Origin of the sequence: Tsukamurella ocularis (assembly GCF_965138335.1) — a bacterium.
Taxonomy (GTDB): domain Bacteria; phylum Actinomycetota; class Actinomycetes; order Mycobacteriales; family Mycobacteriaceae; genus Tsukamurella; species Tsukamurella ocularis_A.
In genome coordinates this window covers 1-55,840 of sequence record NZ_CBCSDV010000021.1, presented here as the reverse complement: position 1 = coordinate 55,840, position 55,840 = coordinate 1, and the positions used below count along the sequence as shown (strand labels likewise).

Here is a 55,840-nt window from a genome sequence, read left to right as displayed (position 1 = left end):
GAACTGCACGATCACCCACTCCGGCGTGTTGGGCGCCCACACGCCCACGCGATCGCCGCGGCGGATCCCGCTGCGCAGCAGGCCCGCCGCGAAGGCGCGGGAGTCGGCGAGCAGCTCGGCGTAGGTCCAGCGGCGTCCCGACGGCACGTCGACGAGCGCGGTGCGCTCGCCGAACCGGTCGGTGGTCATCTCGAGCTGGGCGCCGATCGTGGCGGTGAGCAGGGCGGGCTCGGCCTCGCCGCGATCGTAGGACGGGGTGGTCATCTCTTCACTCCTACTGATTCGTTCAGTCGGCCCGGGCGACGATCGCGCGGGCCTGGGCGAGCAGCGGCGCGTCGATCATCTGACCCCGCACCTGGTAGACACCGTTGTTGTCGGCCTCCGCCTCGAGCACCTCGCGGGCCCAGGCGATCTCGTCGTCCGTGGGCCGGTAGGCGGCACGGATCACGGCCGCCTGCGAGGGATGGATGCAGACGGTGGCGGCGAAACCGAGCGCCACGGCGTCCTCGGCCTCCGCGGCGAGCCCCTCGGTGTCGGCGATGTCGATGTGCACCGCATCGAGGGCGAACTTGCCGTGCGCGGCGGCCGCGAGCCGGGTCGCCGAGCGCACGTGCCGGGGGACGTCGCGATAGGTCCGATCGGCGAAGCGGCTGGACCGCCCGCCCATCGCGGCCACCAGATCCTCGGCGCCCCACATGAGGCCGATGCACCGGGGATGCGCGGCGATCTCGTTCACGTTGACGGCGCCCAGCGGCGTCTCGATGAGGGCGATCACCTGCAGACCGTCGACCTGCGCCAGCCGATCCAGCTGGTGCGCGGACTCGGTCTTCGCGAGCATGACCACACGATAGGCCGTGCGGCGCAGCGCCTCGATGTCTTCGGCGAAGTCGTAGGTGCCGAAGGCGTTCACGCGCACGATCGTCGTCGCCGGGTCGAGATCGTTGTCGATCAGCGCCTCCCGCGCCGCGGGCCGCGCCTCGGCGGTCACGGCGTCCTCCAGGTCGAGGATCACCGCGTCGGCGCGCTCGGCCGCCTTGGCGTACCGCTCGGGGCGGTCGGCGGGACAGAACAGGATGGCGGGGCCGGGCGGCTGCCACGCCGGTGCAGTGAGGTCGTCGTGGTGCGCGAACGGATGCGGCATCAGGCCTCCTCCCCCGACGGTGCCCGGCGCACCAGGGTGGACCGCTCGGCGACGGCGACGACCGCGCCGTCCTGGTTGCGCGCGACGTGCCGCAGGTTGACGATGCCCTCGCCGGGCCGCGACTTCGACTCCCGCTTGCCCGTGCACAGCGTCTCCGCGTACAGGGTGTCGCCTGCGAAGACCGGCGCGGGGAAGGCGATCTCGGAGAAGCCGAGGTTCGCGACCAGCGTGCCCTGGGTGAGCTGCGCGACGGACAGCCCCACCAGCGTGGAGAGCGTGTACATCGAGTTCACCAGGCGCTGGCCGCCGAACCCGGGCTGCTGCGCCGACCAGTGCGCGTCCAGGTGCAGCGCCTGGGTGTTCATGGTCAGCTTGGTGAACAGCATGTTGTCGGCCTCGGTGACGGTGACCCCGGGCCGGTGCTCGTAGAGCACGCCGTCCTCGAACTCGTCGAACCACAGGCCCCGCTGGGTCACCCGCTTCACGGGCTCCTGCTCGCTCATCCCTGCAGCCCCAGCGAGCGGGCGATCAGCATGAGCTGGACCTCGGTGGTGCCCTCGCCGATCTCGAGGATCTTCGAGTCGCGGTAGTGCCGCGCCACGGGGTACTCGTTCATGAAGCCGTAGCCGCCGTGGATCTGGGTCGCCATGCGCGCGTTGTCCATCGCCGCCTCGGAGGAGATCATCTTCGCGATGGCGGCCTCCTTCTTGAACGGCTTGCCGGCCAGCATGAGCCGGGCCGCCTCGTAGTAGGCGACGCGCGAGGTGTGCGCCCGCGCCTCCATCCGCGCGATCGCGAAGGCGATGGACTGGAACTCGCCGATCGGCTTGCCGAAGGCGTTGCGCTCCTTGGCGTACTTCACCGATTCGTCGACGCAGCCCTGGGCGGCGCCCGTGGCGACCGCGGCGATCGCGATCCGCCCCTCGTCGAGGATGGAGAGGAAGTTCGCGTAGCCGCGGCCCTCCTCGCCGAGCAGGTTCTCCGCGGGGACGCGCACGTCGGAGAAGCTCAACGGGTGCGTGTCGGAGGCGTTCCAGCCGACCTTGTTGTACGCGGGCTCGACGGTGAAGCCGGGCGTGCCGCTGGGCACGATGATCGTGGAGATCTGCTTGCGACCGTCGGGCTTGGTTCCCGTCACCGCGGTCACGGTCACCAGGCTGGTGATGTCGGTGCCCGAGTTGGTGATGAACTGCTTGGAGCCGTTGATGACCCACTCGTCGCCGTCGCGCTTGGCCGTGGTCTGGGTACCGGAGGCGTCCGAGCCGCAGCCCGGCTCGGTGAGGCCGAAGCCCGCGAGGTTCTCGCCCGCGGCGAGGCTCGGCAGGTACTTCTGCTTCTGCTCCTCGGTGCCGAACTTGTAGATCGGCATGGCGCCGAGGCCGACGCCGGCCTCCACCGTCATCGCGACCGACTGGTCGACGCGGCCCAGCTCCTCCAGCGCGAGGGCGAGGGCGAAGTAGTCGCCGCCCATGCCGCCGTACTCCTCGGGGAAGGGCAGGCCGAACAGGCCCATCTGCCCCATCTGCTTGACGACCTCGTACGGGAACGAGTGCTCCTCGTCGTGCTTGGCCGAGACGGGCGCGACCACCTGGTTCGCGAAGTCCCGCACCGTGTCCCGCAGGTCGGCGTAGTCCTGGGTCAGTTCCATGTCAGCTCTCTTCCGTTTCCGTGGCCGTGACGCTCGCGAGCACCTGGGCCGCGGTCACCTTGTCTCCTGCGCGCACCGCGATCGACACCACACCGTCGTGCGGCGCGGTCAGCGGCTGCTCCATCTTCATCGCCTCGATGATCACCAGGGTCTCGCCCTTGGTCACCGTCTGGCCGTCCTCGACCGGCACCGCGACGACGGCGCCCGGCATGGGGCTCACCACGTCGCCGCCGTGGGCGCCGTCGCGGTCCTTCGACGTGGACTTCGCGAGCGGCAGCTCGTACGTGCCGTCCTCTCCGCTGACCCAATAGGTTCCGCCGATCAGATCGACGGTCACGGGCGTGGAGAAGCCGTCGACCACCAGGCGCGCGGCAGCATCGTTCGGCCCGCTCGCCCCACTCCCGACGCCGGCGATCCGGGCCGTGCCGGCCCAGTCGAGCGCGGACTCCTCGGCGGTGCCGCGCACCGTCACCGCGTCCCCGAGCACCGAGACGTGCACCTCGCCGGTCTGCTCCGTGCCCGTGAACCGCACCACGGTCGGATGCGCGCCCCCGATGCGCCAACCGGTCTCGGTGCCCCAGGGCCCGTCGCCCCGCGCAGACGCCACGGCCGAGACCGCGGCGGCGGCGTAGGCGCGGACCGTCGGCTCGGGGCGGGTGTAGGTGGGCGCCAGCCGATCCAGCAGCTCGGTGTCGAGCCGGCCGGAGACCACGTCGGCGTCGGCGAGCACGAACCGACAGAAGTCGACGTTGGTGCGCAGGCCCGTGAGCTGCGTGCCGGCGAGCGCCTCGTCGAGCCGGCGCAGGGCCTGCTCGCGGTCGTCGGCGTGCACGATCACCTTGGCGAGCATGGGGTCGTAGTCGCTGCCGACGACGCTGCCGGACTCGATGCCGGTGTCCACGCGGACCGGGCCGCGGCGGTCGCTGCGCGGGTACCGCAGGGCCGTCACGGTGCCGCCCGTGGGCAGGAAGCCCGCGGCGGGGTCCTCCGCGTAGACGCGGGCCTCGACGGCGTGGCCGGTGAGCACGATGTCGTCCTGCGTGAGCGACAGCTCCTCGCCGTTGGCGACGCGGATCTGCTGCTCCACCAGGTCGACTCCGGTCACCAGCTCGGTGACGGGGTGCTCGACCTGGAGGCGGGTGTTCATCTCCATGAAGAAGAAGGCATCGGGCCGCTTGGCCGAGACGATGAACTCGACGGTGCCGACGCCGGTGTAGCCGACGGAGCGCGCGGCGTCGCAGGCGGCGCGGCCGATCTCGGCGCGCGTGGCCTCGTCGAGCAGGGCCGACGGCGCCTCCTCGATCACCTTCTGGTGGCGCCGCTGCAGCGAGCACTCGCGCTCGCCGAGGTGGATCACGTTGCCGTGCTTGTCCGCCAGTACCTGCACCTCGATGTGGCGCGGGGTGTCCACGAAGTGCTCCATGAACAGCGTGTCGTCGCCGAAGGCCGCGGCGGCCTCGCGTCGCGCCGCGGCGACCGCGGCGGGCAGGTCCGCCGGGTTCTCCACCCGGTGCATGCCCTTACCGCCGCCGCCCGCGCTGGGCTTGATGAGCACGGGGAAGCCGATGCCCTCGGCCGCGTCGATGAGGTCGGCGTCCGTGAGGCCCGGGCGGCTGATGCCCGGGACCACGGGGACGTCGCGCTCGACGACGGCGGCGCGCGCGGTGATCTTGTCGCCCATGGTCTCGATGGATTCGACGGGCGGGCCGAGGAATTCGATGCCGGCCTCCGCGAGCGCCCGCGCGAAGGCGGCGTTCTCGGAGAGGAAGCCGTAGCCGGGGTGCACCGCGTCGGCGCCGGTGACGCGGGCCGCCTCGACGACCTTGTCGATGCGCAGGTAGCTCTCGGTGGCGGCGGCCGGGCCGAGGCGCACGGCCTCGTCGGCCAGCTGCACGTGCCGGGCGTCGGCGTCCGCGTCGGAGTACACCGCGACACTGGCGATGCCCAGGGTGCGCAGGGTGTCGATCACGCGGCAGGCGATCTCGCCGCGGTTCGCGATCAGGACCTTCTCGATCTTGCTCATTCTCATCACATCCGGAAGACGCCGTAGGAGACCTCGGCCAGCGGCGTGCGGGACGCCGCCTCCAGCGCGAGGCCGAGGACGGTGCGGGTGTCGGCGGGGTCGATCACGCCGTCGTCCCACAGCCTGGCCGTGGAGTAGTAGGCCTGCGACTGCCGCTCGAACTGGTCGCGCACGCCCTGCTTGAACTCCTCCATGCCCTCCTGCTCGCGGCGGACGGAGCCGAGGGTGTCGGCGGCCTGCGGGCCGCCCATCACGGAGATCCGCGCGTTGGGCCACATCCACAGGAAGCGCGGCGAGTAGGCGCGGCCGCACATGGAGTAGTTGCCGGCGCCGAACGAGCCGCCCACGATCACGGTGAACTTGGGGACGCGGGCGCAGGCGACCGCGGTCACCATCTTGGCGCCGTGCTTGGCGATACCGCCCTCCTCGTACTGCCGACCGACCATGAACCCGGTGATGTTCTGCAGGAACAGCAGCGGGATTCGGCGCTTGTCGCACAGCTCGATGAAGTGGGCACCCTTCTGCGCGGCCTCGGCGAAGAGCACGCCGTTGTTGCCGATGATGCCCACCGGGTGGCCGTGGATCCGCGCGAACGCGGTGACCAGCGTGGTGCCGAACAGCTCCTTGAACTCGTCGAATTCGCCGCCGTCGGCGATGATCTCGATGAGCTTTCGCACGTCGTAGCCGATCCTCGGATCGGTCGGCACCACGTCGTACAGGTCGGTCTGCGGGCGGGCCGGGGGCACCGCGGGGCGCACGTCCCACTGCACCTCGCCGACGGGGCCGAGGCGCCCGACGATCTGCCGGACCTTCTCCAGCGCCTCGTCGTCGGAATCGACGAGGTGGTCGGTGACGCCCGACTTGGTGGAGTGCATGAGGCCGCCGCCGAGATCCTCGGCCGTCACGTCCTCGCCCGTCGCAGCCTTCACCAGGGGCGGGCCCGCGAGGAAGATGGTGCCCTGATCGCGGACGATGATCGTCTCGTCGCTCATGGCCGGCACGTACGCGCCGCCCGCGGTGGAGCTGCCGAGCACGGCGGCGATCTGCGGGATGCCCGCGGCGCTCATGTTCGCCTGGTTGTAGAAGATGCGGCCGAAGTGCTCCCGGTCGGGGAAGACCTCGTCCTGGTTCAGCAGCATCGCGCCGCCCGAATCCACGAGGTAGACGCAGGGCAGCCGGTTCTGCATCGCGATCTCCTGCGCGCGCAGGTGCTTCTTCACGGTGACCGGGTAGTAGGTGCCGCCCGAGACCGTCGCGTCGTTGGCGACGATCATCACCTGCCGGCCGGAGACCGTGCCGATGCCGGCGACGGCGCCCGCGGAGGGGGCCTTGCCGTCGTACATGTCCTCGGCGGCCAGGGGCGCCACCTCCAGGAACGGGCTGCCCGTGTCCAGCAGCCGCCGGATCCGCTCGCGGACCAGCAGCTTGCCGCGGCCCTCGTGCCGGGCGCGCGCCCGCTCACCGCCGCCCTGCGCCACCCTCTCGAGCCGCTGCCGCAGCTCGGCGACGTTCGCCTCGTGTTCCTCGCGGAATGTCACGCCCGCTCCTTTGGGTTATTCACCATTAACTGAAAATGAGAATATGTGACCCCGGCCACCGTGTCCAGTCTTACTCGGGGGTAGCTTCCGCGCGGCCGATTGCGCGGGATCGCCGGGCTAGACGCCCAGGGCGGCGAGCGCCTTGTCGCGCAGCAGCGCGCGGAGCCGCGGCTGCGGCAGCGCCGGCAGGCTCGGGGCGGCGTTGATCAGGCCGAAGACGGCGTGCACCACGGCGCGGTTGTCCACCGGGTCGCCACCGAGGGCGGTGAGCGCATCGGTCCAGATCTCCACGTACTGCCGCTGCAGCCGCCGCACTCGGCGCGCGGATTCCGGTGCGAGCGACCACATGTCGCGGTACTGCACCCGGATCAGGTCGGGCTCCGAGGCCGCGAAGTCCACGTGGAAGTCGACGAGGTCGTGCAGCGCCTGCCGGGGGTCGCCGGCGCGCTCCTCCGCGACCCGGCGGCCACCGTCGTACAGGTACTCGGAGATCTCCACCAGGAGCGCGGCGAGCACGTCCTGCTTGCCCGCGAAGTGGCGGTACATGGCCGGACCCGAGACGCCCGCGGCCGCGCCGATGTCCTCGAGGCGCACGCCGGCGAAGCCGCGCTCGGCCATGAGCGCCGCGGCGGCGGCGAGTAGTTCGCGGCGGCGGGCCGCCTTGGCGCGCTCGCGCGCCGTCCCCGCCTCGGGCCCTGCCGCGCCGTGACCGCGGGTCGTCGGTACCTCCATGGCGGGCCACACTACTCGGCTTGCCCCGCCCACGGCCCCGTGTCATGCTTGTTGCGCAAGGCGCCAATCGTTCGCTGAGGCTCCTTCGCGGAAACAGGCCAGCGACCCCGAACGTCGAGAGACGCCCCGGGTCAGGACAGGCGCATCCGGCTTAAGGGTGCTCCCCGATTGGCTCCCGTTCACGGGTTCACGCCGCGAAGTGCTGAAGGTCTGACGTGGAGGGGCGCAGCTTCTTCTCTTCCCTCCCGGCGCGCGGAAACGTCGACCCGTGGAGGTGATGCAATGCCCGACGACAGTCGTAGTCGATCGCTCGGCGCTTCCCGCATCACCGCGGGAAGCCGCTGAGCGCACCATGATCCGGGCCGGAGGCCCGCCCCGCCGACGGCGCACCGTCGGCTCCGCCGTGCCGCCTCCGTCCCATTGACACATCCACACCCTGCTCCGCCACGCCCACCGGGCCGTGGCGCAGTGGCGCGTGCCCGGACGAGGGGACCACCATGCACGCCACCACCACCATCGACCTGCTCGACATGCTGCTGCGCATCGCGGCGGGTGTCGGCTTCGGCACCCTGATCGGACTCGAGCGCCAGTACCGCGCCCGCATGGCCGGCCTGCGCACCAATGCGCTGGTCTCGGTCGGCTCCGCGCTCTTCGTCGTCCTGTCCGCCTACGGATTCGGAGGCGGCGATCCCACGCGCGTGGCCGCGCAGATCGTCTCCGGCATCGGCTTCCTCGGCGGCGGCGTGATCCTGCGCGACGGCCTGACCGTGCGCGGCCTCAACACCGCCGCCACCCTGTGGTGCTCGGCCGCCGTCGGCGCGCTGTCGGGCTCGGGGATGTATCTCCCGGCTGCGATCGGCACCGTCGTCGTGATCGGGGTGAACACCGCGCTGCGCTCGGTCGGGCACGCCGTCGACCGGGCGCCGGACACCGGCAAGGAGGCGCCGAGCCGCTACGAGTTCGTCGCCGTCACGCGCGACGAGAACGAGGCGCACGTGCGGGTGATGCTCGTACAGGCCTTGAGCCGCACCGTCTTCCACCTGCAATCCATCAGCAGCATCGACACCGACGACGGGCGCGTCGAGGTGCGCGCCACCCTCGCCGCCGACGGGCGGGACGACCGCGCGCTGGAGACCGCCATCAGCCAGCTCAGCATGGAACCGTCGGTGACGGCGGTGCGCTGGGACGCGCTGCCCGAGCGCGAGGAGGCGGACCTGTGAGCACGCGGACCGCTCCCCCACTCGGCCGCCGGCGGGCCGAGCGCGACGGCCGCCGCTCCGTCGTCGCCGACGTGCTCGTGGTCGCCGGTGCGGCCGCGCTGATCTGGCTGACGATCCGCGTCGGCCAGGGCATGGGTGCGCCGATCGATGTGGCGCACAGCGACGCCCGCGTCGACACCGATCCGGCGCGGCTGCCCTACTACGCGGCGCGCTCCCTGCTGCGCATGTTCCTGGCGCTCGCGGCATCGGTGGTCTTCACGTTCGGCTACGCGCTGCTCGCGGCACCGTCGCGGCGGGCGCGGGCGGTGCTGCTGCCCCTGCTCGACGTGCTGCAGTCCGTCCCGATCCTCGGCTTCCTGTCGGTGACCGTCACCGTCTTCCTCGCGCTGTTCCCCGGGTCGGCGCTGGGCCTGGAGTGCGCGGCGGTGTTCGCCATCTTCACCTCGCAGGCGTGGAACATGACCTTCGCCTTCTACCAGAGCCTGATCGGCCAGCCGCGCGAGCTCGGCGAGGCCGCACGCGACCTGGGACTGTCGCGCTGGCAACGGTTCTGGCGGCTCGACGTGCCCGGCGGCATGATCCCGCTGGTCTGGAACGCGATGATGAGCTTCGGCGGCGGCTGGTTCTTCCTCACCGCCTCGGAGGCCGTCTCGGTGGCGGGCGACGAGTACGCCCTCCCCGGCATCGGCGCGTACGTCGCCACCGCCTCGTCCGACGGTGACCTCGGCCGCGTCGGCTGGGCGATCGCGGCGATGATCGTGGTGATCGTCCTGGTGAACGTGCTCTTCTGGAGCCCGCTCACGGCGTGGGCCGAGCGGTTCCGGCTCGAGGACTCCGCCACCGGCCGCGTCCCGCGTTCCGCGGTGCTCACGCTCCTGCGCCGCTCGCACCTCACGGACGTCGCGCGGCGCGCGGCGGCCCCCGTGGTGACGGGCCTGGACCGGGCGTTCGCCGTCTTCGGCCGGACCGGGACCGCGGCTCCCGCGGACCCGCGCCGCGCCCGCCTCGGCGACGTGGCGTTCGGCACCGTCGTCCTGGCGGTGCTGGCGTACGGCCTGTGGCGGGCGCTGGAGGTCGTCCTGCGCGACGCGGGGCCCGCCGAGGTGGGGCACGTGCTCCTGCTCGGACTCGCCACGATGGCGCGGGTCGCGGTCGTCATGGTGGTCGCGACCGTCGTCTGGGTGCCGATCGGCGTGATCGTCGGCCGCAGCCCGCGCCTGACCCGGGCCCTGCAGCCCGTCGTCCAGGTGTGCGCGAGCTTCCCGGCGAACTTCCTGTTCCCCCTGGTCACCGCGGTCCTGGTGGCCTGGAACATCCCGCTCGACCTGGGCGGCGTCGTGCTCATGGCGCTCGGCACGCAGTGGTACATCCTGTTCAACGTGATCGCCGCGGCCGGGGCCATCCCCGGCGATCTCCTGGCGGCCGCCGACGACATGCGGCTGCCCCGGCTGCTGACGTGGCGCTACGTACTACTGCCCGGCGTCTTCGCCGGCTACGTCACCGGCGGGATCACCGCCGCCGGTGGCGCCTGGAACGCCTCGATCGTCGCGGAGGTCGTCTCCTACGACGGGACGACCCACCACGCCTACGGCCTCGGCGACTACATCGCGCGGGCCACCGCGGCCACCGGACCCGAGCACGCCTCCCATCTGCTGCTCGGCATCGTCGTGATGTGCCTGTTCGTGGTGGGCACCAACGCCGCCCTGTGGCGCCGCCTGTACCGCACGGCGGAGCGCCGCTACTCCCTCTAGCCACCCCTTATTACTAGGAGCCGTTCCATGACCACCACCGTCACCACCCCGCTGATCCGCCTGCAGGGCCTCACCAAGAGCTTCCAGGGCGCCCACGGCGACGCCCTGACCGTGCTCGACGGCATCGACCTCACCATCGAGGCCGGCGAGATCGTCGCGCTGCTCGGCCGCTCCGGTTCGGGCAAGTCCACGCTCCTGCGCATCCTCGCCGGGCTGATCCCCGCGACGTCCGGCACCGTCGAATCCGACGGGGCCCCGCTGTCCGGGCCCAACCCCGCCGCCGCGATGGTCTTCCAGTCCTTCGCGCTCATGCCCTGGCTGACGGTCCAGGACAACGTCGAGCTCGGGCTCACAGCCCGGAACGTGCCGCGCGCCGAGCGCCGGGCCCGCGCGCTGGCGGCGATCGACACCATCGGCCTCGACGGCTTCGAGTCCGCGTACCCGCGCGAGCTGTCGGGCGGCATGCGCCAGCGCGTCGGCTTCGCCCGGGCGCTGGTGCGGGAGCCGGACCTCCTGCTCATGGACGAGCCCTTCTCCGCGCTGGACGTCCTCACCGCCGAGAACCTGCGCGGCGAGCTGATGGAGCTGTGGGGCCGCGACGACGTCCGCACGCGGAGCGTCTGCCTCGTGACCCACAACATCGAGGAGGCGGTGCTCCTCGCCGACCGCGTCGTGGTCCTCGGCGCCAAGCCGGGCCGCATCGTCCAGGAGACCCGGATCGACCTGCCGCGGCCGCGCATCCGCACCGCCCCGGAGTTCGAGGCGATCGTCGACGAGCTGTACGGGGCGCTGACGGGGCGCGACGCGCCGATCCAGCACGAGCCCGACCCCGTCGAGGCGACGCCTGTCAGCCGTCCGCTGCCGGACGCGACCGTGGACGGGATCGCCGGGCTGCTGGAGCTGGTGGCGGCGCACGGCGATCCCACCGACCTCCCCGACCTCGCGGCGGACCTCAACTTCGAGGTCGACGACATCCTGCCGCTGGTCGACGCCGCGACGATGCTGGGCCTCGTCGTCGGCGCGGGGAACGACATCACCCTCACCGAGACCGGCCGCGCGTTCGTGACGGCGCCGCTCGCCGACGCGAAGGAGGTGTTCGCGCGGCAGGCCGCGTCCCGCGCCCCGCTGGTCCGCACCGTCCTGCGCACCCTCCGCGCGTCGAGCGACGGGGCGGCCCGGCTCGGCTTCTTCGTCGACCTGCTGCGCCGCGGCTTCGGACGGGAGGACGCCGAGCGCCAGCTCCGGCTGGCGATCGACTGGGGCCGGTACGGCGAGCTCTACGACTTCGACGCCGATGCCGGCCGGATCCGGCTCTACCAGCAGTAACACCATCGTGATCCGGCGCTTTGTGATCGCATTGTGACCAAAGACACATTCGCCCGAACCGCCCCCCTTGAGGTTGTCTCGCCGCAATCATTTCGTTATCGTCGACGGGACGCGGATCACGAAGCGGTCACGATGAGGACATCGTCGGATCACCACGTGGTCCGAAGTGCGGTTTTACGGTTGGAGTAGGCGAGATATGACACGGAGTCGCGAGAGCCACGTGCGCTGGCAAGGCAGCACGCAGGTCCTCGATGATGAGTCGATCACCGCGATCATCCCACTGGATGAGCTCGAGACCCGCCTCGAAGCGGCCTATTCCGAGACCTGGACCGACGCGCCGGACGACACCGCGCTGGTCTACCGCCCCTCCAGCTCCGAGGTCACCCAGGACCTCATGATCCCCGAGGTGCTGTTCACCGGGGACACCGAGTTCGACGCGCCCGACCTGGACGAGCTCGAGGAGACCGCACTCCTCGGATCGCCGGAGGCCGCTCCCGAGCTCCTCCCGACGCCCGCCCGCAAGGGCGGCAAGCACCGCGTTCCCACTGCGCCGCACGCCCTCAAGGGCCGCGCCGCCCTGCTCGCCCTCGCCGCGGGCGCCAGCGTCGCCGGTGCCGCCGTGGTCAACGCCGCCGGCGGCGACGCCCCGTCGACCTCGCAGCAGCCCGTCGTCCCGCCCGCCGGCCCCGAGTTCAACGCCGGCCGCCAGGCGCCCCTGCCCGCCGCGCAGGACACCGAGCAGTTCGCCGCCGGTCTCGCCGGCGGCAAGGCCCGCAAGGACGCGGACGACAAGCGCATCATCGACTCGATGCGCCCGAAGGTGACCGCCCCCGTGAACGGCGCCACCCTCACCTCGAACTTCGGCACCCGCTGGGGCGCCATGCACGGCGGCCTCGACCTCGCCGCCCCGCTCGGCACCCCGCTCTTCGCGGCCGCCGACGGCGTCGTCACCGACGCGGGCCCCGCCTCGGGCTTCGGCATCTGGATCAAGATCCGCCTGTCCGACGGCACCGTCCTGGTCTACGGCCACATGTACAACGTGAACGTCCAGGCCGGCCAGACCGTCAAGGCGGGCGACCTCATCAGCTGGGTCGGCAACAACGGCTACTCGACCGGCCCGCACCTGCACTTCGAGGTGCACGGTGCCGGCGGCGCGAAGCTGGACCCGCAGGCCTGGCTGGCCGAGCGCGGCATCCGCGTCTAGGGATTCCACGCACGCTGAAAGGCGCCCCGGATCACCGGGGCGCCTTTCGCGTCGTTGGGGGTGCCGCCGCTACAGCTTCTCCATCGGCAGGCCGCCGAAGGTCATCAGGGTGACGGTGCCGGACGAGCCGAAGTCGAAGGTCGCCCGTTCCATCGGCCCCGCACCCGTGACCGCGGTGACCGTGCCGAGCCCGAAGGAGTCGTGCGAGACCCGATCGCCGACGGTGAGGGAGAGCTTGTTCGCCCGACGAGTGGGCTTGGGCGCGCGCTTGGGGGTCCAGCCACCGTCGGAGCCCGAGGACCGGTCCCGGCCGCCGTAGCCGCCCCCACCGCCCCACGACGGGCGGTCCTGCCCGAAGACGCCGCGGGAGCCCCCGCCGAACTGGCTGCGCTTGGGCTCGAGGCGGCGCCAGTCGATGAGGTGCTGCGGGATCTCGGCGAGGAACCGGGACTCCGGATTCTGCATCGGATCGCCCCAGGTGGCGCGGATCATGGCGCGGGAGAGGTAGAGCCGTTCGCGGGCGCGGGTGATGCCGACGTACGCCAGGCGCCGCTCCTCCGCGAGCTCCGCCTCGTCGCCGAGCGCGCGCATGTGCGGGAACTGGCCGTCCTCCCAGCCGGTCACGAAGACCACCGGGAACTCGAGGCCCTTCGCGGTGTGCAGGGTCATCATCGTGACCACACCCGCTTCGCTGTCGGGCACCTGATCCGCGTCCGCGACCAGCGAGACCCGCTCCAGGAAGGCCGCGAGCGAGCCGGGCTCGGGTGCGCCCTCGTCGACCACGACGTCGGTGAAGTCCTGCGCGGAGAACTCCCGCGCGACGCTGATCAGCTCCTCGATGTTCTCGAGGCGCGCGCCGTCCTGCGGGTCCGACGAGCCCTCCAACTCCGCCCGGTAGCCGGTCTTCTCGACGACCGCGTCGAGCAGGTCGCCCAGGTCCTGATCCTCGTCCGCGGCGGTGCGGCGCAGGTCGGCCATCAGGCCGGCGAACGCGGCGATCGCGTTGCGCGAGCGCGGGTTCAGCATCGCGACGGTGCCGTCGACCGCGTCCTCGATGGCGGTGCTGAACGTGCCGCCGCGGTTCTCGGCGTGCACCGTGAGGCAGGCCTGGGCGCGATCGCCGATGCCGCGGCGCGGGGTGTTGACGATGCGCTGCAGGCTGACGGTGTCGTTGGGGTTGTCGATGGCGCGCAGGTACGCGACCAGGTCGCGCACCTCCTTGCGCTCGTAGAAGCGGACGCCGCCGACCACCTTGTAGGGCACGCCGTGGCGGATGAAGACCTCCTCCAGCACGCGCGCCGCGGTGTTCGTGCGGTAGAAGACCGCCACGTCGCTGTACTTGACGCCCTTGTCGGCGAGGGCGTCGATCTCCGAGACCACGAAGCTCGCCTCGTCGTGCTCGTTGTCGGCGACATAGCCGGTGATGAGGTCACCGTCGCCCTGGTCGGTCCAGAGCTTCTTGTCGCGGCGGCCGGCGTTGCGGGAGATGACCGCGTTGGCCGCCGAGAGGATGGTCTGGGTGGAGCGGTAGTTCTGCTCCAGCAGGATGGTCTCCGCGTTCGGGAAGTCCCGCTCGAACTCCTCGATGTTGCGGATCGTCGCGCCGCGGAAGGCGTAGATGGACTGGTCCGCGTCACCCACCACGCAGAGCTCGCTGGGCTCGACGCCGTCCGCGTCGGTCTCCAGGCCCACCAGCTCGCGGACGAGCACGTACTGGGCGTGGTTGGTGTCCTGGTACTCGTCGACCATCACGTGCCGGAATCGGCGGCGGTAGTACTGCGCGACGTTGGGGTGCGACTGCAGCAGCGCCACCGTCTCCCCGATGAGATCGTCGAAGTCGAAGGCGTTCGCGCCGCGCAGCCGGGACTGGTAGGTGCCGTACACCTCGGCGACGGTGACCGCGAAGGGCTCGCCCGTCTTCGCCGCGTCCGCGGAGGCCTGCTCCGGATCGATCAGCTCGTTCTTGAGGTTGCTGATGTGGGTGGCGAGCGCGCGCGGCGCGAACTTCTTCGCGTCCAGCCCCATGTCCTTGACGATCATGGTGAGCAGGCGGCGGGAATCGTCCGCGTCGTAGATGGAGAAGTTGGAGTTCATGCCCGGCAGCAGGCCCGCCTGGGCGCGGAGGATGCGCACGCAGGTGGAGTGGAACGTGGAGACCCACATGATCTTCGCGCGGTTGCCGATGAGTCCGGCGACGCGCTCCCGCATCTCCGCGGCCGCCTTGTTGGTGAAGGTGATCGCGAGGATCTGGCCGGGGTGCGTGTTCCGGGCCGCCAGCAGGTAGGCGATGCGACGGGTCAGCACCGCCGTCTTGCCCGATCCCGCGCCCGCGACGATGAGCAGCGGCGAACCCTCGTGCAGCACCGCGGCCCGCTGCTGCGGATTGAGCCCCTCGAGCAGTTCCTGGCCGCGTTCTGATCGCTCCACCTGCGCTTTCGGGCGGGAGAAGGGCTGGCGCTGGCGGAGTCCGGACTGCTGCGGTGCTGGGTTACTCATCTCCCGTCCAGAGTAGCCGGGACCGGTGACAGTTTTCGTCCGCCGCGCGCGTGGGCACCGCTCACCACCGGCCGATGCGCACGGAGACCGATCGCGGATCGGCGTCGAGCGGGACGACCGACGTGCCCACGAACGGCCGCACTCCCGCGGGGGTCTCCGCTTCGTCATCGGGTTGCACCCCGATGACGAGTGAGAAGCCCCCGCGGGAGTGCGGTGACAGACGGGATCAGGCCGCTGCGGCCGTCTCCGCGGAGTCGGCGCCGTCCGCGGTCGAGGAGTCGCTCGACGACTCGGTCGACGAGCCGGATGCGGCCGGCTCCTGGGCGGTCGAGCCCTCGTCGGCGGAAGCCTCGGGCGCGGGGTTCTCCGCGGGCGTCTCCTTGACCGGCGTCTCGACGACCGGGGTCTCGGCGACCGGCGTCTCCGCCGCGGGCGTCTCAGCGACCGGGGTCTCCGCGGCCGGGACCTCGGCCACCGGGGTTCCGGTGACGGGGGCCTCCGAGGGCTCGGCGGGCACCGTCGGGGACGAGGACGCCACCGTTCCGCCCGACGTTCCCGACGCGTCGTCGGCGGCCTCGGAGGCCGGGACGGCGGTCTTCGCCGGCGCGTCGGCGAGGGTCGTGGCGTTCGCGGTCTCGGGGGTCTTACCGGTCAGCCCGTCGAGGAAGCCGGTCCCGACGCCCAGCAGGCCGGGGAGCAGGCCGATGGTGAACGGGTTGTCCGAGAACAGCGCGTTGTTGCCCTCGGTCAACGTGGCGCCCAGGCCCGCCACCGCGGCGTTGATCGCCGCGACCGGGTCACCGGTGCCGAGCGCCTTCACGACGTTCTCGAGGCCGGTGAAGGCCGTCGACGGCACCATGCGTGTGGCGTTGTACAGACCGAGCGTCAGGTACAGCAGCGGTTCCGCGGCACCGTCGAGCCCCTTGCCGAGCGGGCCGAGGAACGGGTTGATGAGATCGCCGGTCTGGAGCACCGCGCCGCCGAGTTCGAGCAGCGGCGCGGCCAGGATGCCGTGGATGACCTCGTAGGACTTCGACCACTCCCCACTCGGCACACCGCTGAGGAGCGTGCTGAAGATCCGCTGCAGGCCGTCCGGGCCGGCGAAGTTGGTGGCGATCCGGGTCAGCGTGTCCGTCCAGATCCCGCCGATCGCGCCGAAGTCGGGCAGCGCGGTCGGCGACGCCGCGAGCGTGGCCGCCGACGCGGAGGCGAACGTGACCGTGTTCCCGGTGGGCAGCGTGAACGGCCCCGCGTTCGCCCAGTCGGACCCGGCGATGCCGCCGAGGATCGTCGGGATCAGGTTGACCAGGCTGGGGATCGCGCCGTACTCGCCGAAGAGGGCGCCGATCGCCTTCTCGTTCACCGCGGAGGCGGTGCCGAACAGCGACGTCAGCGCCGCGGCGGGGCCGCCGGTGCTGAGCGCCTTGAGCGCGGCGGTGACGCCGTCGGCCAGGAGCGCCGGCACCTCGATGCCCGCCTGGAGCGGTCCGAGGGCGAGACCGAGCAACGGGCCCAGGGCGGCGGTCAGCCCGTCGCCGATCGGCCCGAGCTGGCCGCCGATCGTGTCCATCACCGGGAGCAGGCTGATCGCGGGCGTGAGGATCGAGCCGGTGATGGTCGTGGCTAAGGTGGTCCACGCCTCGCCCACCTTCCCCGCGGCGAGGTCGGCCTGGATCTTCTGCAGGTTGTCCAGCAGATTGTCCTCGAGGTAGCCGAAGAAGGCCTTGCCCGCGTCGCCCGCCGCGCCGGCGATCGTGCCCGCGGTGGCGAGCTGGTCCTGCACCAGCTTCGTCAGGCCGGTGACCGGGTCGGTGACGAACTTCAGGCCCATCGCCGTGGCCCAGTTCGCGACGGCACTCGCGGCGCCGCCGAGGTCCTGGACGATCGGCGGGAGCGACGGTGCCGTCACCGCGCCCATCGACGTGGCGACGGGGGCGACCGCGACGGCCGCCGCAGCGGCCATGGCGACGGCGGGTGCGGCGTAACGACGGTGGGAGGACCGAGGATCTGCTGCGAGCATGGAGAAACACCCTTCGACTGGAGTGAGCCGGATCACACACGAACCGGACGAACGGAACATACGCCCACGTCGTGGATTTTCGGACGACTTTCGAAGAAGCTTTGCGACACCACACGTCCATCTGTCTCAATGCGGTCTGCACGTTTCTGAACACGGCAGGTCAGAAGATGTTTTTCCTGCGGACACGCAGCCGCTCCCCAGCCGTCGCCCCGCGGCCGGTAGTTCCGCGTGCGACGGATGAGGAGCGATGCGTGCGCGCCGTCAGGCGTCGGAGGAGGTCTCCGATCCGGTGTCGGCGCCGTCCGCGCCGGCGTCCGCCGCAGGCGCCTCGGCCTCCGCCTCTGCCGGCGCCTCGACGGTCGGCTCGGCCGGCGTCGTCGGCTCGGCCGGCGTCGTCGGCTCGGCCGGGGTGGTCGGCTCGACCGGCGCGGTCGGTTCGGCCGGCGCGGTGTCGTCGTCCTCGACGACGGTGCCGCCCGTCGCCGGGGTGCCGACCGCGGGGGTGCCGGCGGCCGGCGTCGACGCCTCGACGGCGGCAGCGGTCGTCGCGGGCGCGCCCGTCGCCGGTGCACCCGTCGGCAGGTCCGTCGTCGCGACGACGTCCGTGGCGGCGGTCGGGGCGACCTTCGGGGATTCGACGGCGGGCTTGAACGCGTCGACGATGTTCTTGCCGATGTTCGCGAGCGCCGGGAACACCGCGTTGTCGAACGGGTTGTCCTTGGCGACGAACAGGCGGTCGTTGAGGAAGGTCGTCAGCGCGCCGAGGTCCGTCGTCAGCCCGGTGAGCGCCTTCCCGGGGTCACCCGACAGCAGCGCGGTCACCAGGTGCTGGCCGATCGCCACCACCTTGCCCGGAGTGTCGAAGAGCACTGCCAGGGCGGAGTTCCCGAGCCCGATGAAGTCCGCCTGGGAATCGGTGAGACCGGTACCGATCGGACCGAGGTAGGGGTTCACCAGATCCGTGATCGGCATGATGCCGCCCAGCAGGACGATGATCGACAGCGCCTTGGCCTTGTTGGTCACGTCGTTGATCGCGCCGGCCGGATCGCCCTTGCCGAGCTTGGCCAGCGCGTCGGTGATCGTTCCCACGACGCCGGGCGTCCACTGGTCGCCCTTGACGCTGCTCACGAACATGTCGAAGCCCATCTTCCAGGCCTCGAACAGCGTCGCGAAGTCGGGCATCCCGAGGGCGGGCGCGGACGCGACCGCGGCCTGCGCGGCGAGGGCGTCGGCCCTCGCCGGCGAGGAGGCGGGCAGCTTCGGAATCAGCTCGCCGAGCACCGCGGAGCCGGCCTTGACCAGGTTCGGAATGAGCCCCGTCGCCGCGTTGGTGAGGTTCGCCTCGAGGAACTTCCCGACCCCCGCGACGCCGGCGGAGACCGCGGCGCCGATCTTGGCAACATCCCCGGTGAGGACCGCCTTGACGATGCTCTCGCCCACCGCGAGCACCTCGTACGGCAGGCGGGTCGTGAGCGCGAGCGCCGACTGGCCCAGCGGGATCAAGTAGGGGAACGCTGCGTCGAGCCCCTTCCCCAGGGCGCCCAGCTTCGGGTTGAACTCGCCCGAGATCGGGAACAGGACCGCCATCATCGCGATCATCGTGGTGGTCTCGACGAGGCTGCCGATCGGGCGGTAGGCGCCCGCGATGCTGCCGGCCTTGAGCCCCTCGAGGGCCTGCTCGAAGGCCTTCTGCGCGCCGCCGCCGTACTCGCCCGCGAGGCTGGCCTGGACCTGCGCGAAGGCCTCCTTCAGCGTGTTCGCGAGGAAGGTCACGTCGCCCCATCCCCACGTCGGAGCCGCCGCCGCGGCCGCGGGTCCGGCGGCGCGGGGCAGGAGGCCCGCGACGGAGCCGGCGACCTGGGTCTGCAGGTTCACGAGCTTCGCCGGGTTCACGAGGACGGTGGAGGCGGGCGCGGTGACCGCGCCGACGGAGGCGGTCACGGGCGCGACGGCGATCGCGGCGGCGGTGACCATGGCGACGGAGGCACCGGCGTAGCGGCGCGGGACGGATCGACGGACGACGGCTTGCATTTCAGGCAGCACCCTTCGGCTGGAGTGAGTCCGATCACAGGTGTTCCGGACCAGCGCACCATACAACCCACACCGTGGATATACGTCCGATTTTCCGAAACTGTGCGACATGCAGCGTTGATATGTCGCAGCGGGCGGCCCACATCGTGGGTAATCGGCGGGTAGGGACGTATCCGCTCGTCAGCGACTCGCGCGGACTCGAGGCGGGTCAGCGGGCGGCCGACGCCGGGACCAGCAGGCCGACCGGCCCGCTCCCCACGCACGCGACCAGCCCCGGCGTCTCCGCACGCGCGACGAGCCCGTCGCCCGTCCCCGTCACCCGGGCGTACACGGTGTGTGCGCCCTGACGGACGGGCACGCGGACCGGCGTCGCGCCGCGCTGCTGCTCCAGCACGACCACCCCGTCGGACGAGGCGAGGTAGTTGAACTCCACGACCCAGTCCCAGAACGCCAACGGCCCCTCGTAGGCCAGGACGGCGGGCGCGGCGTCGTCGACGCGCGTCCCGCACGGGAACGGCCCGAGCGGGAGGCTGCGCACGCGCGTGACCCGTCCGGGCTGGAACCGTCCCCGCTGGTCCACGACGGTGGCCTCCCCCGCGTGCTCGGCGAACCGCGGGTGGGCGGGCTGCGTCGCGAGGATCCGCGAGAGCCGGTTGTTCGGGCCGGAGAGCCGGCTCAGGATGTCGCCGTGCACCTCCTGGTCGAGCACCTCGCGGTCCGCGTACGCGGCGGCCCCGGCGCGGAGGTTCTGCAGGTACGGGCCCGTCGGGTTGTCGTGCCACACGGGCGCGAAGCGGGCCGCCGAGACCGAGCCGCTCACGGCGAAGGCGATCACCACCGCGATCCACAGCCGCCGGTCCCTCGTGAATCCGGCGTTTCTCGACCGCGCGAGGCCGGATTCGGCCTCGTGTCCCCGAATTCGGCCGGTTTCACCACGCAGCACGAGGGCGCCGGCAAGGGTCAGCACCCACGCGAAGTCGGCGAAGTAGCGCAGCGACAGCGGCAGCAGCGGCGACGTGAACTCGGAGCTGCGGAGGAAGAAGACCGTCGAGGAGACGCCCAGGAAGTACAGCCCGGCGGCGGCCCACGGGGCGAGCGCGCGCGGCGCCCGCCACCACGTGACCGCGAGGATGGTGCCGATCGCCACCAGCCCGACGACGATGACGGTCACATCGGTGACCACGAGGGGCGGCCCCGGGTTCTCCCGCCGCCACGCCCACGGCCCGCCGACGGCCGCGGGTGCGAGCACCGCGCTCACCGAACGCCCCAGCACCTTCGCTGTGAACTCGACGGTGTGCGTGCCCGGCCGCGCCGCCGTGACCGAGAGCCACAGCACCATCCACGCCGCGACGATCAGCGCGAACGCCGCCCAGAGCCACCGGCCGCGGCGCAACACCGACCGCACGGGGCGGGGGCGCCCCCGCAGGTAGGGCAGGAGGCACGCCGTCGCGAGGGCGACGAAGGGGATGACCAGCGCCTTCTCGAAGAAGAAGAGCGAGGCCAGCAGGGCGATCACCGCGTACGCGCCGGACCGCCGGCGGCCGCGGACGAAGCGCACCGTCTCGGCCACGACGACCGCCAACCCGATCTGCAGCGGCAGCGCGTTGAGCCCCGAGGCCCACCACGCCATCGCCGTCAGGGTGAGCGGGCTGAACAGGAAGAACACGAACGGCACCAGCACCACCGGCCGGCGCCCGGCGATCACCACCAGCGCCCGCAGCGTGGCCAGCGATGCGAGCAGTTGCAGCACGAGCAGCGAGACCGCGGCCACGGGCCAGCTCAGCGGCGCGACCTTGGTGATCGCCGCGGCCGCGAACAGTGTGCCGGGCATGAAGTGGCCGTCGTAGTCGACGAACCACGCACCCGGATCGGTCAGGGGCCGCGCCGCCCGGCCGATGAAGGCGACGTCGTCCCAGTAGAAGTTCCCGCGCGCCAGCACGTACCCGCGGACCGCGAGCTGCAGGGCGATGAGCAGCGCCGCGCCGATCCACAGCCCGCGCCGCGACGCGGGCAGGGCGGAACGGCGGGCGACGGACACGGTGCTCGATGGTAGATCCCTCGGCTGTGGAAAACTTGAACCCATGAGCACACCGGACGACACCGGCGCCGAGACGCCGCTCGCCGACGAGGAGATCCAGGCCCTGCGCGAGGAGATCGACCGCCTCGACGCGGAGATCCTGGCCGCGGTCAAGCGCCGCAGCGAGGTCTCGCAGATCATCGGCCGCACGCGCATGGCGTCGGGCGGCACGCGCCTGGTGCACTCGCGGGAGATGAAGGTGCTCGAGCGGTTCTCCGAGCTCGGCCGCGAGGGCCACACCCTCGCGATGCTCCTCCTGCGCCTCGGCCGGGGTCCGCTGGGCCGCTAGCCGTCAGCCGCGGCCGGCCCCCGCGAAGAAGTCCACCAGGGCGTTCGGGGCGTCGTCGCCGAGGATCATGGTCGCCATCTCGTCCGCGGACGCCGCGGATTCCTCGGCGCGGTCGAACATCTCCCGCTCGTAGGCGGCGAGCGCGGCGTCGTGGTCGCCGGGGTTCTCGACGATGTGCCGGGCCAGCTCGGCACCGTCGAACAGCGCGATGTTGGCGCCCTCCCCGGCCGGCGGGCTGACGTGCGCGGCGTCGCCGACCAGCGTCACGCCGGGGACGTGCTCCCAGCGCAGGCCGACGGACAGCGTGTAGAGCTTCCGCGGCACGAGCGGCGTGTCCGATTCGCCGATGAGGCGGGTGAGCTCCCCGGACCAGCCCGGATACTCGGCGAGCACGGCGCCGGCGGCCGACGCGGTGTCCGACCAGTCGATGCCGTCCGCCCAGTCCTCGGGGACGTGGAGCTGCGCGTAGGTGTGGACGATGCCGCCCGCCTCCGCGTGGGTGCTGATCCCCCGCCCGGGCGCGAGCGCGAACATCGCGCCCTCCCCCACGAGCTCGGCGATGCCCGGATGGCGACGCCCCACATCATGCAGGTAGGTCTCGACGTACGTCGTGCCGTAGTACGACGGTGCCGCCTCCGTCACCAGGGCGCGCACCTTGGACCAGGCACCGTCGGCCCCGACCAGCAGGCCGGTCGCGACGGCGGTCCCGTCGGCGAGGGTGAGCTCGTGCCGCCCGCCGCCGAGCGCGCGCACCGCCGTGACCTTCGCGCCCCAGCGGATCGTGTCCGCGGGCAGCGCGTCGATGAGCAGCTGCCGCAGCTCGCCGCGGAGCACTTCGGGCCGGCCGCCGTCGCCGTCGTCCGGGAGGTCGAGGAGGACGGTGCCGTCGCGGCCGAGGGCGCGGGTCGCCTCGCCGCCCTCGTGGATCAGCGCGCGGAACGCCGCGGTGAGGCCGGCGGCCTCGATCGCGGCCTGGCCGTCGGCCTCGTGGATGTCGAGCTGGCCGCCCTGCGTGCGCGACATGGGCGTCGGCTCGGCCTCGTAGATCACGGCGTCGACGCCGTGGACGTGCAGGACGCGGGCGAGGGCGAGGCCGCCGAGTCCGGCGCCGACGATCGCGATGGGTGTCTCCATGGTGCTCCCCTTTCATTGGAACAACGTTCCATGAGAGTTTGGAACATCGTTCCACTCGTGTCAAGATGGAGACGTGCCACCCCGCAGCCGCCGCACCGACGCCCTCTCCCGCGATCGCATCGTCGACGCCGCGATCGACCTCCTCGACGCGAGCGGCACCGACGCGCTGACCTTCCGCGCCCTGGGCGGCGCCCTGCAGACCGGGAGCGGGGCGATCTACCACCACGTCGCCGGCAAGGACGAGCTCCTCGCGGCCGCGACCGATGCGATCCTGCGGCCGATCCTCGCCGCCCCCACCGGCGCCGGCGACCCCCGCGACCGCATCCGCGCGGTGGCGGCGGCGCTGTTCGACGCGGTCGACGAGCACCCGTGGCTCGCCGCGCAGATCATGGCCGATCCCGGCCGGCCGGCGAATCTGCTGCTCAGCGAGCGGATCGGCGGCGCCGTGCTGGCGATGGGCGCGCCCGACGCGGCGCTCTTCGACGCCGCCACCGCGATCGTCGGCTACATCCTGGGATCGGCGGCCCAGAACGCGGCCAACGCCCGCTCGCCGCTGGCCCGCAGCGGGCCCGGCCGCGAGGAACTGCTGGGTGGCGTCGCGGCCAGCATCGAGCGGCTCGACCCGGACGAGTTCCCGTACCTGCACCGCATCGCCGCGACCATGGCCGACCACGACGACCGCGCCCAATTCCTCGCCGGGTTGGACCTGCTCCTGGCCGGCATCGACGCCCTGTAGCGGCCGCACCACACCGGCCGCGATCCGTCAAGGATCACGTTCACGGTGCCATCGAACCCCAGGTCGAAAGGGCTTTCTCCGTCAGACTGGCGGGCATGCCCAGCCCTCACGACTATCTTGTCTGCGCCAGCCAGCGCAGCGGGAGCACCCTCCTCGTGGAGTCGCTCGCGGCCACCGGCGTCGCCGGTCGGCCGCAGGAGTTCTTCCAGTACTACCCGTCCTCGTCGCTGTCGCCGCAGCCGCGCGAGTGGTTCGCCGGCGTGGACGATCCGTCGCTGCTCGACCTGCTCGACCCGATCGATCCCGGCACCGTCGACCCGCGCGGCCCCGAGCAGTGGCGCGGCGACGTGCTGCGCGAGGGCCGGACGCCGAACGGCGTCTGGGGCGGCAAGCTCATGTGGAACCAGACGCCCGTCCTCGTGACCCGCACCCGGATCGCGTCGGGCTCGGTGCGGACGGCCATCCGCTCCCTGTTCGACGGTGCCGACCCCCTCTACGTGCACGTCCACCGGCCCGACGTGGTGGCCCAGGCCGTCTCGATGTGGCGCGCCGTGCAGACCCGCGTCTGGCGCGACGACCCCGATCACGACCGCGAGCGCGACGAGCGCGCCGTGTACCGCGCCGACGGGATCGCCCACCTGGCCGGGATTCTGCGCGAGCAGGAGCGGTCGTGGCGGGCGTGGTTCGCGTTCGAGGGCATCACCCCGCTCGAGATCGACTTCCACGAGCTGACCGCCGACCCGCAGAAGACGACGGCCCGCGTCCTCGACGCGATCGGGCAGGACCCGGACCTCTCGCCCCCGCCGCCGCTCAAGCCCCAGTCCAACGACCGCTCCAAGGAGTGGGCGGAGCGCTACCGCGCCGACGCCGCCGAGAACGGATACCCCCTATGAGCACCCTGACGCCCGCACCGATCGCCGCCGTCGACGAGTTGCGCGTCCTCGAGGCCGAGGCCGTGCACATCATCCGCGAAGTGGCCGCGGAGCTGGAACGCCCGGTGCTGCTGTTCTCCGGCGGCAAGGACTCCATCGTCCTGCTCCGGCTCGCGGAGAAGGCCTTCCGGCCCTCGCCGCTGCCCTTCCCAATCCTGCACGTCGACACGGGCCACAACTTCCCCGAGGTGATCGACTTCCGCGACCGCCGCGTGGCCCCGACCGCGGAGAACCCCGACGGGATCGAGCTCATCGTCGCGTCGGTGCAGGAGTCGATCGACAGCGGCCGGGTCGCCGAGTCGACCGAGTCCTCGGGCTCGCGGAACCGGCTGCAGACCCGCACCCTGCTCGACGCGCTGGAGGCCGGGAACTTCGACGCCGCATTCGGCGGCGCCCGCCGCGACGAGGAGCGGGCCCGCGCCAAGGAGCGGGTGTTCAGCTTCCGCAACGAGTTCGGCCAGTGGGACCCGCGGGCGCAGCGTCCGGAGCCGTGGTCGCTGTACAACGGCCGCATCCGCCGCGGCGAATCCGTCCGGGTGTTCCCCCTGTCGAACTGGACCGAGCTCGACATCTGGCGCTACATCGAGCTCGAGGGCCTCGAGCTACCGCCGATCTACTACGCGAGCGAGCGCGAGGTCTTCGAGCGCGACGGGATCCTGCTCGCCGTCTCGGAGTTCACCCAGCCGCGCGACGGCGAGACCGCGCGACGGGAGTGGGTGCGCTACCGCACCGTCGGCGACCTGACCATCACCGGCGCGGTCCGCAGCCGCGCCACCGAGATCCACGACGTGATCGCGGAGATCTCCGCCGCCACCGTCTCCGAGCGCGGCGAGACCCGCGCCGACGACCGCACGTCCGCCGCGGCCATGGAGGACCGGAAGAAGGAGGGGTACTTCTGATGACGGACGTACTGGCACCACCGACCACGCGGCAGCTGCTGCGCCTCGCCACCGCGGGGTCCGTCGACGACGGCAAGTCGACGCTCATCGGCCGCCTGCTGCACGACACCGGCAGCCTGCCCACCGACCACCTGGACGCCGTCACCGACGGCGACGAGGTCGACCTGGCGGCCCTGTCCGACGGCCTCCGGGCGGAGCGCGAGCAGGGCATCACCATCGACGTGGCCTACCGCTTCTTCTCCACCGCGTCGCGCAGCTACGTGCTCGCCGACACCCCCGGCCACGAGCGGTACACCCGCAACATGTTCACCGGCGCCTCGAACGCGCACGTCGCGATCCTGCTGGTGGACGCCCGCAAGGGCGTGCTGCGCCAGACCCGCCGACACGCCCGCATCGCGACGCTCCTCGGCGTGCCGCACGTCATCGCCGCGGTGAACAAGATCGACCTCGTGGACTTCTCCGCGGAGCGGTTCGCGGAGGTCGAGGCGGAGCTCGCCGAGCTCGCGGTGCGGCTGGGACTGGACGCGATCCCCGCGATCCCGCTGGCCGCCAAGCTCGGCGACAACGTGGTGCACCGCTCGGAGCACACCCCCTGGTACGACGGGCCCACGCTCCTCGAACACCTCGAGGCCGTTCCCCTGCTAGCACCGTCCGCGGTCGCGACGGAGCTGCGTCTCCCGGTCCAGTGGGTCTCCCGTCCCACGGCCGAGCGGCGCCGACGGTACGCCGGCCGCGTCGCCGCGGGCACGCTCACCGTGGGCGACGAGGTGCTCGTCCTGCCGTCCGGGAGCAGGTCGACGGTGACCGCGCTCGACACGCTCGACGACGACCGCGCGACGGCCGTCGCGCCGCTGTCGGTGTCCGTCGAGCTGGCCGACGACATCGACGTGGGCCGTGGCGACGTCCTCGTCTCCGACGCCGAGGGCGCGCACCTGCCGGTGAACGCCCGCGAGCTGGAGGTCACCGTCTGCTGGCTCGCCGAGAAGCCCCTCCGCGCCGGGGACCGCGTGGCCCTCAAGCACGCCACGGCGACGGTCCGCGCGACCGTCCAGTCGCTGGAGCGGCGCCTGGACCCGGAGACGCTCATCGAGCAGGTGGGGCCGAGCGAGCTGGCGCTCAACGACATCGGGACCGTGACGCTGCGGACCTCGTCGGTCGTGGTGGCCGATCCGTACGCGCAGAACCGGGACACGGGCGCGCTGATCCTCATCGACGAGGCGAGCAACGACACCGTCGGCGCGGGCACGATCAGCGAGGCCCGCGAGGTGGTCCCCGGCCAGGCGACCCGCAACGACATCCGCTGGCACCCCAGCTCGCTGGGCCGCGCGGAGCGCTGGGCGAAGACCGGCCAGCGCGGCGCGACGGTGTGGTTCACGGGCCTGCCCGCGTCCGGCAAGTCGACGGTGGCGGTCGCCCTGGAGCGGGCGCTGGTCTCGCGGGGCCGCGTCGCCTATCTCATCGACGGCGACAACATCCGCCACGGCATCTCCGACGATCTGGGTTTCTCCCCCGGCGACCGGGCCGAGAACATCCGCCGCGTGGGGCACCTGACGCGCCTGTTCGCCGACGCGGGCGTCATCTCGATCGCGTCGCTGGTCTCGCCGCTGCGCTCCGACCGCGACATCGCCCGGGAGCTGAACCTGGCGGCCGAGATCGACTTCCTCGAGGTGCACGTCTCGACGCCGGTCTCGGAGTGCCGCAAGCGCGACCCGAAGGGCCTGTACGCGCGCGCGGACCGCGGCGAGCTGCGCGGCCTCACGGGCGTCGACGGGCCGTACGAGAAGCCCGAGGACCCGGACCTGCGGTTCGACACCACCGGCGCCGACACCGACGAGCTGGCGCAGCGGGTGATCGCGCTGCTCGTTCAGCGGGGAATACTCGAGGAGTGACCTGCTGTTCGCCGTCCGGACCGGACCTGCCCGATCGCGGCGGGCCGGCCGCCCGCGGCGGCGCCCACCCGATCCCCCAGGCCCGCGTCCCCGCCGGCGCGTTCGCGATGGGCGATCAGCACGGCGACGGCTACCGCGCGGACGGCGAGCTCCCCGTGCACCGGGTCGTGCTGCCGGGCTTCGCGATCGACGCGACGACGGTGACCGTCGCCGCGTTCGCGGCCTTCGCCGACGCGACCGGGTACGTCACCGACGCGGAGCGGTTCGGCGCGTCCGCGGTGTTCCACGCCTCGGCGGCCCGGCGCCGGGAACGCAGCGAGCGGGCCGAATCGGTGGAGCACTCGTCCGTCGGAGTGCCGGTCCCCGGGACGCCGTGGTGGCTCACGGTGCCGGGCGCGACGTTCCGCGCGCCGGGCGGGCCCGGCACCGTCGCCCTGGACGACCATCCCGTCGTGCACGTCTCGCACGCGGACGCCCTCGCGTACTGCGCGTGGGCCGGCCGCGCCCTGCCGACCGAGGCGCAGTGGGAGTACGCGGCCCGCGGCGGGCTGGACGGCGCGCGCTACCCCTGGGGCGACGAGCATCCGGTGCCCGGCCGGGACTGCAACGTCTTCGTCGGGGACTTCCCCGAGCCCGACGGTGCCGTGGGCACCGTCGCGGCGCGCTCGTACGCGCCGAACGGCTACGGCCTGTACCAGACGGTGGGGAACGTGTGGGAGTGGTGCGCCGACCGGTTCTCGGCGCGCTACTACCGTGCGGCACCGGAGGTCTCGCCGACGGGGCCCGACCGCGGCACCGCCCGCGTGCTGCGCGGCGGGAGCCACCTGTGCCACGACTCCTACTGCTACCGCTACCGCGTGGCGGCCCGCAGCCACAACACCCCGAGCTCGACGGCGAGCAACATCGGATTCCGCACCGTGTCCGATTCTGATATCGTGATTCCATAGATTCGATATACGCCGGAGGTGCGACATGTCCGTATCGCTACCTGAATTCCGCGACGCTCCACTCAAGCTGACGTCCCTGCGCGCGCCCGAAGGGCTCTTCGACCGTGCGCGGGAGGAGTTGGGCTACGCATCCAATCAAGACATGGTGGTCAGCCTGGTGGAGCTGGCGCTACGCCAAGCGCTCCAGCGCAAGATGATCGAGGACATCGCGGCGAACCCCGACGGACCGTACGCAGCACTCGCCGACCCCGAATTCCGCAAGGAAGCGCAACGGTGAACCGGTGAACCCACCGCTGATCACCCGGCACCTCCTCGACAACTCAGTGCTCGCGCGTGTCCAACGCGGCGAGATCGCACCCTCCGTTCTCGCTCCGTTCATCCACGGTGAGAACGAACTCGTCGCATGCACGCCGCAGATGATCGAGGCCCTGTACTCCACCCGTTCTCCAGCGGAGTGGGAGACCGAATACGCCCGCAGGTGGTCCCATCTCCGAGTGCTCCCGACCGACCTCACCACGCACGACATCGCGCTGGAGATCCAGCGACGGCTCTGGGCAGCTGGCAAGGTTCGCGCCGCGGGCACTGTCGACGTCCTGACTGCGGCGATCGCTATGCAGCACAGCGCGATCGTGGTGCATCGCGACAGCGACTACGAGCGGATCGCTGAGGTGGCGCCCGAGTTCCGTCAGGTGCGGGTGTAGGTCAGGCGTTCGCGGCGCCGGCGCGGGCCCGCTCGGCCGACGCGCGGGCGGCCGACTCGCGCGGGACCAGCTCGCGGCGCTCCCCCTGCGGGCGGCGCGAGGGCAGCGGCGTCTCGTCGGCGTCGGGCTCGGCCCGGCCGGCGAAGAACGCGGCCATGAAGGCCTCGGCGATCGCGGTGCCCTCGGCCTCGGTCGGCAGCACGTCGCCGGTCTCCTCGCGCCAATCGGCGAGCACGCCGGCGAGGCGGCGGGCCACCCACTGGTAGGCGGGCTCGTCGACCACGTTGTGCCGCTCGTACGGGTCCACGACCAGGTCGTAGAGCTCCCGACGGGGCCGCGGCGCGGCCGTCTCGTACGGGTCGAGCGACGCGGCGGAGGAGCTGTCCGCGATGTCGAGCGGCAGCAGCAGCGCCGGCCGGTCGGCGTAGTTCTCGATGTAGCTGAACTGCTTGGTGCGCACGGCCCGGATGGGGTCGTAGGCGTCGTGGTAGGTCTTCTGCGTGAACAGCCCGGCGCGCACCTGCTCGCCCGCCGGCTCGAGGAGCTCGGCCGCGTGGGTCTCGCCGTCGACGTCCTCCGGCACGGGCAGGCCGAGGAGGTCGAGCACCGTCGGGGTCAGGTCGACCCCCGAGAACAGGTCGTCGTAGACGCGCTGCGCGAGCCCGAGCGCGCGGGGCGGCCGCACGATGAAGGCGACGCCGGTCCCCTCGCCGTAGAGCGTGGACTTCGCCCGCGGGAACGCGAGGCCGTGGTCGGTGATGAACAGGATCCACGTGCTCTCGGCCAGCCCCAGTTCGTCGACGGTGTCGAGCAGCCGCCCGACGGCGGCGTCGGCCTGCGTGATGCTCCCGTGCAGGCCGGCGAGGTCCTCGCGGACCTGCGTGGTGTCGGGCAGGAAGCCGGGAACGCCGATGGCGTCCGGGTCGGCCGGCGCGTACTGGTCCGCGGGGTACGGGCGGTGCGTCTCGAAGAAGCCCGCGGTGAGGAAGAACGGCTCCTCGCGCACGGCGGCGTCGGCCAGCCACTCCTGCGACCGCGCGACCACGTAGTCGCACAGCGAGTCCGAGACGTCGGCGGTGTCGAAGCCGAGGCGGGTCGGGTCCGCGCTCTCGTGCTGCATGCCGAACAGCGCGCTGCGGTAGCCCGCCTCGCCCAGCAGCGCGGGTAGGGTGCGCACGTGGTCGCGGTACTCGAAGCCGTGGTGGGCGAGACCGACGAGACCATTGCGGTGCGGGTGCAGGCCCGTGAACAGGGAGCCGCGCGCGGGCGAGCAGAGCGGCGCCGTCGCGTGCGCGTCGGTGAACCGGATGCCCTCGGCGGCGAGGCGGTCGAGGTTCGGGCTGACAACGCCCTCGGCGCCGTAACAGGTGAGGTGACGGCCCAGGTCGTGCCAGTGCACCAGGATCACGTTCTCCCGGGTGCCGCTACCCGCCAGCTCATCCACCACACCTCGACGTTGCCACAGACCGTCGCGCCGCGGTGAGGTTTGCGATCACTCCGACTGCAATTGAACACTGTTCCGACCGAGAAACCGCAGGTCGCGGTGATCGTGAACAGTGTTCAATCGCGCTGGGCGGTCACTGGAGGGCGATGTAGCGGGTCTCCAGGTACTCCTCGATGCCCTCGCTGCCGCCCTCGCGGCCGAAGCCGGAGGCCTTCACCCCGCCGAACGGACCGGCGGGGTCGGAGATCACGCCGCGGTTGACGCCGACCATGCCCGACTCGATCCGATCGGCGACGCGCAGCGCCCGGTCGAGGTCCTTGGTGAAGACGTAGGAGACCAGGCCGTACTCCGTGGCGTTCGCGGCCGCGACGCCCTCGTCCTCGTCGGCGAAGGAGACGACGGGCGCGACGGGACCGAAGACCTCTTCGGTGAGGATCCGGGCGTCGGCGGGCACGTCGGCGAGCACCGTCGGCGGGAAGAAGTGGCCGGGGCCGTCGGGCGCGACCCCGCCGAGCCGCAGCGAGGCGCCCTTGGCGACCGCGTCCTGCACCAGCTCCGAGACGATGGCCTGCTGATCCGCGGAGACCAGGGGGCCGATGGTCACGCCGTCGTCGATGCCGCGGCCCAGCACGTACTTCGCCATCCCGTCCACGAGCTTGGCGGTGAACTCCTCGATCACCGACTCGTGCACGTGGAAGCGATTGGCGGCGGTACACGCCTCGCCGCCGTTGCGCAGCTTGGCGAGGAGGGCCTGCTCGACGGCGTGATCGACGTCGGCGTCGTCGAAGACCACGAACGGGGCGTTGCCGCCGAGCTCCATGGACATGCGCAGGATGCCGTGCGCCGCCTGTCCGATCAGGGTGCGGCCCACCTCGGTGGACCCGGTGAAGGTGACCTTGCGCAGCCGCGGGTCGGTGAACAGCGGCCCCGTCAGCGCGCCGGAGCGCGACGTGGGCAGCACCGAGATGACCCCGTCCGGAACCCCGGCCTCCTTCAGCACCTCCGCGAGCAGCAACATCGTCAGCGGGGTCAGGCCGGCGGGCTTGACCACCATCGTCGCGCCCGCCGCGAGCGCGGGCCCGATCTTGCGGGTGCCCATCGCGAGCGGGAAGTTCCACGGGGTGATCGCGAGGCACGGCCCGACGGGGGCCTTGCTCACCAGGATCCGCCCCGTGCCGGCGGGCGCGGGCGTGTAGCGGCCGGCGATGCGCACGGCCTCCTCGGAGAACCAGCGGAAGAACTCGGCGCCGTACTTGACCTCGTTCGCCGATTCCGGCAGCGCCTTCCCCATCTCGAGCGTCATCAGCAGCGCGAAGTCGTCGGTCCGGGCGACGAGGCCCTCGTAGGCGGCGCGGAGGATCTCGGCGCGCCGGCGGGCGGGCGTCGCGGCCCACGCCGGGCCCGCGGCGACGGCGGCGTCGAGGGCGGCCGCGCCGTCCTCGGGCGTGGCGTCGGCGACCTCGACCAGCACCTCCTCCGTGGCCGGGTCGTGCACCGGAAAGGTTGCGCCCGAACTCGAATCGCGGAAAGCACCGTTCACGAAGATCCCGGTGGGGATGCGGTCGAGGAGGTCACGGACGCGCTGCTCGGTTGCCATACCGCCACCCTAGCTCCGGCCCGCGCGTGCGCGCAGGGCGTTGTCCCGGCGCCCGCTGTGAGCTCGTCCGTGAACCGCCCGCGCGGGCGCTCCGGACACTAGGCTGACGCCATGAGCGACAGCGACATCACCGCGTCCACCGCCTGGCGGAACCTCGTCGACCACCACCGCGAGATCGCCGGGACCACGCTGCGGGAGCTGTTCGCCGCCGACCCGGACCGCGGCTCCGCGTTCGTCTTCGACGTGGGCGATCTCCACATCGACTACTCCAAGCACCGCGTCACCCGCGAGACCCTCGGTCTGCTGGCCGCGCTCGCCGACGAGGCCGGGGTCGCCGCCCGCCGCGACGCCATGTTCGCGGGGGTGCACATCAACGCCACCGAGGACCGCGCCGTGCTGCACACCGCGTTGCGGGCACCGTCGAGCCTGGACCTGCGGGTCGACGGCCAGGACGTGACCGGCGACGTGCACGACGTGCTGGAGAAGATGGGCGCCTTCAGCGACGAGGTGCGCGCCAAGCGCTGGCGCGGCGCGACGGGCGAGCCGATCACCGACGTGGTGAACATCGGCATCGGGGGCAGCGATCTGGGGCCCGCGATGGTCTACCGGGCGCTGCGCGCGTACGTGCAGCGCGGCATCACGTGCCACTTCGTCTCGAACGTCGACCCGGCGGACGTCTCCGCCACCCTCGCGCAGCTCAACCCCGCGACCACGCTGTTCATCGTCGCGTCGAAGACCTTCTCCACGCAGGAGACGCTCACCAACGCGCACGCGGCCAAGGCGTGGCTGCTGGAGAAGCTCGGCGTCGGCGAGGAGGCCGTGGCCAAGCACTTCGTGGCCGTCTCGACCAACGCGGAGCGGGTCGCGGCCTTCGGCATCGACACCGCGAACATGTTCGGGTTCTGGGACTGGGTCGGCGGCCGCTACTCGGTGGACTCGGCGATCGGGCTGTCCGTGATGATCGCCGTCGGCCCCGAGCGGTTCGCCGAATTCCTCGCCGGGTTCCGCACCGTCGACGAGCATTTCGCGACGGCGCCCGCCGAGGCCAACGCGCCGCTCATGCTGGGCCTCATCGGGCTCTGGTACTCGGACTTCTTCGGCGCGCAGTCCCGCGCGGTGCTGCCCTACGCGCAGGACCTGGCCCGCTTCCCGGCCTATCTGCAGCAGCTCACCATGGAGTCCAACGGCAAGTCCGTGCGCGGGGACGGCACGCCCGTCACCGTCGACACGGGCGAGATCTTCTGGGGCGAGCCGGGCACCAACGGCCAGCACGCCTTCTTCCAGCTGCTGCACCAGGGCACGCGCCTCGTACCCGCGGACTTCCTCGGCTTCGCGCAGTCGACCGACGACCTGCCCACCACCGACGGCGTCGGCACCATGCAGGACCTGCTCATGAGCAACCTGTTCGCGCAGACGAAGGTGCTCGCGTTCGGCAAGACCGCGGACGAGATCGCCGCCGAGGGAACCGATCCGGCCGTCGTGCCGCACAAGGTGATGCCGGGGAACCGGCCCACCACCACGATCCTCGCGCCGAAGCTCACGCCGTCGGTCGTGGGGCAGCTCATCGCGCTCTACGAGCACCAGGTGTTCACCGAGGCCGCGGTCTGGGGCATCAACGCCTTCGACCAGTGGGGCGTCGAGCTGGGCAAGGTGCAGGCCAACGCGCTGCTGCCGGTCATCGCGTCCGACGGTGCCCCCGCCGCCGACCTCGACTCGTCGACCGACGCGCAGGTGCGCTGGTACCGCGCGCAGCGCGGCCGCACGGTCTAGGCACCGCTGCTAGGGCCGCTCGGTCGCGGCGCGCTCGCGCCACGGGTTGGTGAGCCCGGCGGCGGCCTCGGCCAGCGCCTGGGCGACGGTCGCGACCCGGGCCTCGTCGGCCTGCTCCGACGGGACGGCGACGCCCAGGGCCAGCGGCGGGTCGCCCGGCGCCCACGCGGGCAGCGCGACGGCGATGCCGGTGAGCCCCAGCGTGCCGCTGCCGGGGTCGAGCGCGTAGCCCCGCTCGCGGACGCGCGCCAGCTCGGCGCGGATCGCGGCGTCGGTGACCTCGGCGCCGTCGACGGCGCTGCGCGCGGGCACGGCGCTGGCGAGGATCGCGTCGAGCTCGTCGTCGGGCAGGCCCGCGAGGAGCGCCTTGCCGGTGGCGGTGAACACGGCGGGCAGCCGGGACCCGAGCGGCGTGCCGAACCGGTAGGGCACCCGGCCCTCGTGCCGTGCCAGGTAGAGGGCGTGCGCGCCGTCGAGCATGGTGATCTGGACCAGCTCGCGGTGCAGCACCGGCGACGCGGAGATCACCGGGAAGAACTCGCGGACCTGGTTGAACTGCAGCGCGTAGGCGCCGCCGATCTCCGCGGTGCGGCGGCCCAGGGAGAAGCCGCCGGGCACCCGGCGGATCATGTCGCCGTCCTCCAGCGCCTGGCAGAGGTTGGCGCACGAGGACTTCGCGATGCCGAGGCCGCGGGCCAGGTCGCTCAGGCTCAGGGCGGGGCTCTCGGACTCGGCGAGCAGCGCGAGGATGCCGATCGCGCGGGTCACCGCGGGCGCCGGGGCCCGCGCCCCCTCCGGCGACGCCATCAGTAGAACTCCACGGTGTCGACGACGTTGGCCATCGGCGCGCCGTCGAGCAGGGCCGTGGCGTTGCGGGCGAAGAGGCGGGCGATGCGCGTGCCCTCCTGCCGGCTCAGCGCCGCGGTGTGCGGGCTGGCGAGCACCCGCGGGTGGCCCCAGAGCGGGCTCTCCTGCGGCAGCGGCTCGGTCGCGAAGACGTCCAGCGCGGCGAACCCGATCCGCCCGTCGTCGAGGGCCGCCAGCAGCGCGTCCTCGTCGATGACGGTGCCGCGGCCGACGTTGGTGAGCAGGGTGCCGGGGCGCACGCCGGCGAGCAACTCGGCGCCGATGAGCTTGTCGGTGGCGGCCGTGCCGGGCAGGGTCACGACGATGGCGTCGACCTGCGCGGCCGCGGCGGCGAGCCCGTCGAGCGGGATCACGCGGTCGACGCCGTCGACGGGGCGGCCGCTGCGCGAGGTGCCCCAGACCGTCGAGCCGCAGGCCTTGAACCGGGCGGCGGTCGCGGCGCCGATGCCGCCGAGGCCCACGACGAGCACCGTCATCTCGTCGAGGTGGCGCATCGCCCAGCGCTCGGCGGGCCAGTGCCGGGCTGCCTGGTCGGCCTCGAGGCGGCGCAGGTCCTTGGCGCCGGCGAGGATCCCGAACAGGGCGAACTCGGCCAGTGTCGAGCCGTGCACGCCGGCGCTGGTGGTGAAGGCGACCCGCTCCAGCTCGGCGGGGGTCAGGCCCGCAGCGCGCACCTGGGCCCCGCCGCCGGCCGCCGTGGCGTGCACCCAGCGCAGCGTCGGGTTGGCGCGGACGGTGGCGGCCAGCCGCGCGGGCTGCACGTCGGGGATGCCGAACAGGGCGTCGGCGCCGTCGAGGAGGGCGGTGAAGGCGGCCTCCTGCTCGGGGGTGCGGGTGAAGGCGGGGTCGCCGTCCCAGTCGGCGTCCCATCGGGCGGGCCGGTTGAGGCTGTGGTCGCGCAGCAGCTCGACGCGGGGTTCGAGCCGCTCGATGAGCAGGCAGTCGTCCTCGGGCAGGTCGACGGCGAGGGCGGCACGGAGCGTGGAGGTCATGCGCCGAGTCTAGTCAATCGGCCAACATGTTGAACGCGATTCGCTAGGTTGGACGAATGACGGAGGTTTCGACCCCCTTGCGCGGGGTGACGGTCGGCGTGATCGGGCTGGGCGCCATGGGCGCCCCGATGGCGCGGCACCTGGCCCGCGCGCACGGGAGCGTGCACATCACCGCCCGGCGCCCGCGCCCCGATCTCGTGGCCGACGGTGCCGTCCAGCACGACGACGCCGCGTCGCTCGCGGCCGTCGCCGACGTGGTGCTCCTCATGCTGCCAGATCTGCCCGAGGTGGAGGAAGTGCTCGCGGGCGGGCTGCTCGCGGGCGACCGACCCCTCCTGCTGCTCATCGGCTCTACGTCCTCCGCGCCCGGGGTCCGGGCGCTCGCGGAGCGCCTCGATCGCGAGACCGGCGGCCGGGTCCGCGTCGTCGACACCCCCGTCTCGGGCGGCGACGACGGCGCGATCGCCGGCACGCTCTCGATCATGATGGGCGGCACCGAGCAGGACTGCGCGCTCGCCGCCGCGGTGCTGGCGCCGTGCGGCACCCCGGTGCGGCTGGGGCCGCTCGGGGCGGGGCAGGTCGCGAAGGCCTGCAACCAGCTGGTGGTCGCCGCGACGATCGCCGCCCTCGGCGAGGCGACGGTGCTGGCCGACCGGTCGGGCATCGACCTGGGCACCATGTGGGACCTGCTCGGCGGGGGCTACGCGGCCTCGCGCCTGCTGGACACCCGCAAGGAGAAGCTGGTCACCGGCGACGACACCCCGTCGGGGATGGCGAAGTACCTGCTCAAGGATCTGAAGTCGGGCGCGGAGGTCGCCGCCGCCACGGGGACGGAGGCGGCGCTGCTGCCCGCGCTGCTGGCCGAGTTCGAGGAGATCGTCGCCGCCGGGCTGGGCGAACGCGACATGTCCGTCACCCGGCGGTTCGTCGCCGGGCGGAAGCCGTCGGAGTAGCGGCTCACGGCTCCTTCGGGATCTGCCAGGTGCCGTTGGCGTTGCAGCTGAGCACGAAGCCCTGGCTTCGCTCGAGCGCCAACTTGCCGACCTGGTATCCGGCGCAGCTCTCGCCGATGCTGCCGCGGGCGTAGTCACTGATGTCCGGGTCGGCGTGGGCGGGGGCGGCCGCGACGATGAGGGCGATTCCGGCTGCGGAGGCGATCGTGGCTGTCTTGATGAATGTGCGCATTTCGCACCACCTTTCGTCCCTTCTCACGCTAGGAACTGCGGCGGCGCGACACATCCGGGCCGGTCCCCCACGTTCGGGGGCGGCGCCTCAGGGCTGGACCCCTAGTCCTTCCGGGGGATCCCTCGCGGCGCGGTCGGCGCGATCAGATCAGGCGGCGGGTGAGCTCGTCGGGCGCGTGGCGCAGCACGGCGCCGAGCGGGGTCCACGGCCACGCCGGGACGGCCGCCTCCTTGGGCTCGCGGTCGATGGCCTTGACGAGCGCCTTCACGCCGTCGTCGAGCGAGGACTTCATGGACGTCTTCACGCCCTTGTTGATGTCGGTCTCGATGAAGCCCGGCTTGATGACGGTGACGGTGATGTCGCTGCCCGCGAACTCGGCCTGCAGCCCCTCGCCGAGGGCGGTGAGGCCGGCCTTGCTGGCGGAGTAGGCGGCCTGCGCCTTCGGCATGCCGCGCTGACCGGCGATGGAGCTGATGAGCACGAGGTGGCCGCGGCCCTGCGCGCGGAACACCTCGAGCACCGCCTCCGCCTGCGCGAGCGCGCCCGTGAGGTTGGTCTGCACGGTCTCCAGGTTGGCGTGGGCCTTGCCCGTGCCGATCGGCGCGCCCTTGCCGATACCGGCGTTGATGATCGCGCGGTCGAGTCCGCCGAGCCGCTCCACCACGTCGGCGATGGCGACGGGCACGGCGGCGAAGTCCGTGACGTCAAGCCGGCCGATCTCCACCGCACCCGCCTTGGGGCAGGTGGTGAGCTCGGCGCGCAGGCCCTCCAGCCGGTCGAGTCGGCGCGCGAGGAGACCTACGTCCTCGCCGCGCTCCGCATACGTCCGAGCCATGCCTTCGCCGAGACCGGAGCTCGCTCCGGTGATGAGGATCCGCATTCCCCCACCTTATCCACGCCGTGGGCGTCCGGGCCGGTGGCGGCGACGCCGTGCGCGTCGCCCTGCGCACCCTCGCGCTGCGCGGCGTCGCCGTGCGCGCCGTGGGCCAGCGCCGGGCCGCCGAGGCCGGTGCGCGCGAAGAGCTGGATCAGCGGGCCGACGCCCACCGCGTAGAGCACGGTGCCGATGCCCAGCGTGCCGCCCAGCAGGAAGCCCACGATCACGACCAGGACCTCCATCGACGTGCGCACCACCCGCACCGAGCCGCCCGTGCGGGCGACGAGCCCCGTCATCAGGCCGTCGCGCGGGCCGGGCCCCATCCCGGCGCCGATGTAGAGCACCGTCGCGAAGGCGTTGAGCACGATGCCGCCGAGCATCATCGGGACCGCGACCACCAGGGCGGGGTTCTCCGGGAACAGCGGCGCCATGGTGTCGAAGGCGACGCCGATGACGATCACGTTGGCGACGGTGCCGAAGCCCGGCTTCTGCCGGATCGGGATCCACGCCAGCAGCACCAGCGCGCCGACGATGATCGAGACCACGCCCACCGACAGCCCGATCTTCTCCGCGAGCCCCTGGTGCAGCACGTCCCACGGCATGTTGCCGAGGCCGGCGCGCAGGATCGCGACCATCGCCGTGCCGTACAGCCACAGGCCCACGAACAGCTTCACGAGTCGAATCATCATGACACCCACTCTGATCCCAAGTGGCATGGCAATCCATAGCCAGTTCTGAGATACTGGCCTCATGTTCCCTGCAACTGGCACTGTCGGCGCGGCCGCCCTGGTCCGCCAACTCGGCTCCTGGCGCCCCGACGGTCCGCGCCCCGCCTACCTCGCGCTCGCCGAGGCGCTGCGCCTCCTGGTGCTGGACGGCCGGGTCCCCGTCGGGACCGCGCTGCCGAGCGAGCGCGCCCTCGCCGCGCACCTCGACGTCAGCCGCACGACGGTGACCACCGCCTACGCCGAGCTGCGCGACAGCGGGCACCTGCAGTCGCGGCAGGGTGCGCGGAGCGTCCTCTCGCTGCCGCACGCCGTGCCCGCCGAGCCCGCGGACACCGGCCCCGAGGCCGACCTGATCCGGCTGAACATCGCGGCACCGTCGGCCCCCGATCAGATCGTCCACGACGGCTACCGGCACGCCCTCGAGTGCGCGCCGCCGTACCTCGCGGGGATCGGCCTCTACCCCGGCGGCGTGCGGGCGCTGAAGGAGTCCATCGCGCGGCGGTACACCGACCGCGGCCTGCCCACCTCGGAGGAGCAGATCCTGGTGACCGCCGGCGCGCAGCACGCGCTGCGCGTGGTGCTCGACACGCTGGTGCATCCCGGCGATCGCGTGGTCATCGAGCAGCCGACGCACCACGGCACCATTCTGGCACTGCGGCGACACAACGCGCGGCCCGTCGCCGTGGGACTGCACCCGGAACACGGCTGGGACCTCGACCAGCTCGAGGCCGTGATCAAGCAGCAGAACCCGCGGATCATCTTCACCATCCCCGACTTCCACAACCCGACGGGGCTGCTCCTCGACGAGGCCGGGCGGCGCCGGCTGTGCGAGATCTCCGCGCGGTACCGGGTGCCCGTGATCGTCGACGAGACGATGGCCGAGCTGGCGCTCGACGTGGCGGCACCGGCCCCGGTCGCCGCGTTCGCGCCGCGCGGCGCCCGGGTCATCACCCTCGGGTCCGCCAGCAAGACCATCTGGGCGGGCCTGCGGGTGGGCTGGATCCGCACCGAGAGCTCGCCGGATTCGCTCACCGCCGCCCGCTACGACATGGACCTCGCCGGCGCCGTCTTCGAGCAGCTCGCAGCCGGCTACGCCCTCGACCACCTCGCCGACTTCCTGCCCGGGCGGCTGGATTCGCTGCGGGCGGCGCGGGCCGTCGCGCGCGACGCGGTCGCGGAGCACCTCCCCGGCGCGACGATCTCCCCCGGCGTCGGCGGGCTGTGCCTGTGGGTGACGCTGCCGCGGCCCGTCGGGACCGCGACCGCCGCGGCCGCCGCGGGGCTCGGCGTGCGCATCGCCGCCGGCTCCGCCTTCGGGGTCGACGGTGCCCTCGAGCGCAACATCCGCATCCCGTACTCGCTGCCTCCCGACCAGCTCGCCCAGGCCATCGAGCTGGTGGGCACCGCGTACCGTCGGGCGACGGGCGGCGCGACGATGCCGGACCTGGAGGGCCAGCTCGTGGTGTGATCCCACCCACATCGGGAAGATGTGGGACCGCGGTCCGGTTGAACGTCTGCAGAACCGACGACCTCCGCTGGAAGGGACCCCGACATGGGACAGAACAACACCGCACGTGACCTCGGACTCCTCGCCCTGCGTACCGCCGTCGGCGGCGCGCTGGCCTACCACGGCGCGCAGAAGCTGTTCGGCGTCTTCGGCGGCCACGGCCTGGAGGCCACCGGCCAGGGCTTCGAGTCGATGGGCTTCGCGCCCGGCAAGCCCAACGCCGCCCTCGCGGGCGCGGGCGAGCTGGCCGGTGCCGCCCTCGCGCTCGGCGCCGCGACCCCGCTGGCCGCGGCCGGCGGCGTGGGCGCGATGCTGGTCGCCGCCGAGGTGCACCGCCCGCAGGGCTTCGCCGCGCAGGGCGGCGGCAACGAGTACCCGATCACCCTCGGCGTCGCCGCGGCCGCGCTGGCGCTGACCGGCCCCGGCAAGTACTCCGTCGACCACCTGCTGGGCGACCGCCTGAACAAGCCGTGGCTCGCGGCACTCGCGCTCGGCGGCGCCGCCGCCGGTGCGGGCGTCACCATCGCGCGCCGCAACGCCGCGCTCGCGCAGGCCGAGGCCGTCTCCCAGGAGATCGAGGACGAGGCCGCCGAGGGCGACTTCCTGCTCGGCGACTACGACCCCGAGACCGGCACGAACGACGGCGCGGACACGCTCATCAAGTAGTCCCCGCCGCCGCGGCACTCACCGGCCGCGTCAGAGCGAATGCCGCCGGACCCATCACCCAGGGTCCGGCGGCATCGTCGTCTGCGGGGCCGCGGGTGCGCACTGAGCGCGCGCCGAGCGGCGCAGTGCATGTGGTGCTCGAAAGCCATGCGCGCGACGCATGGCTCCGCACCGAGAAATCCCCTCTGAGCTGCGGCGATATTGCCATGCGTCGCACGCATGACTGTCGCGATCGACACATGCCCGACCTGCCACCCAACTCGCGGCACGCGGCACACGGCGTCTCGGGTACCGCAGCTACGTGAACAGCCCGGCTCCCAGGAAGTCGCCCGCACCCCGCACCCCGGGCACGGCGAAGAAGTAGCCGCCGCCGAAAGGGGTCACGTAGTCGGTGAGCGGCTCGTCGATCAGGCGCTTCTGCACCTCCTCGAACTGCGCCTCGACGTCCTGCTGGAAGCACAGGAAGACGTGGCCGCAGGCCATGTTGCCGTTCATGTCCAGGCCCAGGTCGTAGTTGTACGACCGGCGCACCAGGCGCTGCTTCTCCGTCTTCTCCCCCTCGCGCGGGTTCGCGAGGCGGATGTGCGAGTCCATGGGGATCACGTCGCCCTCGGGGTCGGCGGCGAAGTCGGGCTCGTCGGTCTCGGCGGCACCGTCGAGCGGGGCGCCGGAATCGCGGCGCCGCCCGAACATGCCCTCCTGCTCCGCGATCGAGACGCGGTCCCAGAACTCGACCATCATCCGGATGAGCCGCACCACGAAGTACGTGCCGCCGGTGGCCCACGCGGGCTCTCCGTCGCCGGACACCCAGATCAGCTCCTCGGCCTGCGACCCCACGGGGTTCGCGCTGCCGTCCTTGAAGCCCATGAGGTTGCGCGCCGCGCCCTCGGGCCGCGGCGGCGCGCCGTAGCCCTGCATCTTCCACCGCAGCTGCATCGCGCCGCGGGTGTGCTTGGCGATGTCGCGCAGCGCGTGGTGCACGGTGTCGGGGTTGTTGGCGCAGAACTGCAGCACCAGGTCGCCGTGCATCTGCGCGGGATCGGGCTGGTCGTTGGGGAACACCGTCATCGGCTTGAGCTTCGCGGGCTTGCGCCCACCCAGCCCGAACCGGTCGTCGAACAGCGACGAGCCCACGCCGAGCGTGACGGTCAGCCCGTCGGCCGGGACCACGGGGCCCAGTACGGCGCTGTCGGCCGGCGGCTTGCCCACGCCCAGGTTCGCGGGGGTGCCGCCCGCGGTGAGGAACCGTGCGCGGTCGGTGATGGTGCGCAGCAGCTTCTCCAGGCCCGCGCGATCGGTGATCACGTCGAACGCCGCCACCATGAGCGCGGCCTGCTTCTCCGCGGGCGCGGGCGTCAGGATGCCGGACTGGTGCTCGCCCTCGAACGGGTAGGACTCGCGCACCGTCGGGCCCGACGACTGCGCGGCGTCGCTGCGCGCGCCCCCGGCCAGCACACCGCCGACGGCGGCCACGCCCACGGCGCCGACCGCCGCGCCCTGCAGGAACTTCCGCCGCCCGGTCCCGGACTCCTCCGGCGCGGTCTTCTGCTCATCGCTCATGCTTGGGGATCTCCAGGAGGTTGGGCACGGCGGACAGGGTCTCGAGGGCCTGCCCGACGGTGCCGTTGATCTTCTGCCGCAGCGCCAGGGGCGGCGCCTCCAGCGGCGGGTAGGTGCCGTCGGGCCGCTTGACGGCGTCGAGGGCCGTGGCGATGTCGTCCAGTTCGCGGCGCGCCGTGGGCAGTAGGTCGGGCACGCGGGGCGCGAGCAGCGGCTCGAGCACGCGGAGCACGGCGCGGGTGGCCTCGACATCGGCCGCGGTGGCGGCGTAGCCGGCGTGCGCGCCCTGATCGCTGACGCCCGTGAGGTGGTCGCGCAGCGCGTCCTCGAGGATCTCCTGCGCGCGCTTGGTGAGCGTGATCGGGTCGCCCGCGATGTCGTCGGTGCGCAGGTCGGTGCGGACCTTCGTCAGTCCCTCGAGGGTCGTGTCGACCTGCGCCGTCAGGGTCGCCGACGGTTCGCCGGTCCACAGCCCGTGCTCGATGCGCCGGATGCCGGAGAACCCCGGATCGCGCACGCCGTCGGCGAAGCCGTCGGGCAGGCCCGCGACGGCGGTGCCCGCCTCGCCGAAGCTGTTGTACGACGCGCCGACCTTCTCCCACGCGGTCATGGCGTCGAGCCAGGCGGCCTTGGCGCCCGCGGTGTCGCCGCCGGCCAGCGCGGCCTTGACGCGGTTCAGCGCGGACTCGACGGCGGGCAGCACCGTCAGCACGTAGTCCTGGTACTTCGCGTTGGCCCCGTCGAGGTCGTCCTTCGTCACGCGCGCGACGGGCTTCGGCGCATCGCCCGCGCCGCCGGTCACCGTGAACTGCTCGGAGCGGGTCTCCTTCTGGCCGGCGAGGTAGCAGACGAACCGATAGCTGCCGCCCGCCAGCGTCGCCGACAGGTCCGCCGTGGTGGCCGGCCCGAGGGTCTCGATCTCGCCGACCACCGCGTCGGCGCTGTCGACGAGCGTGATCTCGCCGGACCTGCCGGACTTGTTGGTGACGGTGATCCGCTGCTGCCCGGCGGAGGCGCCGGTGAAGTCCCTGGCGCAGTCCGCCTCGGTGACCGTGACGGCGCCCGCGGCATCCGGCTTGGCGGGCAGGATCGCGATGATCAGGCCGGCGACCAGTAGCGGCACCAGCACGACGACGGCGGCCGCGAGGCCCGTACGCGTCCCGGCGAGGCGCGCGGCCCAGGCCTCGAAGCGGCCCTTCTCCCCGGGCGTCGCCGGCGCGGGCTTCGTGCCGAGGAAGATCCCCAGCACGATCACCAGGTAGGCGAGCCACGCGAACACCTGCAACACCGTCATCTTCGGCGCGAGGTTGGTGATGCCGCCGATCAGCGCCACCCACCACGAGTCGGTGCTGATGCTGCCGGAGAGGTCGAAGGCGATCCAGGTGCGGCCGGGAAGGACGCCGGCGTTCTGCAGGTCGCCGAGGCCGTAGGCGAGCACGCCCGCGGCCACGACGATGAGCAGGATCGCGGTGTACCGGAAGAACGTGGCGAGGTTGAGCCGCACGGCCTGCCGGTAGAGCAGCACGCAGATCCCGAACGCCACGGCCAGGCCGAGCGCCGCGCCGACGGCCGGGGCCACGGCGTCGCCCGACGCGCGGGCCGCGGTCCACAGGAACAGGGTGGTCTCCAGGCCCTCGCGCGCGACGGCGAAGAACGCGGTGAGCACGAGCGCACCCGCGCCGAGCACCATCGCGGTCTCGACGTCGGCGCGCAACCCCTTCGACAGCGACGCCGCGGTGCGCCGCATCCAGAAGATCATCATCGTCACGAGCAGCACCGCGAGCACGCTCAGCGTCCCCGCGACCACCTCGCGCGCGGTGGCCGACAGCTCGGACGTGGTGAAGGTCAGCACCGCGCCGAAACTCACCGACAACGAGGCCGCGCCCAGCGCACCCAACCACACCGGCACCCGCGAACCGCCCGACTTCTTCACGGCGGCGAGCAGGATGCTCACGATCAGTCCCGCTTCCAGGCCTTCACGCAGGCCGATGAGGAAGTTCGGGACGGCATCACCCCAGTTCATGCCTAGAAGGTAAGGCACGCCTTCAATCGGCTATGCAGCGATGCCTAACCTCAGGGCGGTTTGGGCTCATTTCAGCAGTTTCGACATCCGACGGTCCGCGAGCACCTTGCCGCCCGTCTGGCAGGTGGCGCAGTACTGGAAGGAGCGGTCCGCGAAGGAGACCTCGCGCACCACATCGCCACAGACGGGGCACGGGCTGCCGGTGCGGGCGTGCACCTTCATCCCCGAGCGCTTCTCCGCCTTGAGCGTGGCGACGTGCTGCCCGACGGACCGCTGCACCGCATCCTCCAGCTCGGACCGCATCGCCGCGTACAGCGCGTCGGCCTGCGCCTGGTCGAGCGACTTCGCCGCGGCGAAGGGCGAGAGCTTCGCGGTGTGCAGGATCTCGTCGGAGTAGGCGTTGCCGATGCCGGCGATGGTGCGCTGGTCGCGGAGCAGCGTCTTGAGCTGCGCCCGCGAGCCCGCGAGGATCGCGCCGAACTCGTCGCGGGTCACGGCCAGCGCGTCCGGGCCCAGTGTCGCGACCATCTCGATCTCCTGCGGGTCGTGCACGATCCACACCGCGAGCCGCTTCTGCGTGCCCGCCTCGGTGAGGTCGAAGCCCTCGCCCTCGGGCCCGACGTGCACGCGCAGCGCGATCGGCGACTTGCCGCCGGGCTTGAGCGGCGTCGGCGAGAGCTTGTCGGACCAGCGCAGCCAGCCGGCGCGGGAGAGGTGCACCACGAGGGCGAGATCCTCGTCGCCCTTGCGCGCATCGAGGACGAAGTACTTGCCGATCCGACGGGTGCCGGTGACGACGGCCCCGACCAGGTCGTGCGGGCCCGGGGCGTAGGTCTTGAGCACGGACAGCGCCGCCACGTCGACCCGCCGCACCTGCGTGCCGACGGCCTTGGCGCCCACGTAGTCCGCGATCGCGGTGATCTCGGGAAGCTCCGGCATAGTGCCACTCTAGGGTGGAGGTATGACGTACTTCGGCCGTTCCGACGGTGGCGCCCTGTCCGACATCGAACTCGCGGCCGAGATCGCCGACGGTGCCGGGCGGATCCTGCAGGCCATCCGGCACGGCTCGCTGCTCGACGACGGGGTGCTGGGCGACACCGGCGACCGGCTCGCGCAGGCCTGGATCGCGCGGGTCCTGCGCCGGCACCGGCCGCACGACGCGGTGCTGTCCGAGGAGGCGCCGGACTCCACCGAACGCCTCTCGGCCGAGCGGGTGTGGGTCATCGACCCGCTCGACGGCACCCGGGACTACGCGGCGCACCGCCCCGACTACGCGGTGCACGTCGCGCTGACGCAGAACGGCCAGCCGGTGCACAGCGCGGTCTCGCTGCCCGCGATGGACCGGGTCTTCCGCTCCGACACCGTCACCGCCCCCACGGGGGCGCTGACCGGGAATCTCGCGCTCTCGCGCAGCCGCGCGACGCCCGGCATGTTCCGGGTCGCCGAGCAGCTCGGGCTCACGCCCGTCTCCCTCGGTTCCGCCGGGGTGAAGACGATGGCCGTCGTGACCGGGCAGGTGGACGTGTACCTGCACGCCGGCGGGCAGTACGAGTGGGATTCCTGCGCGCCCGTCGGCGTCGCCCGGGCCGCGGGCCTGCACTGCTCGCGCCTCGACGGCAGCGAGCTCACCTACAACAACCCCGACCCCTACCTCCCCGACCTGGTGATCTGCCGGCCCGAGCTGGCGGACAAGGTCCTCGACGCGCTGAACTGAGTCAGGGCCGCCGGAGCAGGTAGACGTCCATGATCCAGCCGTGCTTCGCGCGGGCCTCGGCGCGGGTGCGGGCGATCAGCTCGCCCACCTCGCCGACGGCGCCGTCGATCAGGATCTCGTCGGGCGTGCCCAGATAGGCGCCCCAGTAGACGTGGTCCGTCGGCTCGGCGGTCTCGCGGAAGGTGCAGTCCGCGTCGAGCATCACCACGGTGTTGCGGCCGTCGTCCTCGTGCAGCCGCCGGCCGGTGGTGATGTGGATCGGCTCGCCCACCCGGTTGAGCAGGATCGCGTGCGCGGCGGTGAGCGCCTGCACGCTGGTGATGCCGGGGATCACCTTCGGCTCCAGCGGGAGCGTGCGGGCCACCCGGTCCAGGACGCGCAGCGTCGAGTCGTAGAGCGACGGGTCGCCCCAGACCAGGAAGCCGGCACTCCCGCCCTCGGGCACGTGCTCGGCGATCGCGGCGGCCAGCGCGTCGGCGCGGGCGTTGTGCCACGCGTCGACGTTGGCGGCGTAGGCACCGTCGGGCCGGGACGCGCCGCGCTCGGCGGACCGGTCGCGCGGCGGGTCGGGCACGAGCACGACGGGGGTGCCGGGCGCGTGCCGGTCGACGATCTCCTGCCGGATCCCGGTGAGCGTGCCCGCGTTGGGCTTGTCGAGGACGAACAGGGCGTCGGCGGCGCGCATCGCGTCGATCGCGCCCACGGTGACGTGCCCCGGGTCGCCGGCGCCGATGCCGATGACCAGTGCCGTGCGGGTCACTGCATCGGCTCGCTGTACATGTTCAGGGTCGCGGTGAGCAGGTCGATCCGGTTCTGCTTGAGCGTCTCACTGTCCGGGTCGATCACGCAGTACGACGCGGTGCCCTCGTGCACCGCGAGCAGCGCGTAGCCCAGCGCCTCGGGCTTGGTCACGCGGCGGCCGGCGGCCTCGAGCACGTGCATCACGGTGGGGATCATGTTGGCGAGCAGCATCTGCTGGGCGTCGCGGACCGTCTGGTTGAGCTCCGGCGTGCGGGTGCAGAGCGCCACGAAGTCGCCGTTGACGCGCTGCCAGCGCTCGTTGACGGGGATCGCGCGGACCGCCATCTCGATGAGCTTGCCGTAGTCGGCGCCCTGCACCACGTAGGTGTCGACGACCTTGGCCATCACGTCCATGATCCACTGCACGTGGAACCGCCAGACCTCGATGAACAGCTCCTCGAGGCTGGTGAAGTTGGAGTAGAAGGCGCCGCGGGTGAAGCCGGCCGCCTCGCACACCATGGTGACGTTCGTCGAGCCGTAGCCGTGCTGCGCGAACACCAGGTACGCCGCGCGGATCAGCCGCCGACGGGTCTTCGCGCGCCCCTTGGGATCGTCCGTCGGTTGCAGCGCCGCCGTCATCCGGCCGTCCCCGTGGGACAGAATGCGCGTCGCTGTGCCATCGGCTCAGTGTACCCGTCGGTAGCCTCGGCTTCAGCGGTACTTCAGCGACCGCCAACCGCGACGTCCTAGCGTTGCGGACATCACGTCGTAGGAGGTCCGCAATGCCCGATTCATCGCCCGCATCCGCATCCGGCGCGACCCGGATCGTCGGGCTCGCCCTCGCCGCGCTCGGCGGAATCGGGCTGATCGTCTCGGCGTTCCTGACCTGGTACACGGTCACTCCGAGGCCACCCGAGGGCGCGTCGAGCGCGGCGTTCGCCGCTCTCGAGGCCCGGGTCAGCGGGATCGGCACGGTCACCATGCCCGCGTTCGGCGGCATCGACGTCTCCGGCTCCGTGCCGAACGACGTCGCGTGGGGCGGCTGGGTCGCAGTCGGGCTCGCAGTGGCCTTCGTGCTCCTCGCGGCGCTGGCGGCACTCGGGCCCGCCGGGAAGCGGCTCCTGGGCGCCACGGGCGCCATCGTCGTCGGCGTGGCCGGGATCGCGCTCGGCGCGTACGCGGCAGTCGTCCCCACGGGCACGCAGACGATCACGGCCGAGGGCCTGAGCCTGCAGGTCGACACGGCGGCGGGTGTCGGCCCCTACGTCGTGATCGTCGCCGCCGTGGTCGCGACGCTGGGCGCCGTCGCGCTGCTCCTCGCCCGACGGTCCGCCCCCGCCGCGGTCGCGCAGCCCGCGCCGCAGGCGCCGCACCTCCCGGCGTCGCCCTTCGGGCCCGCCGCCCAGACCTCCGGCGCGCACCAGCCCGGCGGCCCGATCCCCGGTGCGCAGTTCCCCGGTGCGCAGTTCCCGGGTGCACCGTTCGCCGGCGCCCCGCAGCAGCCCGGCATGCAACCGCAGCCCGGCGCACCGATGTCGGCCGCGCCCATGCCTCCCCGGCAGGCGCCGCAGGCACCGTCGAACCAGCAGTTCCCGCCCGCGGAGTCGGGCTGGGCCCACCCCGTCGCGCAGCCGNCGCACACGCCTCCCCCGCTGCCCGACGAGCACACCCGGACCGCCGTGGCCCCGGTGGCGCAGCGCCGGCCGCGCCCCGAGTGGGATCGCGACTGGCCCGGCACGATGCCGCCCAAGCCGGGCCCTGCCACCCCGTCGGAGCAGCACACCCAGGTGGTCAAGCGGCCGCCCCGCCCGGTGAAGGTCTCGCCCAAGCCCGAGACCGAGGCGCTTCCGCGGCGCGACCCGCGGTTCGACAGCCCGACGCAGCCCTGACCCGACCGGATCGGCCGGATCAGCCCTCCAACTCGGCGACGCGGGCGCGCAGCCGGTCGATCTCGGCCTGCAGCTCGGCCTCGCGCTCCCCGGCGACCTTCTGATAGGCCTCCCCGAGCTGCTTGATGTACTCGCGGTCGAAGCGGGGGATGATGCTGCGCTGGCAGTTCCAGTCGTAGGCCTCGACGGCCACCTCGATCACGCGCCGCTGCTCCGTCTCGCGCACCGTGCCGCGCCCGAAGACCTTGAGCCGCACGCGCCGCGGGTAGTCCACGAAGAACATCGCGAGCCGGTCGTTCTCGGCGAGGTTGCCGAGCGTGACGAACTGGTTGTTGCCCGGCAGGTCGATGAAGCCGAGCCGCCCCGTCGCGGGGTCGTGCTGCACGAATCCCGCCGGGCCGCTGCGGTACTGCAGGTAGGGCCAGCCCTGCGGGGTGACGGTGGCGAGGCAGAACTGGTCGGCGCGGGTGATCATGAGCAGCTCGCGGTCGGTGAGGGCCTGCGGCCCGTCGTCGCCGCGCTCGAGCTGCCGGCCGTAGGCCACGTAGCTGCCGTTGCGCCGCTGGCGCTCGAGGGCGTCGTCGCCGAAGACCAGGTGGTGGTAGCGATTGTTCGGCACGGCTTCACGGTAGCGCGCCCCGCTAGGATGGCTCCTCGTGGCGGACGAGATCGTGATCTACACCGACGGCGCGTGCTTGGGGAATCCCGGGCCCGGGGGCTGGGGCGCGGTGCTGCGCTTCGGCGAGCATCAGAAGGAGCTGTACGGCGCCGAGAAGGACACGACGAACAACCGCATGGAGTTGATGGGCGCCATCTCGGCGCTGGAGGCGATCACGCGGCCGATGCCGGTGGTGCTCTACACCGACAGCTCGTACGTGAAGAACGGCATCACCAAGTGGATCGCCGGCTGGAAGCGCAACGGCTGGAAGACCTCCGCCAAGCAGCCCGTGAAGAACGCCGAGCTGTGGCAGCGGCTGGAGCAGGCGGCGGCGCAGTACGAGATCGACTGGCGCTGGGTGAAGGGGCACGCGGGCAACGAGGGCAACGAGCTCGCCGACCAGTTGGCCTCCCGCGGCGCGCAGGAGGCGCGGGACGCCTAGTTCGCTCGGCGTTTCCGCGTTCTGCGGGGCTTCGAGACCGGATTCTGCTTCGGACCGTCGAGGAACGCGAATCTCGCGGCGCGCTTCGGCGTGCGGACCGGCCGCAGCTTCGGCGGTGCTGCCGCGACGCGCGTGCGGACCTTCGACGGTGCCGTCGACGCGCCGGGTTCGGCGAACCGGCGGGTCCACTTCGCACCGTTCCACCAGCGCATCCGCGCGGCGCCCTCGGGGTCGGGGTACCAGCCCGCGGGCGCGACGGGCGGCGGCAGGTCGACCTTGCGCGGCAGCGGCAGCCCCGCGGCGACGCGGGTGGCGGGCAGCTTGAGGACGGGCACGCGACGGGCGGCGGTGCGCGCGGCGGGCCGACGGCGGGTCCGCGCCGCCGGCGCCACGCTCACCGTGACCGGCCCGACCTCGGTGCTCGCGCGAATCGCCATGCCCCGATCATGCGCCGGTCAGGCGGCGCTCAGCTCCAGAATCGCGATCTCCGGCGGAGCGGCGACGCGCACGGGCGGGCCCCACGCGCCGGCGCCGCGGCTGGTGTAGACGGGCATCCCGTCCACCGATTCCAGCCCCTGCAGGGCCGGCTGCTGCAGCTTCACGAAGTAGCGGAAGGGCCAGATCTGGCCGCCGTGCGTGTGCCCCGCGACCTGCAGGTCCGCGCCGCGCTGCGCGAACTCGCGGCCCTGCAGCGGCTCGTGCGCGATGGCCACGATGAAGCCGGCGGGATCGACGCCGGCGAACGCGGCATCGTAGTCCACCTCGTGGGGCGCCTTGCCCGTGCGGTCGTTGGCGCCGACGAGAGTCACCGTCGCGCCGCCCCGCTCGAGGCGCGCGGAGGCGTTGGTGAGGGGCGTGACCCCGACGTCCCGCCACCGCTGCACCCAGTTCACGACGTCGCCCGCGTAGTACTCGTGGTTGCCCGTCACGGCGAACACCCCGAGCGGGGCCCGCAGGTCCCGCAGCGGCGTCAGGTCGTCGCCGATCTGCGCCACCACCCCGTCGATGAGATCGCCGGCCATCAGCACCAGGTCGGGCCGTTCGGCGTTGGTCCGGTCGACGACGCCCTGCACGAACCCGCGGGTGCGCACCGGCCCCGCATGGATGTCGGTGATCAGCGCGACCTTGAGCGGGCCGAAGGCGGCCGGCATCGACGCGAGCCGCACCTGCGTGTGCGTGACCCGCGGCGTCGCGGCCTCCACCAGCCCGTACAGCGTCGCACCGACCGCGCCCACCACGCCCACCAGCGCGACGACGCGGCGCAGTGGTGCACCGTCGAACTCCGGGCGCACCAGCCGGACCAGCCGCGTGAGCACCCACAGCACCCCCAGGACCAGCAGGGTGAGCAGCAGGTAGAAGACCGTCGCGAGCCAGGTGAGCCCGGCGGCGCTGATCCAGCGCCACCGGTCGGGGTCGATGCGGCCGTTGCCGGCGAGCAGCCCGACGGGGGCGGCCAGCGTCAGGAGCGCGGCGACGACCACCGCGACGGTGCCGGCGACGCGCGCCGGCCGCGCGCTCCAGCGGCGCACGACGCGCCACTGGACGAGGGCGAGCGACCCCAGTGTGATGATGAGAACTCCGATGACGCCGGTGGGCACGCGTCTCCCCCTTGGTGGTGCAAACTCGGACATCCGAATGTACCCGGAGGGCCGCGCGTGGCTACACTCGTGCCGCACGCCCTCGTAGCTCAGTCGGATAGAGCGGATCTCTCCTAAAGATCAGGTCGCAGGTTCGATTCCTGTCGGGGGCACTCCGGCGCCGCGGCGCCTACTTCGCGCGCTTGGCGACCGCGTTCACGAAGTCCGCGAGCATCTGCTGCTCCGTGTCGGCCGACTGGGCGGTGCCGCCCGTGGCGTCCGCGATCCTCTTCAGCGCCGGCAGGTCGGCGTCCTTGCTGATCCCGACGGTGTGGATGTTCACCGGCCGCGCCGGGTCCACCAGCTTGCGCAGCTCGGCCACCAGCTGGTCGAGGGTGGTGCCGCCGGACTTCTCGTTGCCGCCGTCCGAGAGCAGGATCAGCGAGTTCGAGTAGGCGGGGTCGAAGTCCTTGACGGCCTGCCGGTAGGCGGCGAGCGTCGTGTCGTAGAGCCCGGTACCGCCGCGGACCCGGCCGGGCAGCGAGTTCACGCCCTCGAGCAGCGCCTGCCGCTGGGTCTTGTCGCCGCGCTTGTCGGACAGTCGCGCGGTGGGCACGACCTCGGTCCAGTCCTTGCCGCCGTTCGTGGCGAGCGAGAAGGTCCACAGGCCGACGGCGTTCGCGTCGGGGATCTGGGTGACCACCTTGGTGAAGCCGGAGGCGAGCATCCCGATGCGGGTCGTGTCGCCGACCTTCTCGTCCATGGAGCCGGAGGTGTCGACCACGACGAGCGCCTTGAGCGGCACGGCGAGGGTCGAGTAGGCCTGCTCGGCGCGCGCGAGCCGGGCGCGGTCGGGGTCGGGGAGGGCCGTCACCGCGCCCACGCCGCCCGACGGTGCCTCCGCCAGCGCGGTGCCGCGCAGGCCGTCGCGGGCGAGGGCGGCGAGGCCGTCGTCGGAGGTGAAGGTCCTGGTGAGTCGCTCGGCGGCCTCGGACGCGGCGGCCTTCCGGTCACCGGTCGCGGCGACCGCGAGCAGCAGCTCGTCGCGCGGGGCGCCGGTCTTCGGCACGACGGCGGCGAGGTCGCCCCGGGACCGCTTCGCCGCGACGTACGCGTACTCGGGGACGGCCACGACGCCGCCCTCGGCACCGGCGGCGGCGACGGGATCACCGGCCACGCGCTTGGCGGCCTGGGCGTACTGCGCCAGGACGGCGTTGAGCGCCTGGTCGTCCCCGCCGCCGGGGCGGGTGGATTCGGCGACGGCCGCGGCGACGGCCGCGTCCGCGTACGGGGAGTCCGCGGGCACCGCCCGGATCGTCGCCTGCGTCATCGCCTCGAACCAGGTCGCGGGCTGGGGAATCGTGGCGCCCGCCAGGACGATCGGGGACCCGGCCACGACGGTGGTCGGCAGCTCCCGGCCCAGCTGGGCGGAGACGGCGTCGGCGCGCAGCCGCGACGGGGCGATCCACAGGTCGGCCGCCCCGCCCTGGAGTCGCCCGGCGGCCTCGCGGTCGGGCGCCTCGGCGACGGCGATCGTGGTGCATTTGTCGGAGGCGAGCGACGCCTGCGAGCGGACGGCCGGCGCCAGCGCGGGGTCGGCCATCACCGTGACGGTGCGCTGCTCCCCGCAGTTCGCGAACTTCCCGCCGACGATGGCGACGATCCCCGCCACGAGGACCGCGACCAGGGCGGCTGCGAGCAGAAGCCGCGCGAGGTTGCGCCCGCGCGGCTTCTCCGGCGCCGGGTCGCCCGGCGCGTCATGACGACCCATGAGTGCGGTGTCGCCCTTTCTTCACGGTTTCTTACTGCTGCTGATCCTGCGGGCCCTGCTGGCCCTGCGGTGCCTGGCCCTGCTGGCCCTGCGGCGCCTGGCCCTGCTGGCCGCCGGCGAACTTCTTGGCGGCGTCCTGCGCCTTGTCGACCTGCGAGGCGTACTTGCCGCCGGTCTTGCCGTCGATGAAATCGCCGGCCTTGTCGATCACGGCCGGGTTCTTGCCGAGCGCATCCTTGGCCTTGTTGACGAGGTTCTTGAAATCCATGCGTGTCAGGCTAGCGGACCGTCGACCACCAGTCGGCCGCACCAGGGATGATCCCGCCGGCCGCGGCACCGTCGACCCGGCCGCCCGGCATGGGGATGATCGTGGCGACCCCGGCCTCCTCCGCGGCGGCGAGCAGCCGCTCGACCGGCTCGGACCAGTCGTGGAAGGCGAGGTTGAACGTGGCCCAGTGCACCGGCACCAGCGGCGCGCCCGGCTTGGCGATCATCGCGTGGATCGCGACGGCCTCCTCCGGGTTGGTGTGCACGTCGGGCCACAGCGGGTCGTACGCCCCGATCGGCAGCAGCGTCAGGTCGAACGGGCCGAAATGGTCGCCGACCAGCTTGAACCGCTCGGTGAAGCCGGTGTCGCCGCCGAAGAACACGGAGTGCTCCGGGCCCACGAGCGACCACGACGCCCACTGCGTGGAGTTGCGGGTGAGGCCGCGGCCGGAGAAGTGGCGGGCCTCGGTGCACACCACCTTGAGGCTCTTCCCGTCGCGGGTCAGGGTGTGCGCCTGGTCCCAGTCCAGCTCGACGATCCGCCCGTCGGGGACGCCCCAGGCCCGCAGGTGCCCGCCCACCCCGATCGGCACGCAGAACACCACGTCGCGGTCGCGGGTGAGCTCGTCGATCGTGGGCAGGTCGAGGTGGTCGTAGTGGTCATGGCTGATGACCACGGCGTCGATCGGCGGCAGCGCGCTGAGCGCGACGGGCACGGGGTGCAGCCGCGTCGGGCCGATCGTCGGCGACGGGGAGACCCGCTCGCCCCAGACCGGGTCGGCGAGGATCCGGAAACCGTCGACCTCGATGAGCACCGAGGAGTGCCCGAACCAGGTGACCGCCAGGTCCGAGGCCTGTTCCGGGCTCGGGTCCGCCGCCAGCGGGATCGGGCCCGACGGTGCCCCCAGGCCGTGCCGGGCGCGCCCCACCACGCCGCGGGCGATCTTGGCCGCGTCGAACCGCTGGTGCGGGCTGTCCGGGTCGGTGTTGGTGTAGACGGTGTCCACCTGCGCGCCCATCGACCGCTTCAGGCCGGTCGCGGCGCGGAGCCCGGCGGCGCCGGCGATACCGGCGGCCGCGCCCGCGGCGAACGTGACGACGTTGCCCAGCCGCATCTCAGCGACCCTGAAAGCGCGGCTCGCGCTTCTCGATCCGGGCCATGATGGCCTCCTTGAGATCCTCGGAGTCCCATACCGCGTGCAGGCGGGCCTCCTCGGCCTCGGTGAGCGGCTCGACGGCGACGTCCGACTTGAACAGCGCCTTGTAGTTCTGGAGCGACAGCGGCGCGAGACCGGCGATGCCGCGGGCGAACTCGAGGGCGGCCTCGCGGTCGCCGATCGCGTTGGCGAAACCCAGCTCGGCGAGCTTCTCGGCGCCGATCTTCTGCGCCGCCATGAGCACGCCGCGGGCGTGGCCGCCGCCGACGAGGTCCTCGAGGCGCCGCAGCGTCCACTTGTCGATCGTGACACCGAGTTTCGCGGCCGGGATGGCGATGGTGGCGCTCGGATCGAGCACGCGCAGGTCGGCGACCATCGCCATCTGCACGCCCGCCCCGACGGCCGGCCCGTTGAGTGCCGCGACCACGATCTGCGGCATCGCCTCGACCCGGCGGTAGAACCGGATGACCCGCTCCATGAAGCCCTTGTCCAGCACCGCACCCGATCGCAGATCCGCCCCCGCGGAGAACACGGTGCCCTGCCCCGTGAGCACGATGACGAAGACCCCGTCGGCCTCCGCGCGGTCGAACGCCGCCTCCAGGCCGTCCATGATCTCGGGGTTGAGAGCGTTCCGCGCTTCCGGGCGCTGGAACTCGATGACGGCGACCTTCTCCTCCAGCGTGTAACCAATCATGGCCCGCAATCTACGCTACGGGGGTGAAGGATGTCGTCGTGGTCGGTGCTGGCCAGGCCGGTCTCTCGGCCGCCTACTTCCTCCCCAGGTTCGGTATCGAGAATTCCATTGTCCTCGATCACAACGCCGGTCCCGGGGGCGCGTGGCGGCAGCGCTGGCCGTCGCTGACGCTCCGCGCGGCGAACCGCGTGCACGACCTGCCGGGGTGGGGCCTGCAGGACGCGCTCGGCACGGAATGCGATGACATTCCGGCCTCCACCGGCGTCGCGCGGTACTTCGGCGAGTACGAGAAGCGCTTCGGGATCGACGTGCACCGGCCCGCCCACGTCGCCTCGGTCTCGCGCTGCGACGACGGTTTCCTGGTGGCCGGCCACGGCGCCGAGGGCCCGTTCGAGTACCGCACGCGCGCCGTCATCAACAGCACCGGCACGTGGGACAGCCCGTTCTGGCCGACGGTCCGCGGGGCGGCCTCGTTCCGGGGGGTGCAGCTGCACGCGCACGACTACCGCACCGCCGAGCCCTTCGCCGCGAAGACGGTGGCGGTGGTCGGCGCCGGGATCACGGCCGTGCAGTTGCTGCTGGAGATCTCCGCGGTCGCCGACACGGTGTGGTTCACCCGCCGCGAAGTGCAGTGGGACACGACCCCCTTCGACCCCGACAAGGGACGCCGCGCCGTGGCGCGCGTCGAGGAGCGGGTGCGGGCGGGGCTGCCGCCCGGGTCCGTGGTCTCGGTGACGGGCTTGCCGATGACCGAAGCCATGCGTCGCGGTATCGAGGCGGGGGTGCTGGTCCGGCGGCCGATGTTCACCGCCCTCTCGCCCGACGGTCCGCTACTGGCCGACGGCACGCAGGTGGCCGCGGACGTGATCCTGTGGTGCACCGGTTTCCGCTACTCGATGGACCACCTCGCGCCGCTGAACCTCCGCTCCCCCGGCGGCGGCATCGTGATGACGGGGCGGCTCGCCACCGAGGTCGCGGGC

The 55,840-nt window shown here is 72.5% G+C and carries 50 protein-coding genes, 1 tRNA gene and 1 riboswitch (1 of these 52 cut by a window edge); of the genes, 20 read left to right on the top strand and 31 right to left on the bottom strand.

Features of this window, described 5'->3' with window-relative positions:
* From ACNAYW_RS17990 to ACNAYW_RS17960, 7 genes are all read right to left on the bottom strand, one after another.
* Positions 1–264, bottom strand: the 5' portion of a protein-coding gene (locus ACNAYW_RS17990) for an AMP-binding protein (protein ID WP_415851028.1). 1,362 nt of this gene lie to the left of the window's left edge; only the first 264 of its 1,626 coding nucleotides appear in the window; the start codon lies at positions 262–264; its stop codon lies beyond the left edge, outside the window.
* Between the two features lie 22 nt (positions 265–286).
* A complete protein-coding gene (locus ACNAYW_RS17985) occupies positions 287–1,141 on the bottom strand; it encodes an HpcH/HpaI aldolase/citrate lyase family protein (protein WP_415851027.1) in 855 nt (284 codons plus the stop codon).
* The gene (locus ACNAYW_RS17980; RefSeq protein ID WP_415851026.1) at positions 1,141–1,644 is read right to left on the bottom strand and encodes a MaoC family dehydratase; all 504 of its coding nucleotides are present in this window, start codon (positions 1,642–1,644) and stop codon (positions 1,141–1,143) included. Before ACNAYW_RS17980 ends, ACNAYW_RS17985 begins: the two co-directional genes overlap by 1 nt.
* Positions 1,641–2,789 (bottom strand): acyl-CoA dehydrogenase family protein, encoded by a 1,149-nt coding sequence (locus ACNAYW_RS17975; RefSeq protein WP_415851025.1) that lies wholly within the window; start codon positions 2,787–2,789, stop codon positions 1,641–1,643. Before ACNAYW_RS17975 ends, ACNAYW_RS17980 begins: the two co-directional genes overlap by 4 nt.
* A 1-nt stretch (position 2,790) precedes the next feature.
* A complete protein-coding gene (locus tag ACNAYW_RS17970; RefSeq protein WP_415851024.1) occupies positions 2,791–4,818 on the bottom strand; it encodes an acetyl/propionyl/methylcrotonyl-CoA carboxylase subunit alpha in 2,028 nt (675 codons plus the stop codon).
* On the bottom strand, positions 4,818–6,350 hold the full coding sequence (locus ACNAYW_RS17965; RefSeq protein ID WP_415851023.1) for an acyl-CoA carboxylase subunit beta: 1,533 nt from the start codon (positions 6,348–6,350) through the stop codon (positions 4,818–4,820). Before ACNAYW_RS17965 ends, ACNAYW_RS17970 begins: the two co-directional genes overlap by 1 nt.
* A gap of 117 nt (positions 6,351–6,467) precedes the next feature.
* Positions 6,468–7,082, bottom strand: a complete 615-nt coding sequence (locus ACNAYW_RS17960; RefSeq protein WP_415851022.1) for a TetR/AcrR family transcriptional regulator — start codon at positions 7,080–7,082, stop codon at positions 6,468–6,470.
* 59 nt (positions 7,083–7,141) lie between these two features.
* A riboswitch (M-box (ykoK) riboswitch) is annotated at positions 7,142–7,310 on the top strand.
* A 269-nt stretch (positions 7,311–7,579) separates the two neighbouring features.
* Here ACNAYW_RS17960 and ACNAYW_RS17955 point away from each other — a divergent pair.
* The 4 genes from ACNAYW_RS17955 (at position 7,580) to ACNAYW_RS17940 (ending at position 12,583) form a co-directional block, all read left to right on the top strand.
* Positions 7,580–8,302: an MgtC/SapB family protein gene (locus ACNAYW_RS17955; protein WP_415851021.1), complete on the top strand. Its 723-nt coding sequence runs from the start codon at positions 7,580–7,582 to the stop codon at positions 8,300–8,302.
* Complete coding sequence (locus ACNAYW_RS17950; RefSeq protein ID WP_415851020.1) at positions 8,299–10,053, top strand: ABC transporter permease; 1,755 nt, start codon at positions 8,299–8,301, stop codon at positions 10,051–10,053. The genes ACNAYW_RS17955 and ACNAYW_RS17950 overlap by 4 nt, the downstream gene beginning before the upstream one ends.
* A gap of 27 nt (positions 10,054–10,080) precedes the next feature.
* Complete coding sequence (locus ACNAYW_RS17945) at positions 10,081–11,379, top strand: ABC transporter ATP-binding protein (RefSeq protein ID WP_415851019.1); 1,299 nt, start codon at positions 10,081–10,083, stop codon at positions 11,377–11,379.
* Between the two features lie 196 nt (positions 11,380–11,575).
* A complete protein-coding gene (locus tag ACNAYW_RS17940) occupies positions 11,576–12,583 on the top strand; it encodes a M23 family metallopeptidase (protein ID WP_415851018.1) in 1,008 nt (335 codons plus the stop codon).
* Positions 12,584–12,652: 69 nt separating this feature from the next.
* Here ACNAYW_RS17940 and pcrA read toward each other — a convergent pair whose 3' ends face one another.
* The 4 genes from pcrA to ACNAYW_RS17920 form a co-directional block, all read right to left on the bottom strand.
* Positions 12,653–15,079, bottom strand: coding sequence for a DNA helicase PcrA (gene pcrA, locus ACNAYW_RS17935; RefSeq protein ID WP_415851017.1), 2,427 nt, complete (start codon positions 15,077–15,079; stop codon positions 12,653–12,655).
* A gap of 226 nt (positions 15,080–15,305) precedes the next feature.
* A complete protein-coding gene (locus ACNAYW_RS17930; protein ID WP_415851016.1) occupies positions 15,306–17,099 on the bottom strand; it encodes a hypothetical protein in 1,794 nt (597 codons plus the stop codon).
* 261 nt (positions 17,100–17,360) lie between these two features.
* On the bottom strand, positions 17,361–19,130 hold the full coding sequence (locus ACNAYW_RS17925) for a hypothetical protein (protein WP_415851015.1): 1,770 nt from the start codon (positions 19,128–19,130) through the stop codon (positions 17,361–17,363).
* Positions 19,131–19,338: 208 nt separating this feature from the next.
* Positions 19,339–21,168 carry a hypothetical protein gene (locus ACNAYW_RS17920; RefSeq protein WP_415851014.1) on the bottom strand — a complete coding sequence of 610 codons (1,830 nt, stop codon included), beginning with the start codon at positions 21,166–21,168 and terminating at the stop codon, positions 19,339–19,341.
* A gap of 43 nt (positions 21,169–21,211) precedes the next feature.
* On the opposite strand from ACNAYW_RS17920, the gene ACNAYW_RS17915 reads away from it, so the two are divergent.
* Complete coding sequence (locus ACNAYW_RS17915; protein ID WP_126194936.1) at positions 21,212–21,496, top strand: chorismate mutase; 285 nt, start codon at positions 21,212–21,214, stop codon at positions 21,494–21,496.
* Between the two features lie 3 nt (positions 21,497–21,499).
* Here ACNAYW_RS17915 and ACNAYW_RS17910 read toward each other — a convergent pair whose 3' ends face one another.
* Positions 21,500–22,630 (bottom strand): FAD-dependent oxidoreductase, encoded by a 1,131-nt coding sequence (locus tag ACNAYW_RS17910; RefSeq protein WP_415851013.1) that lies wholly within the window; start codon positions 22,628–22,630, stop codon positions 21,500–21,502.
* A gap of 73 nt (positions 22,631–22,703) precedes the next feature.
* Here ACNAYW_RS17910 and ACNAYW_RS17905 point away from each other — a divergent pair, with 73 nt between their 5' ends.
* The 7 genes from ACNAYW_RS17905 (at position 22,704) to ACNAYW_RS17875 (ending at position 28,734) form a co-directional block, all read left to right on the top strand.
* A complete protein-coding gene (locus ACNAYW_RS17905; RefSeq protein ID WP_415851012.1) occupies positions 22,704–23,366 on the top strand; it encodes a TetR/AcrR family transcriptional regulator in 663 nt (220 codons plus the stop codon).
* Between the two features lie 95 nt (positions 23,367–23,461).
* Positions 23,462–24,259, top strand: a complete 798-nt coding sequence (gene stf0, locus ACNAYW_RS17900) for a trehalose 2-sulfotransferase (protein WP_415851011.1) — start codon at positions 23,462–23,464, stop codon at positions 24,257–24,259.
* Positions 24,256–25,197 carry a sulfate adenylyltransferase subunit CysD gene (gene cysD / locus ACNAYW_RS17895; RefSeq protein ID WP_415851010.1) on the top strand — a complete coding sequence of 314 codons (942 nt, stop codon included), beginning with the start codon at positions 24,256–24,258 and terminating at the stop codon, positions 25,195–25,197. Before stf0 ends, cysD begins: the two co-directional genes overlap by 4 nt.
* On the top strand, positions 25,197–27,086 hold the full coding sequence (gene cysC, locus ACNAYW_RS17890; RefSeq protein WP_415851009.1) for an adenylyl-sulfate kinase: 1,890 nt from the start codon (positions 25,197–25,199) through the stop codon (positions 27,084–27,086). Before cysD ends, cysC begins: the two co-directional genes overlap by 1 nt.
* Entirely contained in the window at positions 27,083–28,033 is a 951-nt protein-coding gene (locus ACNAYW_RS17885) for a formylglycine-generating enzyme family protein (protein ID WP_415851008.1), read from the top strand. Before cysC ends, ACNAYW_RS17885 begins: the two co-directional genes overlap by 4 nt.
* Positions 28,034–28,058: 25 nt before the next feature.
* The gene (locus tag ACNAYW_RS17880) at positions 28,059–28,310 is read left to right on the top strand and encodes a hypothetical protein (RefSeq protein ID WP_415851007.1); all 252 of its coding nucleotides are present in this window, start codon (positions 28,059–28,061) and stop codon (positions 28,308–28,310) included.
* Positions 28,311–28,314: 4 nt separating this feature from the next.
* Positions 28,315–28,734, top strand: a complete 420-nt coding sequence (locus ACNAYW_RS17875; protein WP_415851006.1) for a PIN domain-containing protein — start codon at positions 28,315–28,317, stop codon at positions 28,732–28,734.
* 1 nt (position 28,735) lies between these two features.
* Here the strand turns inward: ACNAYW_RS17875 and ACNAYW_RS17870 are convergent, their stop codons facing one another.
* Together ACNAYW_RS17870 and ACNAYW_RS17865 are read right to left on the bottom strand one after the other, a co-directional pair.
* Positions 28,736–30,178, bottom strand: coding sequence for a sulfatase family protein (locus ACNAYW_RS17870; protein WP_415851044.1), 1,443 nt, complete (start codon positions 30,176–30,178; stop codon positions 28,736–28,738).
* A gap of 133 nt (positions 30,179–30,311) precedes the next feature.
* The gene (locus ACNAYW_RS17865) at positions 30,312–31,775 is read right to left on the bottom strand and encodes an NAD-dependent succinate-semialdehyde dehydrogenase (RefSeq protein ID WP_415851005.1); all 1,464 of its coding nucleotides are present in this window, start codon (positions 31,773–31,775) and stop codon (positions 30,312–30,314) included.
* A 111-nt stretch (positions 31,776–31,886) separates the two neighbouring features.
* Between ACNAYW_RS17865 and pgi the strand changes: the two genes are divergently transcribed.
* Positions 31,887–33,545, top strand: coding sequence for a glucose-6-phosphate isomerase (pgi, locus tag ACNAYW_RS17860; RefSeq protein ID WP_415851004.1), 1,659 nt, complete (start codon positions 31,887–31,889; stop codon positions 33,543–33,545).
* Positions 33,546–33,554: 9 nt separating this feature from the next.
* On the opposite strand, the gene ACNAYW_RS17855 is transcribed toward pgi, so the two are convergent.
* Both ACNAYW_RS17855 and ACNAYW_RS17850 read right to left on the bottom strand, forming a co-directional pair.
* Complete coding sequence (locus ACNAYW_RS17855; RefSeq protein ID WP_415851003.1) at positions 33,555–34,352, bottom strand: IclR family transcriptional regulator; 798 nt, start codon at positions 34,350–34,352, stop codon at positions 33,555–33,557.
* Positions 34,352–35,404: a D-2-hydroxyacid dehydrogenase gene (locus tag ACNAYW_RS17850; RefSeq protein ID WP_415851002.1), complete on the bottom strand. Its 1,053-nt coding sequence runs from the start codon at positions 35,402–35,404 to the stop codon at positions 34,352–34,354. The genes ACNAYW_RS17855 and ACNAYW_RS17850 overlap by 1 nt, the downstream gene beginning before the upstream one ends.
* Before the next feature lie 56 nt (positions 35,405–35,460).
* Between ACNAYW_RS17850 and ACNAYW_RS17845 the strand changes: the two genes are divergently transcribed.
* Complete coding sequence (locus tag ACNAYW_RS17845; protein ID WP_415851001.1) at positions 35,461–36,357, top strand: NAD(P)-dependent oxidoreductase; 897 nt, start codon at positions 35,461–35,463, stop codon at positions 36,355–36,357.
* A 4-nt stretch (positions 36,358–36,361) separates the two neighbouring features.
* On the opposite strand, the gene ACNAYW_RS17840 is transcribed toward ACNAYW_RS17845, so the two are convergent.
* From ACNAYW_RS17840 to yczE, 3 genes are all read right to left on the bottom strand, one after another.
* Entirely contained in the window at positions 36,362–36,589 is a 228-nt protein-coding gene (locus ACNAYW_RS17840) for a hypothetical protein (RefSeq protein WP_415851000.1), read from the bottom strand.
* A gap of 142 nt (positions 36,590–36,731) precedes the next feature.
* On the bottom strand, positions 36,732–37,469 hold the full coding sequence (locus ACNAYW_RS17835; protein WP_415850999.1) for an SDR family oxidoreductase: 738 nt from the start codon (positions 37,467–37,469) through the stop codon (positions 36,732–36,734).
* Positions 37,388–38,155, bottom strand: coding sequence for a membrane protein YczE (gene yczE / locus ACNAYW_RS17830; protein ID WP_415850998.1), 768 nt, complete (start codon positions 38,153–38,155; stop codon positions 37,388–37,390). The genes ACNAYW_RS17835 and yczE overlap by 82 nt, the downstream gene beginning before the upstream one ends.
* A gap of 61 nt (positions 38,156–38,216) precedes the next feature.
* Between yczE and yczR the strand changes: the two genes are divergently transcribed.
* Both yczR and ACNAYW_RS17820 read left to right on the top strand, forming a co-directional pair.
* Positions 38,217–39,662 carry a MocR-like transcription factor YczR gene (gene yczR, locus ACNAYW_RS17825; protein WP_415850997.1) on the top strand — a complete coding sequence of 482 codons (1,446 nt, stop codon included), beginning with the start codon at positions 38,217–38,219 and terminating at the stop codon, positions 39,660–39,662.
* Between the two features lie 84 nt (positions 39,663–39,746).
* Positions 39,747–40,367, top strand: coding sequence for a DoxX family protein (locus tag ACNAYW_RS17820; RefSeq protein WP_415850996.1), 621 nt, complete (start codon positions 39,747–39,749; stop codon positions 40,365–40,367).
* 297 nt (positions 40,368–40,664) lie between these two features.
* Here the strand turns inward: ACNAYW_RS17820 and efeB are convergent, their stop codons facing one another.
* The 3 genes from efeB to ACNAYW_RS17805 all read right to left on the bottom strand — a co-directional run bounded on the left by efeB (position 40,665) and on the right by ACNAYW_RS17805 (position 44,889).
* Positions 40,665–41,927, bottom strand: coding sequence for an iron uptake transporter deferrochelatase/peroxidase subunit (efeB, locus tag ACNAYW_RS17815; RefSeq protein WP_415850995.1), 1,263 nt, complete (start codon positions 41,925–41,927; stop codon positions 40,665–40,667).
* Positions 41,917–43,950: an iron uptake transporter permease EfeU gene (gene efeU, locus ACNAYW_RS17810; protein WP_415850994.1), complete on the bottom strand. Its 2,034-nt coding sequence runs from the start codon at positions 43,948–43,950 to the stop codon at positions 41,917–41,919. The genes efeB and efeU overlap by 11 nt, the downstream gene beginning before the upstream one ends.
* A gap of 66 nt (positions 43,951–44,016) precedes the next feature.
* Positions 44,017–44,889 carry a DNA-formamidopyrimidine glycosylase family protein gene (locus ACNAYW_RS17805; RefSeq protein WP_415850993.1) on the bottom strand — a complete coding sequence of 291 codons (873 nt, stop codon included), beginning with the start codon at positions 44,887–44,889 and terminating at the stop codon, positions 44,017–44,019.
* 22 nt (positions 44,890–44,911) lie between these two features.
* Here ACNAYW_RS17805 and ACNAYW_RS17800 point away from each other — a divergent pair, with 22 nt between their 5' ends.
* Positions 44,912–45,664, top strand: coding sequence for a 3'(2'),5'-bisphosphate nucleotidase CysQ (locus tag ACNAYW_RS17800; RefSeq protein ID WP_415850992.1), 753 nt, complete (start codon positions 44,912–44,914; stop codon positions 45,662–45,664).
* Between the two features lies 1 nt (position 45,665).
* Here the strand turns inward: ACNAYW_RS17800 and cobF are convergent, their stop codons facing one another.
* The 3 genes from cobF to ACNAYW_RS17785 form a co-directional block, all read right to left on the bottom strand.
* Entirely contained in the window at positions 45,666–46,424 is a 759-nt protein-coding gene (cobF, locus tag ACNAYW_RS17795) for a precorrin-6A synthase (deacetylating) (RefSeq protein WP_415850991.1), read from the bottom strand.
* Positions 46,421–47,044 carry a TetR/AcrR family transcriptional regulator gene (locus ACNAYW_RS17790; RefSeq protein ID WP_068524167.1) on the bottom strand — a complete coding sequence of 208 codons (624 nt, stop codon included), beginning with the start codon at positions 47,042–47,044 and terminating at the stop codon, positions 46,421–46,423. The genes cobF and ACNAYW_RS17790 overlap by 4 nt, the downstream gene beginning before the upstream one ends.
* Before the next feature lie 1,269 nt (positions 47,045–48,313).
* Entirely contained in the window at positions 48,314–48,913 is a 600-nt protein-coding gene (locus ACNAYW_RS17785; protein WP_415850990.1) for a pyridoxamine 5'-phosphate oxidase family protein, read from the bottom strand.
* A 37-nt stretch (positions 48,914–48,950) separates the two neighbouring features.
* Between ACNAYW_RS17785 and rnhA the strand changes: the two genes are divergently transcribed.
* Positions 48,951–49,394 (top strand): ribonuclease HI, encoded by a 444-nt coding sequence (rnhA, locus tag ACNAYW_RS17780; protein ID WP_224648900.1) that lies wholly within the window; start codon positions 48,951–48,953, stop codon positions 49,392–49,394.
* Here rnhA and ACNAYW_RS17775 read toward each other — a convergent pair.
* Entirely contained in the window at positions 49,391–49,831 is a 441-nt protein-coding gene (locus ACNAYW_RS17775) for a DUF2510 domain-containing protein (RefSeq protein WP_415850989.1), read from the bottom strand. The genes rnhA and ACNAYW_RS17775 overlap by 4 nt on opposite strands.
* An 18-nt stretch (positions 49,832–49,849) precedes the next feature.
* Complete coding sequence (locus ACNAYW_RS17770) at positions 49,850–50,992, bottom strand: metallophosphoesterase (RefSeq protein ID WP_415850988.1); 1,143 nt, start codon at positions 50,990–50,992, stop codon at positions 49,850–49,852.
* Between the two features lie 78 nt (positions 50,993–51,070).
* Between ACNAYW_RS17770 and ACNAYW_RS17765 the strand changes: the two genes are divergently transcribed.
* Positions 51,071–51,144: transfer RNA gene (locus ACNAYW_RS17765), tRNA-Arg, on the top strand.
* A 17-nt stretch (positions 51,145–51,161) separates the two neighbouring features.
* Here ACNAYW_RS17765 and ACNAYW_RS17760 read toward each other — a convergent pair.
* The 4 genes from ACNAYW_RS17760 to ACNAYW_RS17745 are packed head-to-tail and all read right to left on the bottom strand — an operon-like array spanning position 51,162 to position 54,860.
* A complete protein-coding gene (locus tag ACNAYW_RS17760; protein ID WP_415850987.1) occupies positions 51,162–52,742 on the bottom strand; it encodes a VWA domain-containing protein in 1,581 nt (526 codons plus the stop codon).
* Positions 52,743–52,773: 31 nt separating this feature from the next.
* Positions 52,774–53,010 carry an antitoxin gene (locus ACNAYW_RS17755; RefSeq protein WP_415850986.1) on the bottom strand — a complete coding sequence of 79 codons (237 nt, stop codon included), beginning with the start codon at positions 53,008–53,010 and terminating at the stop codon, positions 52,774–52,776.
* Positions 53,011–53,020: 10 nt separating this feature from the next.
* Positions 53,021–54,124: an MBL fold metallo-hydrolase gene (locus ACNAYW_RS17750; protein WP_415850985.1), complete on the bottom strand. Its 1,104-nt coding sequence runs from the start codon at positions 54,122–54,124 to the stop codon at positions 53,021–53,023.
* A 1-nt stretch (position 54,125) separates the two neighbouring features.
* On the bottom strand, positions 54,126–54,860 hold the full coding sequence (locus ACNAYW_RS17745) for an enoyl-CoA hydratase (protein WP_415850984.1): 735 nt from the start codon (positions 54,858–54,860) through the stop codon (positions 54,126–54,128).
* 23 nt (positions 54,861–54,883) lie between these two features.
* On the opposite strand from ACNAYW_RS17745, the gene ACNAYW_RS17740 reads away from it, so the two are divergent.
* On the top strand, positions 54,884–55,840 hold a 957-nt coding region (locus ACNAYW_RS17740; RefSeq protein ID WP_415850983.1), incomplete at its 3' end, for an NAD(P)-binding domain-containing protein.

Excerpts from the sequence above, each read along its gene's own strand:
- ACNAYW_RS17985 (WP_415851027.1), bottom strand. The coding sequence starts at position 1,141 with ATGCCGCATCCGTTCGCGCACCACGACGACCTCACTGCACCGGCGTGG.
- ACNAYW_RS17980 (WP_415851026.1), bottom strand. The coding sequence starts at position 1,644 with ATGAGCGAGCAGGAGCCCGTGAAGCGGGTGACCCAGCGGGGCCTGTGG.
- ACNAYW_RS17975 (WP_415851025.1), bottom strand. The coding sequence starts at position 2,789 with ATGGAACTGACCCAGGACTACGCCGACCTGCGGGACACGGTGCGGGAC.
- ACNAYW_RS17970 (WP_415851024.1), bottom strand. The coding sequence starts at position 4,818 with ATGAGAATGAGCAAGATCGAGAAGGTCCTGATCGCGAACCGCGGCGAG.
- ACNAYW_RS17960 (WP_415851022.1), bottom strand. The coding sequence starts at position 7,082 with ATGGAGGTACCGACGACCCGCGGTCACGGCGCGGCAGGGCCCGAGGCG.
- ACNAYW_RS17955 (WP_415851021.1), top strand. The coding sequence starts at position 7,580 with ATGCACGCCACCACCACCATCGACCTGCTCGACATGCTGCTGCGCATC.
- ACNAYW_RS17945 (WP_415851019.1), top strand. The coding sequence starts at position 10,081 with ATGACCACCACCGTCACCACCCCGCTGATCCGCCTGCAGGGCCTCACC.
- ACNAYW_RS17940 (WP_415851018.1), top strand. The coding sequence starts at position 11,576 with ATGACACGGAGTCGCGAGAGCCACGTGCGCTGGCAAGGCAGCACGCAG.
- pcrA (WP_415851017.1), bottom strand. The coding sequence starts at position 15,079 with ATGAGTAACCCAGCACCGCAGCAGTCCGGACTCCGCCAGCGCCAGCCC.
- ACNAYW_RS17930 (WP_415851016.1), bottom strand. The coding sequence starts at position 17,099 with ATGCTCGCAGCAGATCCTCGGTCCTCCCACCGTCGTTACGCCGCACCC.
- ACNAYW_RS17925 (WP_415851015.1), bottom strand. The coding sequence starts at position 19,130 with ATGCAAGCCGTCGTCCGTCGATCCGTCCCGCGCCGCTACGCCGGTGCC.
- ACNAYW_RS17915 (WP_126194936.1), top strand. The coding sequence starts at position 21,212 with ATGAGCACACCGGACGACACCGGCGCCGAGACGCCGCTCGCCGACGAG.
- ACNAYW_RS17910 (WP_415851013.1), bottom strand. The coding sequence starts at position 22,630 with ATGGAGACACCCATCGCGATCGTCGGCGCCGGACTCGGCGGCCTCGCC.
- stf0 (WP_415851011.1), top strand. The coding sequence starts at position 23,462 with ATGCCCAGCCCTCACGACTATCTTGTCTGCGCCAGCCAGCGCAGCGGG.
- cysD (WP_415851010.1), top strand. The coding sequence starts at position 24,256 with ATGAGCACCCTGACGCCCGCACCGATCGCCGCCGTCGACGAGTTGCGC.
- cysC (WP_415851009.1), top strand. The coding sequence starts at position 25,197 with ATGACGGACGTACTGGCACCACCGACCACGCGGCAGCTGCTGCGCCTC.
- ACNAYW_RS17880 (WP_415851007.1), top strand. The coding sequence starts at position 28,059 with ATGTCCGTATCGCTACCTGAATTCCGCGACGCTCCACTCAAGCTGACG.
- ACNAYW_RS17865 (WP_415851005.1), bottom strand. The coding sequence starts at position 31,775 with ATGGCAACCGAGCAGCGCGTCCGTGACCTCCTCGACCGCATCCCCACC.
- pgi (WP_415851004.1), top strand. The coding sequence starts at position 31,887 with ATGAGCGACAGCGACATCACCGCGTCCACCGCCTGGCGGAACCTCGTC.
- ACNAYW_RS17855 (WP_415851003.1), bottom strand. The coding sequence starts at position 34,352 with ATGGCGTCGCCGGAGGGGGCGCGGGCCCCGGCGCCCGCGGTGACCCGC.
- ACNAYW_RS17850 (WP_415851002.1), bottom strand. The coding sequence starts at position 35,404 with ATGACCTCCACGCTCCGTGCCGCCCTCGCCGTCGACCTGCCCGAGGAC.
- ACNAYW_RS17845 (WP_415851001.1), top strand. The coding sequence starts at position 35,461 with ATGACGGAGGTTTCGACCCCCTTGCGCGGGGTGACGGTCGGCGTGATC.
- ACNAYW_RS17840 (WP_415851000.1), bottom strand. The coding sequence starts at position 36,589 with ATGCGCACATTCATCAAGACAGCCACGATCGCCTCCGCAGCCGGAATC.
- ACNAYW_RS17835 (WP_415850999.1), bottom strand. The coding sequence starts at position 37,469 with ATGCGGATCCTCATCACCGGAGCGAGCTCCGGTCTCGGCGAAGGCATG.
- yczE (WP_415850998.1), bottom strand. The coding sequence starts at position 38,155 with ATGATGATTCGACTCGTGAAGCTGTTCGTGGGCCTGTGGCTGTACGGC.
- yczR (WP_415850997.1), top strand. The coding sequence starts at position 38,217 with ATGTTCCCTGCAACTGGCACTGTCGGCGCGGCCGCCCTGGTCCGCCAA.
- ACNAYW_RS17820 (WP_415850996.1), top strand. The coding sequence starts at position 39,747 with ATGGGACAGAACAACACCGCACGTGACCTCGGACTCCTCGCCCTGCGT.
- efeB (WP_415850995.1), bottom strand. The coding sequence starts at position 41,927 with ATGAGCGATGAGCAGAAGACCGCGCCGGAGGAGTCCGGGACCGGGCGG.
- efeU (WP_415850994.1), bottom strand. The coding sequence starts at position 43,950 with ATGAACTGGGGTGATGCCGTCCCGAACTTCCTCATCGGCCTGCGTGAA.
- ACNAYW_RS17805 (WP_415850993.1), bottom strand. The coding sequence starts at position 44,889 with ATGCCGGAGCTTCCCGAGATCACCGCGATCGCGGACTACGTGGGCGCC.
- ACNAYW_RS17800 (WP_415850992.1), top strand. The coding sequence starts at position 44,912 with ATGACGTACTTCGGCCGTTCCGACGGTGGCGCCCTGTCCGACATCGAA.
- ACNAYW_RS17790 (WP_068524167.1), bottom strand. The coding sequence starts at position 47,044 with ATGACGGCGGCGCTGCAACCGACGGACGATCCCAAGGGGCGCGCGAAG.
- ACNAYW_RS17775 (WP_415850989.1), bottom strand. The coding sequence starts at position 49,831 with ATGGCGATTCGCGCGAGCACCGAGGTCGGGCCGGTCACGGTGAGCGTG.
- ACNAYW_RS17760 (WP_415850987.1), bottom strand. The coding sequence starts at position 52,742 with ATGGGTCGTCATGACGCGCCGGGCGACCCGGCGCCGGAGAAGCCGCGC.
- ACNAYW_RS17755 (WP_415850986.1), bottom strand. The coding sequence starts at position 53,010 with ATGGATTTCAAGAACCTCGTCAACAAGGCCAAGGATGCGCTCGGCAAG.
- ACNAYW_RS17750 (WP_415850985.1), bottom strand. The coding sequence starts at position 54,124 with ATGCGGCTGGGCAACGTCGTCACGTTCGCCGCGGGCGCGGCCGCCGGT.
- ACNAYW_RS17745 (WP_415850984.1), bottom strand. The coding sequence starts at position 54,860 with ATGATTGGTTACACGCTGGAGGAGAAGGTCGCCGTCATCGAGTTCCAG.